Source organism: Nodosilinea sp. FACHB-141 (assembly GCF_014696135.1).
GTDB lineage: Bacteria > Cyanobacteriota > Cyanobacteriia > Phormidesmidales > Phormidesmidaceae > Nodosilinea.
In genome coordinates this window covers 227,600-282,441 of sequence record NZ_JACJPP010000022.1, presented here as the reverse complement: position 1 = coordinate 282,441, position 54,842 = coordinate 227,600, and the positions used below count along the sequence as shown (strand labels likewise).

The window sequence follows — 54,842 nt, the reverse complement described above, 5'->3', positions numbered from 1 at the left end:
CCAGTTCAACGGCGGCATCAACATCATTCCTCTAGCGGCCCAGCAGGTCAAAGACTACGTGGTGGCCCAGAACCGGCCCGAGCTGTGGCCGGTGATCAAGGGCAGCAAGCTGCTTCAGCAGTTGGCCAGGCTGCCCCTGGTGCTAAACCTGCTGGTGGCGATGCCCAATCTGGCGGTGCCTCCCCTGCGCAGTCGGGCCGACCTAATCAAGCGGTATCTGGATGAGGAATTGGCTAAGGCAAAGGGCAATTCAGCTCAGCACCGAGCCACTTTGGGATGGCTGGCCGAGCAGCTCAGCCAGCGCCCTCGTACCTTTTATTTGGATGACCTAGATCGGAGCTGGCTGCCCGAGCCACGCCAGTTGCTCTACCGGCTGCTAGTGGGGCTAGCGATCGCCCTGATCATGGGACTGGTGGGCGGCAACCTACTGCTGGGAGTGGCCCTGGGGCTGATGGCCTCGCAGATCGATCTGGAGAGTTTTCCCTATGTGCGGCTGGGGGTGGCGATCGCTCCCATGGGTCGCATAATTTCCCTAGCGCTCACCTGCGGCGGGCTAGCCCTGGTGCTGGGTCTCGGGTTGGGCAGCGTGGCCGCCCTAGTGCTCAGCCCCTTTGGCCTTGGGGTAGTCGGGTTTGGCGGAGCCGGGGCCGTAGGTGCCGTGCTGGGCTGGAGCTTAGGTTTGGTCGGGCTGCTCCAGGGCGGGGTGCCTGGGGCGGCTCAAATTCGACAAACTCCCAATCAAGATGTGACACTGGCCTTGCGGAATACGGTGGTGCTGGTGGCAGTACTGGGCGCGATTTTGGGGCTACTGCTGGTACTACCTGCGGCCGTGAGCGCCCAGCCGCCGCTGATGCTGTTGCCCCTCAGCCGCATAAGGCTGATCGTGGGGTGTTTAGTGATTCTCGCCCTGTGGTTGTCCTTTAGCTTGCAGCACGGCCTGGTGCGGCTACTGTTGGGCGGTAAGCAAGGCCTGCCCCAAGCGGCACGCCCCTGGCTTGAGACCATGGTGACGGCCGGGCTGCTGCGGCGCGTCGGCGGTGGCTACAGCTTTGGCCACGAAGAATTGCGTCAGGCGATGGTCGAAGACCAGCTCTAGAGGCCAACGCACCAGAAAAACTTGGGCGCGGTCGCTCCTTCTGTTGGGTAGGCGTCATCTGAATAACGCGCTAACGCGTACAGTAGGCAGGGTTGTGGCCCGGCTACTACGAGCTTTGTCTTCGATAGCGGTAGGTTAGGCCCGGTTTCTGGATGTCTGCTACTGCGTGCTTGCTCTACTCAGGCCACTCTCAGATAGGTCGGCCAAAATTTACTGGATAGTGCTCGGTTAGCTGGCCTGAGGCTGCACCCGCCGCTTCTGCTCTTTACCGTCTTTCAGCCATGCCGTCTCTATCGAGATCTGTTTCCAAACCGCTCGACAAGGCTAAATCGCGTCCGCCGGTACGCTGGGCGACCTTGATCATGGCCGCGATCGTGGGGCTATCGGCAGCCATTGTGCTGGCTTGGTTTGCGGGTGAGACGAGAATTACCAAAATTTTTGCCCAATTCCAAGTGTTGCAGAGTCAGCCTCCAATGTGGCTTGAAGTGCCCATGGTGGCTGTCCAATATTTGGTGGCCCCCACAGTGGTGCTGCTACTGCTGGCCTTTGCCATCACCCGCATTTCACCCCGGCCTCGGCCCTGGTCGCGGTGCGTTGTGATTAGCATTTTGCTAGTTTTGGTGGCCCGCTATCTCGCCTGGCGCTGCCTCTCTACCCTCAATCTTGCCTCACCTCTAGAGGGCACCTTTAGCCTGCTGCTGCTTGGGGTGGAGCTGTTTGGCCTCACCAACAGCATTATTCAACTCCTGCTGCTGCTGCGGGTGCGCGATCGCCGCTCCCAGGCCGATGCGCTAGAGCACGAGGTCATCCAGGGGCATTACCAGCCCTGGGTAGATGTGTTTATCCCTACCTACGATGAACCGGCTTTTATCTTGCGCCGCACCGTCATCGGGTGTCAGGCGATGGATTACTCGCGCAAAACCGTATATCTACTCGACGACACCCGCCGACCTAAAATCAAAGCCTTAGCAGCAGAATTGGGCTGCCAGTACCTGACGCGCTCCCACAACCACCACGCCAAGGCGGGCAATCTCAACCATGCCCTCGAACTCACCCAGGGAGAACTGATCGCCTCCTTCGATGCCGATTTTGTCCCAACGCGCAATTTTCTCTGCCGCACCGTGGGCTTCTTTCAAAACCCAAAAGTGGGGCTGGTGCAGACTCCCCAGAGTTTCTATAACCCCGACCCCATCGCCCGCAACCTAGGTTTAGAAGGGGTGTTGACCCCAGACGAAGAGGTCTTTTACCGCCAGATTCAGCCGATGCGAGATGGGTCGGGTAGCGTGGTCTGTGCCGGCACCTCATTTGTGGTGCGCCGCAGCGCCTTAGAAGACAGCGGTGGATTTGTCACCGAATCGCTCAGCGAAGACTACTTCACCGCTATTCGCATAGCGGCCCGGGGCAACGAGGTCATTTATTTAGACGAACAGCTCAGCGCGGGCTTAGCAGCAGAGAACATTTCAGCCCACGTCACCCAGCGGCTGCGGTGGGCCAGAGGTACCCTCCAGGCGTTCTTTATCGACTCCAACCCCCTAACTATTCGAGGGCTGTCCCCGCTGCAGCGCTTAGGGCATCTCGAAGGGCTTATGAATCAGTTGGGTAGCATTCCCCGCCTGGTACTGTTGTTGATGCCCCTGGCCTACTCGTTTCTCAATGTGGTGCCCATTCAGGCCAACACGCGCGAAGTGCTGTATTTCTTTTTGCCTTACTACCTGGTGCAGCTCACCGTATTTGCCTGGCTTAACCACTACTCCCGCTCGGCGCTCATCTCTGATATATATTCGGTAGTGCTGGTGTTTCCCCTGGCGGTGACGGTAGTACAAGCCCTGGTCAGACCGTTTTCGAAGGGCTTTGACGTCACCCCCAAGGGCACATCGAACCAAACATTTCAGTTTAATTGGCGGCTGAGCCTGCCCCTGATCGTTTTGTTTGTGCTTACCGCTATCAGCCTGTGGCGCAACTTGGGCCTATGTCTGGCGGCCGGATGGGGCAGTGACAGCTACGATCTCCAGGCTAAGGGGCTGGCCCTGAGCTGGATGTGGAGCGCCTACAACCTGGCGATGATTGCGATCGCTCTGCTAATTTTGCTGGATGTCCCTCGCCCCAACCCCCATGTGTGGCTGGATCTGCGCCGAGTGGTGAAGCTGTCGCCCCGGCTGTTCCAGGCGGCGTCGGGCGATGACCTCGACCCCAGGCCCGGTAGCCCTGCCCCCAAAAACTGGTGGGGCATGACTACGCAGATGTCAGAGGCTGGGGTTGAGGTCGCCCTCACCCAGCAGGTTTCCCCAGAGCATCCCCTCAGCGTAGGGATGGCGGTAGATCTAGAAATCGCCGAGGAGGCGATCGCCCTAGAGGGCATTGTCACCGCCATATACTACAAGGACGAGTTGCCCCATCTGCGAGTGCAGTTTGGCCCCATGGCTCCTGCCACCTACCGAGCACTGGTCACCACGCTATTTTGCCGCCCTGGCCAGTGGAAGCGGTGGAACAGCCCCGGGGAGCTGCGATCGCTCGGGCTGCTGCTACGGGTGCTGTTTTGGCCAAGATGGGCGAATGGCCGCAGTTCCAGAGCAATGCCGGTGGCCAAAGGGTAAACCATCCGCCCAGAAACACTCTATGATGGCGGCTATCACACTACCCACCGCGCCTTTGTCGCCCTGCGCCCCAGCCTATGCAGATCACCTACGACCCCGATCGCGACATCCTGCAAATCGCCTTTAACCAGCGCGAAGTCGGCGAAACCGCCCGCATTTCGCCCAACCTCATTCTCGATTACGACGACGACGGCATGGTTGTGGGACTTGAGCTGCGCGAGGCCTCTCGCCGGGTTGATAGCCCCCTCTCGGTCACGTTTACCGTAGGCGACGCCGATCTCGAAAAGCCACAGCCGTAGAGGCCCAGCAGAATTGCCTAGGCTAGCTCCAAGGGGAACTGAATTTAGGGTAGTTGCAAATTCAGTGGCACGATGCTGCAATCAGCTCAGCAAAAAAAAGGGGAGGCATTGCCTCCCCAGTCATCATGACTTACTCTCAATCGTCAATCGTTAGCGCAGAGACATCTCATGCTCTGAGTTAGGCTTCACCCGCTTCAATGGCAGGGTTTTCGTTGCCACCTAGGCTGATTTTGACCACCTTATTGCGAGCTTCAACCACCTTGGGCAGGGTCAGAGTCAGCACGCCATGGGTAAAGTCAGCCACAACTTTGTCATTCTGCACAGCATCGGGCAGATTGACCATGCGCTGGAAGCTGCCGTAGCGGGTGTCGTCGTAGAGCACCTGGGTGCCTTCTTCGGCGGGGGCTTCGGGGGCTTTGCGAACGCCAGCAATGGTTACACTATCAGCAGCTACCTGCACATCGAGGTCGGCAGCGGTAACGCCTACCAAGTGAGCCGTCAACACGAACTCATGGCCGTGGTCAACTAAGCGAATGGCAGGAGCCCAATCGGTCTTAGTCAACGCTTCATTGGTGAGGTCGCCGAAGGCCTCGTTGATCTGACGACGAATGGCGTTGATTTCGGTGATGGGGTCTAAGTAGCGACGAATAATCATAGGTTCTAAACCTCCTGGTACTTGCCTTTGCAAACGTCTAAGGTGAGTCAGGTCAAGCATTTGCGCTTTCACTCTCTACAGCTACTATGGTGCGCCAGAGCCGCTTCTACCTCCAGTCGTAGGAACCCTACTGTGATGGCGAACTTCCCTCCCGTACCGGTTGTGGGGTTAACCGTAAGGCAGTTTTCAGCTCGAAAACCGGCTCGACGAGCATCGAAACGTTCTTGCCACCGATACTCCCAAATTCAGAGCCGCTCTTAGCTGCAAGTGATGGGCAGTCTAAAGCGTGACCAGGTCGGGATAGTTGGCGAGCAGTTCATCGCCGCTCAGGCTATCGGTGGGGTCCTGGGGTGTCCACAGCAACTCGTAGACCAGCAAATAGGCAGGAGAAATAGAGCCTAAGCGCTGCAATACCGCTTTTAGGTCAGTAACAGAATTAACGGTGCCGAACAGGGGGCGATCGTCTGCTGTACCCAACAGCAGCGTCACCACAATGTGCGAGGCCACATCTCCGCTGGGACCACCGGGCATGGTGCGTCGCTGCACCTCGCCGCCAACATTTACCAAAGTTTCGACAGTGAACTTGCTGCGCTCTTGAATCGACAGCCGCTCAAACAGTTCTGATGCCCGCTCTCGCCTAGACACCGTCTGCGACTCAGCCCGCACATGGGTCCAGTAGTCGGGGTGACGCAGCAGCGCCAGCACTGTTTCGCGCAGTTGAGATGCGAGCCCCGCCGGGGTGGTGAGGTCAGCGTTGACAGCAATGCGATCGAGGTCGCGCTGAAGATCTCTTGCCCCCGCTAGCAGCACTATCTGTAGGCGCGTCACGGTGACAATGTCGTTGAGCAGCTCGCTCTGGCTACCCGTCGCCGCTGAACCGTCAAACCTACGACTGCCGCCCTGCAAATAATTAAACGCGATGGGCAGCACAATAAACCCCACCACTACAATCACAATCAAAAATCCACCGCCGCCACCGCCACCGCCCGTGCCCACATACACCGGAGCCGGAGCGTAGGTGGGGTAAGGCACAATCACCGGCCCCGGAGCCGAGCGATAGCCGTAGCCACCACCGTAGCCACCGCCGTAGCCTCCACCATACCCACCACCGTAACTGCCGCCATAGCCACCGCCGCCATAGCTAGGCAAACTGCGTGGAGCCGAGGGTGCGGGCGCAGAGGGGCGACTAAAGGAGCCACCCCGGCTCATGCCGCCGCTGACAGCCTGTTCTCTAATCGTCCCTGACGGCACAAAGCCCTGGCTAAGCCGCTCTTCGATCGCCCCTAGGGAAAGGTGATGGTTTTTAACCACCGGCACTACCCCTAGATAGACCACCATCGCAATCATGACGGTAGTGGCAGCAATCATCCACCAAAGCCGCTTAAAGCTAGAGCTCACCTGCATCACGGGTTCTCCAATAGTTCATTCAATGTAGAGTTTGTAGATCGCTAGAACCTCTCCTTGAGTATCCAAGAAACTTCATAGCTTGGGGGTTAATAATCCTAAACTCATCGTCCGTAGCACCCTTGAGAGGGCACTAGTGGCAAAACCACATTTGGAATGAGTGAAGTGGGTCAGGGGTTATCAGTGCAGGTCTAGCCCTTGGCGCATCCACCGCTCGGGTTGGCGTGGTCATTAGCTAGCGAGGGCCTAGGCAGGTTGCGTTGCCAAAACCATAACTCCACACCGCTTCCTTATAGTTCATTGATAGATTGCCTAAGGACTCAGGGGAGATACAGTCAGCGTTTTAAGCCACGCCTAAGCAGAAGACTGTAGTTCTCCCTGCTGAATTTTAGGTGTGAGATTAATCATGAACAAGCGAGTGTTTTCTACTCTTTTAGGCGCTGGCTTAGTAGCCGCTTCCCTAGGCGGTGGAGTGATGGCAGGGGGCCAAGCCCTGGCCCAGCCACAGCCCGAATGGCACAACTGCATGACCCGTGAGGTGTTTACGCCTGAGAAGCAGGCTTGGTGCAATCGCTGGGACACCCTAATCAACGGCACCTACACTGTGCCCCTCGGCTTTGGCCCCGAGCCTACTTTTGAAACCGTCACCCTGGAAAATGGCGGGTACAACCGCTCCGGCGAACTGGTGGTCAGCATGGCCAAAGAACCCAACTGGCTGGCCTTTGGCGATATCAACGGCGACGGCAAAACTGATGCCGCCGTATTTTTTGGCGTTAACCAGGGGGGCGGCACCAACTTAGCCACCTACGTAGCAGCCGTGATGGATGTGGATGGCGAAGCTCAGGCATTGCGCCCCGTCGCTGTGGGGGAACGAATTATGCTCAACGGCCCTACCACCATTGAAAATCAGCGCATTAATGTGTCGCAGCTGACCCAAACTGAGGTGAACAACCGCAGCTTCGTGGTCGATGGCGACAGCCTCAGCGAGCTAGCTCAGCTGCCGGGGCCGGTGGGTTCCAGCGTGCCCGATGGCACCATCGTGTTTTCGCAGACGCCAACCCACGCGGTGAGGGTGTTTACTCAGCAAGGGCAGCCTCGCATCAACCTGTTTAACAAGACCACTGGGCGGCAAGAGCTAAATGCGGCCCCGGCGACCGCTAACGCTTCCGCAGCAGGCACCATCTTCACCCACAACGGCACTTCCGCCGTAGAGGTGACGAGCGCCGCTAACGGTGCCCAAACCATTGAGGTTAACAACGCCGTGCAAACCAACTCCACCAGCGTGACTGGCACCGTCGGCTACCTGCCCCGCATTGCCATGCCCCCCAACGCTGTTTTGGAGGTCAGCTTGGTGGATGTCAGCCGAGCCGATGCGCCTGCAGTGGTGTTGGCCTCTCAGAGTGTGGTATTCGGCGATCGCCAGGTACCGCTCCCCTTTGAGCTGGTCTACAGCCCCGACCAGATTGACCCACGCTTGAGCTATGCGGTGCAGGCCCGCATTGTTGTCGATGGGGATCTACGATTTACCACCACCAGCCGCTCTGCGGTAATTACTCAAGGTAACCCTACTAATGTAGAAGTTCAGGTTGAACAAATTTCGCGGTAAGCCTAGGGCAGCGGGTGGTTCTATCGGTTATAGAACTAATCGTGAGAACCACCCGCAACCAATGCTGTTTACTTACCCTGACTTTCCAAGGCAAGCAGCGTGAAGATTCCACCTAAGCTGCGCCACAACCCCTGCAAGCCACTTTTAGGCAGGTTGAGAGCATTGGCTTCGGTATTAGACGGCAAGCCTTTAAGAAGGCTCTCCGAAAAAATACTGAGTACATTTGCTCATTAGCTTAAGTTATCGAATCAACACACAATCAGCAGAGATTGTGTTAAAGAAAATCTGTACTTGTTGTTACAATGAGAGACGGAGGAGATGAGAGCCCTCCAGCGGAAAAATTATCTGACCTTCGGCGCTGCATAAAACGCTGAGTTTTTGATGGTTTCTTCCAGATTGAGAGAACAACGTAGATATTTAGTATCACCCACGTCGGCTTCCCTAGGGAGCCGATTTTTTTTATTCTTTACGATCGCGATCGCCCTTCACTCTGCCTCTAGAGGTAACTTTACGCAGGAGGGGTAAACCGCCCCGTGGGCAAGGGTTACGGTGATGATCCGATAGTCTATCTGCGCACAGTCTCCAGGTCTCGCCCCAGTACCGCTATTAATTGCGTAGGCGGGAAAACAAGAGGCCGCCACGCTCAGCCGCAGGCGTTGACCGGGGACTAGGGTAGCAGCCGTGGGCTGTAGGGGCAGCGTCACCCTCTGAGGGCTGAGGTTTGCCACATCGGGATTGTCAACCCGGCACTGCCCTTGGGTGAGGTTGATCACCCGACCATCGCTATGCACCTCCGAGAGCACCACGTTGAGGTCAAAGCTGGAGGCATCGGCTCGGCAAAAAAGGGTAGCGATCGCCGTTCCCACCAGCCTTAGCTCTTCAGTCAAGGGAGCAGTCGTGTAAGTCAGTACGTCAGCGCGGCTGTCGATCAACCCTCGGTCAAAGGGGCCAGCAGGCAACCCGCAGTGGCCACCCAGGGAGGGCACCGGTCGCCAAGGGTCATGCACAATCACATCCTCAGATGGAGATGCCGGTTGTGTCGGGAGTTGAAACAGGTGTGGGCTAAGCACGCCGTCATCCTCGCGCATCCCTGCCAGACCGCTACTGCCGAGGTAGAAAGGTTGGCCGGGGTTAGTCGGCCAGCGATCGCGCCCCTGCCACTGGTTCACCCCCATCACAAACAGCTGGACGGGAGATCGATCGTCTGTGTCCGAGGGAGCACCCCGCAGAAACCGATCGAACCAGCGAATTTGTAAACGATCGATCGGGCTGTCGGCCTCCAGGCCAAAATCCACCGCTCCCACTCGGCGGCTCCAGGGCAAATGTCCCCAGGGACCAATCCACAGTTCTTGGGCAGCGCTGCTCTGGGAGACCATTTGCTTATACAGGCGCAGGTTACCTCGCAAGTATGGGTCGTACCAGCCACCGATGTGCAGCATGGGCAGATTTACTTCGGCTAAGTCTGGCTTGAGCGCCTGCCAGTAGTCTTCGGGCTGAGGGCGATCGAGCCACTGGTGAAAAAAAGAGTCGGGAGCATGGGTCTTCAGCACCTCAGGTCGGGCAGGCACGGCATCGCCCAGGGGCAAGGTGTGGGCAGCCTGGCGAAGCGCCTGATAGGCAATAGAATCCTCTTTCAAGCGAGCGGTTTCGGCAGCGAGCTGGAGCGCCCAGCCCAGGCCAATTTGCAGGGGCAAAGCTCCGTTTTCGTAGGCCCAGTCGGTGTAGAGGTCATAGCCCACCATCGCTGGGGCGATCGCCCTCAACGCGGGCGGCTGCTTCGCCGCCGCATACAGCTGAGTCATCCCCTGATAGGAAAACCCGTACATGCCCACCGCCCCATTGCTCTGGGGGAGGTTCGCCGCCCACTGCACCGTGGTATAGCCGTCGTCAGCTTCGTGGCAAAACAGGTCAAATTCCCCACCGGAGGTACCCCGTCCCCGCACATCTTGAATCACCACAATGTAGCCATGGCTGGCGTACCAGGTGGGATGGGCATAGACGACGGTGGATGCGATCGCTCGACCGTAGGGCTGCCGCATTAGCAGCACCGGGAATGGCCCCTCGCCAATGGGATAGTACACATCGGCATCGAGGCGAATCGCTGCCCCCTCTATCTCCCCGTTTGAGATGGGCAGCACCAGGGTAAGGGTTTGCGGGGGAGCAACAGCGTAGAGGCCGGGAGTGAGCAAGGGTTTACAGAACGGTGGGATGCTGGCCCTAGATGGGAATGGTGGGCGATGCCCACCCTACAAGACAGAAAGAGCGACTTTAGGGCTTGGGGGAATCGTGACGGCCTAAAACAGCCAAATCTTCATTGTCTAGCTCAACGGGGGTGCCGCTGCGAATCAGCTCAGCAAAGTCTTCATTGGGCACCATGATGCACAGGGTATAGAGTCGGGTGGAGCCAGTATTTTCGACCACATGCACCCCGCTGGGGGGCACCAGAATGCTGTCTCCCGCCTGAATCGCAACGGTTTTGCCGTCGCAGGTGGCGCGGCCTTCGCCCTTGAGCACAAAGAACATTTCAACGGCAACCTGGTGGCGGTTGGGGGGCGTTTTGCCGCCAACGTCAAAAATTTCGACGCAGTAGGTCAGCGACATATTGGCAATGGTGGGATCAAACACCAGGGCCAAGCGGTTACTATCGCCGGGGCTAATGCGAAAAGCCTGGTAATCCTTCGGCGACTTGTACACCGGAACGACGCAGCTAGTAGGCAACGAGCAGGTCAAGGGATCCATAACCATAGTATCCATAACCGGTTGGCCTAACGGAACGGCATGACTATGCTAAACAGACTCCCGCGCAGATCACAGTAGCTCATCGTACCTTTCACAAAAAGTTGCCTAGTCAGGGATGACTGCCGAAACTAAAACTACAGATTTAAGCGGGCAGGAATGGTTCCAAGAGTTGGCCATTCACCTTTGTAGCTTTTGGACTCTAAAGAGATTGCGTAGGATCTTTATGAAGTCCCTGGCTGAGACAGTTTAGGGTTACGCTAAACCTCAGTATCCCCATCTAGCTGTGGTGCTAGGCCAGTGGGGAAATCTAGAAACGCCTGGTTGCTCTACTACCGCTATCAACGCTACTCGTTCTCCAGGTCTACGGTTACTCCCTTGGTCTCAAACGCAGCATGATCGACATCCTCATCATTGAGCACGATGCCGCCACAGAGCAGTTTTTGGTCAGCGCTCTCAAGCAGCAGGGTTACAGCGTAACCACGGCCCGCAGCGGGGCAGAGGGCCTCACCCTGGCCGAAAAGCTGCTGCCGGGGGTGATCATCTGCGACTGGAATATTCCGGGCACCATCGATGGGTTGGCCATTTGCCAGGCGCTTAAACATCATCCAGTGCTCTCGATTACGTCACTGCTGCTGCTGACGGCCCGCTACAGCACCGCCGACCGGGTCAAGGGGCTAGAGATGGGGGCTGACGACCTGCTCTCAAAACCAGTAGATATCAACGAGCTCAATGCGCGGGTGCGAGCAGGGCTGCGCATCTACCAGCTCACCCAGGACTTGCGCCAGCAAAAGCAGCGGATGGAAGCTGAAATGGCGGAAGCGGAGGGCTATGTGCGATCGCTCCTGCCCAATGACCAAGTCGGCAGAGTGCCCATCCAATCGCGGTTTTTGCCCTCTCAGCAGCTCGGCGGCGACTGCTACGACTACTACTGGCTCGACCCCGACTATCTGGTGATCTATTTGCTCGATGTCTCGGGCCACGGGCTGGGGTCAGCGCTGCTCTCCACCTCGGTGCTAAACGTGCTGCGCGCTCAGTCGCTGCCCGATGTCAGCTTCTACCGCCCCGAAAAAGTGCTGCGAGCGCTCAACGAAACCTTTCAGATGAGCGATCAGAACCAAAAATATTTCACTATCTGGTACGGTGTGCTCAACTGCGCCAACCGCCAGCTGCTCTACGCCAGCGCTGGCCACCCCCCGGCGGTGCTGGTATCAATCGATGCCGACCAAAATGTGACTACCACCCGCCTGCGCACCCCCGGCATGCCCGTGGGCATGCTGCCCGAGGCCAAGTACCAGTGGCAGCGCTGCCAGCTGCCCCCCAACAGCAGCCTTTATTTATTCAGCGACGGCCTCTACGAGGTGCTGCAGGACAATCAGCAGTATCTCGGTCTAGACAATTTTGTAGATTTGCTAGCCGTGGCCAAGCGCGAGCGCAGTATCGACCACATTCTCGACACCGTAATTAAGCGTCAGGCGGGGGATGTCGCCAGTGATGATATGTCTTTGATGATGGTCAATTTAGACTAGTCCTCGGCAGCCTCAAGAAAGCGCTTTTCCCGAGGGCGTCAGGTTTTAGGTGCAGGTTTAGGGCCAGTTTTTATACTTGAAACCTCAAACCTTGCACCCCTTTGAGTATCTAGACCTAGGACACTTTGAGCTTGGTATTTTCAAAAGCCTGACGGTCTTCATAAATTTCAAATACTCGGTCCATGCTGGTAAGTTCGAACAGCATACGGACCTGGTCATTCATAGAGCAAATGCAGAAGCTGCGGTTGAGCGCTCGCGCCTTTTTGAGCAGTACAACCAGCGTGCCCAGTCCCGAGCTATCGATAAAGGTAATCTCTTTTAAGTCAACTAAAATAACTTCGACTCCCTCCTCGAGTAGTGCCTCCACAGACTCGCGAAATTCTTCAGCTTTAGTGCTATCTAAAATACCGGTAGGCTCAATAACTTGAACGTTAGAATTCATAATAAAAAATCATTATCCAAAATTAACAACTGTTTGGTAGACAGCAATTTAGCCCATTAGCTAAATAATAGCCAATGCTGGAGAGTATATGGCCCTAGGGGTGCGATCGCGGTCGATTTCTACCACTAGGTTAACGTGTTCACCATCGCGCTTGAGGGCTGCAATAAATAGCTCCGGGTGCAGGGCACACCAAAAATACTCCACAAACGCATCAATAGTGGCATCGCTCATGCCGGTTTTGCCTTGGGCCTTCATCTGGTGCTCGGCGTCTTTGCGCCACTGTTTGCTCAGGCGGTAGTCGGCTGGGCACAGCACCATCAAGCGATCGAGACAGTCCCACAGGGGCAGGTAGGTGGCCAATTCAGCGTTCATGTCGCGGGCAAACTGGCGATCGGCTTCAGTGACAATGGGTTCTGGGGCTTGGTCAAACTGCGCCGGCTCGATGGGGCGTGCCCCCAAAAACCAGCCCTCAAACAGCAAAATGTCTATATCCTGTACCCACTCCGGGTCGGTGCGATCGCCTTCGCCACCGTGCAGCGATTTGTCGAACCGGGGCAGGGCCACGGCCTCCCCCGGCCCCGCCGCCCGAATCTGGGTAAGGGTCGCCATGCCCAGGTCGATGTCGTGGGTGCCCGGTGGCCCGCGCCACCGCAGCCGAGGGTCAACCTGAATTAGCGCCTGGCGATCGCGGTAGGTCTTGTAAATATCGTCAATGGAGAGACCCACTGCCCGGTAGCCCATCACCTGTAGAATGTGCTGCAGAATCAAGGTCAGGGTGGTTTTTCCTGTTCCCTGGCCGCCGAGCACTCCCTGAATTAGTGGGCCAGCCTGGGCATCGCGGGCCCGTTTGAGGGTGAGGGCCAGGGGTAGCCACAGCCGCCAGTACAATCCTAGGTAGCGCTCCATTGGCGCGGGGGGCAGGGGCAATGTGTCGTGATGGGCCTGCAGGGTTTGCAACCAGCTCAGGCGCTCCTCTAGCTGAGCCGCGCCATTCTCGGGAGTAATGCCCCATGCAGCGGCCTGGCTGGGGTCAGCTAGTTCCCACGCCAGCAGCTGTTGACGCTGGGCATCGTCTAAGGCACTGCCCGTCAGGTAGGCGGCCAGCAGGGGCGCGATCGCGAAATCCGTTGAGTTTATCGGGTCTGCCATCACTGCATCGTCACGATTGGTTGCTGAGCTGCACCAGAATACTGCCGGTCTGCATCACATCACTGCGATCGCCACTGACTAGCGTAATCTGTCGTAGATGCTTGAGGGCAGGCTGGGCCGCAGTGCTCCACAGCCGCCACCGGGGCAGCTGGCCGGCTAAGCCAGCCTGAATCTGCGGCCAGTCGATGTGAACATAGCCAGTGCTGGGGCCCGGCACCTGGGTCACCTGCGACCACCAGGCTGGGCGCTGTCGAGGCACCGCAGCGGGGTGAATGACAGCATCCAGCATGGCGGGGGAAGCGGCCAGCGCCTCGTACTGATCGATCTGGGCGTGCAGCCCCGCTACCTCGGCCACCACCTGCAAAGGCTGTGACCCTCGCTTGGGCAGGGCAAGGCGAGTCCAGGCGATTGCCGGCGTGCCTCGCAGATCCAGCGATCCCACCCCTAGCCCCTGCCCTTGGGCCAAAGCCGTCATACCAGCGAGTGCCGAGGCCAATGGCTCGCTCTGGGGCGCCACCACCAACCAATCGGGCGAGCCGGTTGCAGCTGTTCCCAATCCCACACCGTAGGCCTGGTCTACTCCCGTCTCTAGAATATTCGTCGCGCCCTGGCCCAGGGCACTGTCAATCAGCTTGGCCAACGGAAAACTTTCCTCGCCCGTGGGAGAGGCCAAGGCCAGCAGGGGATTGATTCGCTGCCCCAGGGTTGCTAGGTCAGAGCCGATCGCAGTTACTGCCAAGTTCTCTGGCAGGTAGGGCACAATATCCCAATCGGTTGCCGTAACCCGCTGAGGATGGAGACGATGCCCCTGGGCGGCCAACAGGGCTGTGTGGCCCACTAACCCCTCGCGGGAAAGCCGCCACGACATCAGTGCCCAGCCCACTTGGTCATCAGCGGTTCCTATCTCACCCAGATCAACCAATGTCTCAGCAAAATTTCTATCGGGGTTGAGCCACTGGCTGACCGCTGGCAGGTTCAGCGCCAGCAGCCCCACCCGCTGATTGGGCAGCTCCCCCAGGGCGGCTTTATAGCGGCGATCGCTCTGAAGATTAAGGTCGGTAGACTGGGCGGCGGTGAGTGCCTGGCGCAACACATCGGGGTGGTTGGCGGCCAGTACGTAGCGGTCGGCGACCAGGGCTGTGGCCAGCGAGGCCGTTTCTGCCTGGGCCGATCGCGGTGTGCTCCGCCGGGCGTAGATCAGCCGATTGCCTGAAAAATCCTCAAAGGTAAGAGCGTCACCAGCGATCGCACGGTTCTGCCAGTACAGCTCTAGTGCCGCCTGGGCCGCCGCACTGTCGTTGCAGGCCAGGGCAACCAGATAGCCAGGAGTGGTGCCATTGGTGGGGTCTTGGTCGAGATCGGGGGTTACCATGGCGGCGGTCACCTCTTCCCCTAGCCACGGCTGGATATCGCGGCTGTAGCTGAGACCGGTATTGGCCAATAGCGCTTGCTCGATCAGCTCCTGGTCGTGGCGGGTCTCCTGGCGCAGGCGGGGGGTAGCCAGGTATTCCCACAGGCTGGCGAGGCGATCGGGGCGCACTAACACCGAGGCAACGATGGGCGACTGCTTAGGCACAAACTGAAGCGCTAGCGGCTGAGCCTGCCCACCGCGCTCAATCAGGTATAGAGGAGTGTTGAGCGTCAAACGCCCCAGCAGGCCCAAACCCAATACCAAAACCAGCCCAGCGGCAAGGGCAAGGGGTCGAATAAACGAGCGAAACTTCATTGACCTCACGCCTGCAACCCAAAAACACCCGCAGCGCGACTACTCACGCCAACTAATTCTCCTTAGTGTATGGCCCTTCGAGCCCCGTAATGCCTCGGATGCCAATGGGCTGTTTAGAAATTAAACAATGTAAATTTTCGGGTTCTCAAGAGTTAAGCAAAATTTGACGCTAAGGAGTGGGGGCGAGACCGCTAGAGACTGGTGCAGGAAAGTCAATTGCGGTCTCCTTAGATAGAGCAAAGCAGTCTCAAATGCTATGGTTGCCTTAAAATTGGCCCGATCGCCGGGCACGGCCAACGGCATCGAGGTTCTGGATAGCGTCGTGGCTTGCTTCACCATTTTGACGAATTTGCTGACGCGATCGCCCTCACCGCCGGAGCCTTACCCATAACCCACGCATTCTATTCCCAATCCACCAGCTGAATGCGATCGATGTAGTCGAGGTTAGCTAGCTCGATCAGAATGTCTTGGTAGTTGGTTTGGTAGGTGTTGCCAATGGTCAGCACCTCACCCTCGCCGCAGCCAATACGTCCTCGGCTTTGCGGGAAGAACTGCGCTGAAGGGTCGATGGCGCCCACCGCTTGGGTGTAGGCACCGCCCGCAGGAATGCAAAACTCGTAGTCAAGCGATCGCTTGCCGTCGGCTGGGCCAAAGAGTCCATTTTCATCTAAACTGCTCAGGTCAAAGGCAATTTTATTGATTGCGCTGCTGTGGTCTGCGGAGGGCGCGGGCTGGCAGGCGAAGGCCAGGGCAAGAACCGCTGCCCCTAATGATAGGGCGACGCTGGAGCGCAGGCGGAGAAATAGGGACATGGCCAACTCCGGTTAAGGTGCTCAGGCTTGACTAGGGGCGGTGCCGATGGATTGACTAACAATGGCTTGGGCCTGCTTTTCAGTCTCAGCTTTACGCTCGCTGTAGCGATCGGTGAGATAGTCTACTTGGTCGCGCAGCAGCAGGGTGAATTTGTAAAGTTCTTCCATCACGTCGATAACGCGATCGCGGTAGGCCGAGTCTTTCATCGTGCCATCGTCGTTAAATTCCTGATACGCCTTCGCCACCGACGACTGGTTGGGAATCGTAAACATCCGCATCCATCGGCCTAGCACGCGCAGCGTGTTCACCGCGTTGAAAGATTGCGAACCACCGCTCACCTGCATCACCGCCAGGGTTTTGCCCTGGGTGGGTCGCACCGCCCCCAGGCTCAGAGGAATCCAGTCGATCTGGTGCTTCATCAGGCCGCTGATGTTGCCGTGCAGCTCGGGGCTAGACCACACTTGCCCCTCCGACCACAACACCAAATCCCGCAGTTCCTGCACCTTGAGGTGATCGTCAGGCACACTACGTGAATGGGCAGATCGTGGGGATGGAAGAAGCGGACCTCAGCCCCGAAGCCCTCGATGATTCTTGCGGCTTCCTCGGCTAGCAGCCGACTGTAGGAGCGATCGCGCAACGAACCGTAGAGAAATAGAATCCTCGGTTTGTGGTCAAAGCCCATAGGTTCTCATCCCAGCAAATAAATCCCAAATTGGTTCGCCATACTCACCCATGGCATCAGACTCCTACCGCTGCACCTGCTGCGGCCCCAAAGGGAACATCCTAAAGATCCCACCACCCAAGGAAGAAGTAGGCAGCGTTGTCATGCCTCGAACCGTTGGATATCTACTTATCCAGGTGAGTGCCGATGAGACAAGCTCCGGTCAGGCTAACACCGTTAAGCTGGGTGCTAGAGAGATCAGCGCAGAGCAGATTGGCACCGCCAAGGGAGGCTCCCGACAGATTGGCCTGACGCAGATCGGCCTCTTCTAAATTCGCATTGTCGAGCCGCGCCCCCTGCAAGTCAGTCTGGGAGAGGTCGGCCCCCTTCAAGTTGGTATCGCTGAGGTTTGCTCCCCGCAGGTCAGCCCCCCGCAGGTCAACCCCTTGCAGGTTTACCCCCATAAGGTTGCAGCCACTTAAGAAGGCTCCAGCCAGGCTGACTCCACCCAGGCGCGCCCCCATCAGGTTAGCGCCTCGCAGATTTGCGCCTCGCAGGTCGGCTCCAGTCATGTCGCACTGCATCAGGTTCGCACCCCATAGATTTGCCCGCAGGTCTGCTCCTATCAGGTTGGCTCCCATAAGGTTAGCCCCTTCTAAATGAGCTTTGACCAGGGAGGTGCGGCTTAAGTTGGCACCCACAAGGGTGGCCCCAGCCAGGTAGATACCCGCCAGGTCAGCACCAGAGAGGTCCTCATCTTCCAGATCAGCCCCGGCCAGGTGACGGAGCTTGCCCAATCGCAGGGCGGCAATATCAATGGAGTCGGTGGGCACAGAAGTCACTATCGAGGGAGCAGTTCAGAGGAGGAGGGAAAGACGGAGGCCTGGTCAGCCACATCGGGATTCAGCAACCCCGACCCCAGGGTAATTTTAGTCGGTATTGTGGGCAGGCTCATACCCTGCTGGAGGCCCATCACCATTAGCCCTAAAATCTCTACAAGTTTGGGATCCCATCGCTGACCAGCTTCGGCCTGGCAGGTGGTGAGCACGTCACTCAGCAGAGACATGTCGGTCTCGGCGGGGTCTTGGCCGTGGCGAGCCTGAGCCGCTCGCCGCTGAAATTCTGCTACCAGCGCCAGCATGCGCGACTCTAGGGGCACCGCATCACCGACAAGGCCAGCCGGGTAGCCACTGCCGTCCCAGCATTCGCCCTGGTGGGCAATGATGGCGGCCACCGCCCGCATACGGGGCATCAGTCGCAAAGCCTGCACCTCAGGAATCAGCGGGCAGCTGGGCCCATCGTCGGCCAGGGCCGCTAGGTCAGGGGCTGGGGCAATGCGGTGCAGCATTCCCGCTAGGCGCAGCCGCTGGAGCTGCCAAGCGGGCAGGTCGAGCAGCTGCCCCATCATTTCTAGAAGCGCCACCACTTCGCTGGCAGCCATAGGGTTAATGGGATCACTGAGATCCACCAGCTGAGCCATGCGCAAAAACGCCTGGAGCTCATTTGAGAGCAGGTTTTGGTCAAGGTCGTCAACTACGTTAAAAGCGAGGTTGCCCTGGAGGTCGTTGCGGCTATTTTGCAGGTAGTGCACTACCTGGGTCACGGTATGGCTAACAACCGCAGGCTCGTCGTGGCGGAGGGCGGGGTTTTGCTGCTTGAGGGTGGCCAGGTGGTCAGCTAGCTGCGCCTGAAGAGCTGGGTTATAGCGACCAATGTGAGCGATCGCCAGCTCCACCGTTTCGCTCACCAGGGCCGAGTCAAAGGTCCAAAACCCGTAAAACTTGCGCTCTAGATCGTGCTCGGGTATCCCAGTCTTACCGTAGTCCGCTTCCGACAGCTCCTGGCACAGCACCATGGCAGTGTAGTCGGGAGAAAAAATTATCAAGTGCCATTCTTCAGCGACCGGATCGTCGTCAGCCAAGTCGACAAGGGCTACGTTCTCACGCTGACTGGTGGGATGGTCGTGAAAGCCAGCCTCGGGCGAGGCCATAATCACAATTTGCTGGGCAGCGTCTGCGATCGCGCTATAGCGATCGGCCTCTTCTAAATACCACTTCCCCCGCTGAAAAGCCGTAACCACCAAGGGGGCCGAGCCAGAGGTCAAAATGCAGTCTTCAAGGGCGTGACAAAGAGCGACCAGGGTGTTTTTGTAGTACACGCCATAGTTGAGTGGGGTCGTCTCTGGATCAGTACGACCATCCACCAACAGCTTCAATATTGACCCCTCCAGCATCGCAATCCCCTATAGTTCTATTGCCTGTAACCCTTGTATTCAGGATGATAACGCAGCCAAGGGGCGGCGGTCAGCCTCAATCGGCGCGCTCAACGCTTCCTCTAAAGGAGCTAACCCTAAGCGCTCTTCTAGAATGTCCATGACCTCGCGACCAAAGTCGTCTGGGTTGCGCTGCCATGCCGTCAAACACACCTCCCCAAAGAACGAGCCCAATGGTTCTGGATTCCACAACAGTTTCTTCGACACCCAGGGCAGATGAATATCGAGGGGGTTGTAGTCGCGCTTGAGAATGTTTTTATCAAAGGCATACTCTTCTAAATGGGTGTGAGGCTGGAGGCCAATAAAGAAGATCGCGGGTTCTACCTTGTCGCGGCCGAACACCTGCTCTAGGGCGCGGTGGTAGGCCAGGGTCTGACGAATGGTCTCGGGCCGTTCGTCGATCACGTTAAAGGAGTAGTTGACCGACACCAGGTCGTTGAACCCGGCTGCCTTAAGGTCTTTGCAGTTTTGCAGCACCGTGCGCAGGTTGTAGCCCATGCGCATTTTGCGCACCAGCTCTTGGGATCCGCTGGTGATGCCGATCTCAAAGTAGTTCATGCCGGTGTCGGCCATCAGCTTGCAGAGCTTGGGCGTCAGGTTGTCGGCGCGAATATAGGCGGCCCAGTGAATGTCGGTCATACCCGCCTCGAGAATCTTCTCCAGCAGCTCTTCGGCATCCTTCATAAACCGGCGAGCGGGGATGAACTGGGCATCGGTAAACCAGAAATTGCGCACCCCCCGCTTGTAGAGCTGCTGCATTTCGGCCACCACCTCATCGGCGGGGTTGATGCGCACCTGCTTGCCCTCAACCACTGTATAGACGCAGTAGCAACAGTTGTGGGGACAGCCCCGCTTAGTCTGCACACCAATGTAGAAATCCTGGTCTTGCAGGTAATAGTCGAACTCAGGCCAAATGCCCTCGATATAGTCGTAGTTGCAGGCGGTTTTTTCGAGCGGAGCGGGCTCTTCGTGGATGAGGCGATCGCGCGGTGTCGTCTCCCCAGCAATGTAGCAACGCTGATCAGAAAAGTCTTTGCCCTGCAGGATCCGCTCCAGCAACATTTCCCCCTCGCCCACGGAGATGATCGTGCCCTTAGGCAGCCGGTTGTGCAGCTGCTCATAGAACACGCTCACGGCACCGCCACCCACAACGGTCGTGACATTTTGAGAATAGCGCTGGGCCCGCTTAAAGCCGCGCTTGATCAATCCCTGGTTGCGCCACAGCTCGGCTAGGTAGGTGGTGGCCATGCGCAGACCGCCCAAGGCACCCCGCGCCTTTAAGAAGAGGTTGCGGGCGTAGAAAAACTCAAAGGCGTTTTGCAGCGGATTGCCGCCGCGACCGCCCACTGGGGCAAAAATCTGAATATCCCGCCAGGAGAACACCAGCAGAGTTGGCCTAAAGTCATCAATGCAGCGATCGAGGGCAGCGCCGTAGTCGAGGGGCGGCACGGCACCGAGATCAAAGATGCGCTGTTCCACGTGGGGAAACAGTTTGTGCACATGGTCGGCCAGGTAAACCACCCCGATGGGGAAGATGGGGTTACAGGGCAGCCGCACGTAGAGCACACGGGCCTGGCTGGCGATATTAGAGGGCATGCTTCTCAGGCTTGACATATAACTTCACGATAACACCGTCTTCTTCTCAGGATAGGAAAAGCTGACAAATCTCCTCTTCAGCAAACCGGGAACTCGTCGGGGCAATTCTACTGGTAGCGGCGGTACAGGCCTTAGCAGGGGAAACCAGGCCGCTCTGAGGTCGCAGAATCGTGGTATAAAAACACTGTTAAGATTTTCCGCAACGCTTTATGCTGCATGTTTCAGACTGCTTTGAGATTTGAGTTGAGGGCTAGCGACGGACAGCAGCTTAGGGCTGAAGTTCAGCAGTTGCGAAATATAAAGCACTGTGTTCAATTATTTTGAATAGTTAAGGTGCTGTGGGGGTTGGTAGTCGCCTTTACAACAGCCGGGGATCGCGAGGTGTTACGCTTTGCGGGTGATTCTTGCAATATTGCCGTAAAGCATCAATGGCACAAATACTTGATCCCCTCCCCTCCGATGGCCAGAGCCAGGTGCTCTGTTGCTATGTCAATGCCACCAGTAAGATTCAGATTGCTCGCATAACCAATGTGCCCGATTGGTACTTCGAGCGGGTCGTGTTTCCGGGGCAGCGACTGCTTTTTGAAACTGTTCCTAAGGCTCTCCTAGAGATTCATACGGGCATGATGGCCAGCGCCATTTTGTCAGACAGCATCCCTTGCGAACGGTTACAGATCGATGCCCCAGAACCCGCAGGTTTTGAGGTCGCCTCAGGTGATGAGCTTGAGGCGAGTCGATTGGCAGCACCCCTAGATGAACCTGCAACCGCAGTAGCCATTTCACCCTCCAGCTAGTTCGGTAGACTAAAGGGGTGGTGCGCTGAGCCCTGGCTATAGCGATAGCGTTCTGGCGTAGCTTGATAGCGGGCTGAAGGTCGAATTTCTACCTTCCCTATGCCACCAGGGCACAGCTAATGGTGACATTTAGGGACGAGCCGTGAATTTACCTTCATTTCTGTGGCTGTGGCGGATCGCCGCTTGGTCTATGGGTCTTACGCTGACGGCCTATTTCTTGCTGGCTGTTACGGGTGGGGTATTGTTTTACACCCGCTCTAACGATCAAGAGCGATCGTCCTGGCTACGACCGCTGCACATTGTTCTGGGTACAGGGGCAGTCAGCCTAGTCTTGGTGCTGCTCGCCATTGGAGTGGTTGGCACCATAGGGGAGTATGGCCGGCTGGGCCATTCAGTACACTTGCTGTTTGGGTTGATAGTAGTAGGGCTAGTGCTGGCTTCGGCCTGGAGCGCTAGTCGTATTTCTGTGGATCGGCCCTGGGCGCGATCGCTCCATGTCACCCTCAACAGTGCCCTTGGGGTAGCGCTGGCGGCCGCTGGACTGTCTGGTTGGCAGGTGGTGCAAAAGTATCTACCTTAAAGGGGTAAACCCCCGTGTCTGGCCAGTTCCGAGCTGGTCGCAAGGGTCGGTAACCTCAGATCAGGTCTTAGATTGGTATGGTTGAGTACTCGCCTTCGGCTGCTACCCCCACAGAGACCCAGGTCTTTCATATTTCGCCGCTGATTCGCCTGACGCTGCTGCTGCTCTACCTGTCGCTAATGGGGCCTTTACCGTTTTTGGCTGATGCCACCGACGCGGCGGTTTCGCCCATGCTGCTGGCTGTCGGCATTGGGCTGGGCGGCCTGGGAATTTACGGCGCGCTGGGTCAGCGGGTTGAGGTGGATAGCGACGGCATTCGCGTGGCTTACCCGGTGTGGATACGCTGGCTGTTCCGCGGCGGGTGGCAGCTACCGTGGCGCGAAGCCCAGGCGTTGAGGCCACGTTCGACCGGGCAAGGCGGCATTGTGTATTACTTTGTTGGAGCTGATCAGCAGGCCTACCTGTTGCCGATGCGGGTGTCGGGTTTTGCCCGCCTGCTAGGCCTTGTTGAGACCTACACTGATCTCGACACTCAGGATATTAGACCCTTGGCTCAACCCTGGATGTACTTTATTTTGCTAGGGTTTACCCTGCTGCTGCTGCTGGTCGACGGTTGGACGATTACCACAGCGTTGCAAATGGGCTAGGCGATCGCTGGCGCTGCTTGCGGTGGGATAGCGTTATACGTGGGGCCGTGCCGCAATGAACCGGGCGATCGCCCATCGGGCAGTATATTAAACCCAGAGTTATTTTCAATCATCCCTGTGCTGATCGCGGCCTGCGATCGCTGCGCTATCACCGAGGCTATGACCCCACCGCCTATTCTTCGCCTTGATGCCATTACGAAGCGCTATAGCCCCCAGTCCCCTCCGGCAGTAGACCAGATCAGCCTCAGCCTGGGGCAGGGGGAGATATTAGGCTTATTAGGACCGTCGGGCTGCGGTAAAACTACCCTGCTGCGGCTGATTGCAGGATTTGAGAAGCCTGATGGGGGCACCCTCTACCTGGGCAGTCAGCCCGTGGGCGGGACGACCTGGCTACCGCCTGAGCGCCGCGATGTGGGCATAGTGTTTCAGGATTACGCCCTGTTTCCCCACCTAACAGTGGAGCAGAATGTCGCCTTTGGCCTCCAACGGCGCGATCGTAAAGGACGGCAAGCTACCTCCGATCTCCGGCAGCGCACCGCTGAGGCGATCGCCCTGGTCGGTTTAGAAACCCTAACCCATCGCTTTCCCCACGAGCTGTCGGGCGGACAGCAGCAGCGGGTGGCTCTGGCCCGTGCCCTAGCCCCGCGTCCGGCCATCATTTTGCTGGATGAGCCCTTTAGCAACCTGGACGTGCAGGTGCGTCTGTACCTGCGCCAGGAGGTGCGCGACATTTTGCGACAGGTGGGGGCTTCCTGCGTCTTCGTCACCCACGACCAGGAAGAGGCCCTGGCCCTAGCCGATCGCGTTGCCGTCATGCACCGGGGTCAGCTAGAGCAAATCGATACGCCAGAGACCGTCTACGGGCAGCCCGCCTCGCGTTTTGTTGCCGAATTTGTCACCCAGGCCAACTTTTTGCCCGCCCAACCCAGCCCCCAGGGTTGGCAAACCGAGGTGGGCTGCTTTGGGGTAGCCGGTGCTGAAACCGCCCAGGGTGACCTGATGGTGCGTCAAGAAGACCTGGCTTTGGTAGAAGATGCCGGAGGTGCGGTGGTGGTGCGCGATCGCCAGTTTTTAGGCCGAGAATATAAGTACTGTCTGCAAACCCCCTCAGGGCAGTTGCTCTACGCTCGACTGCCCATGACTAGAGCGATCGAGGTGGGCAGCCGGGTCCAAATCATGGTGCCATCTCAGCGGTTGCGCCTATACGCTTCTCAAGCTAATGGGTCGCACAGCCCGCTTTCGGCTCCATCCCCGCGGTAGCGATCGCCCTTATACCGCCTAGCACCAGCGTTTTGCAGTATGGTTACGCTTAGATTCTGCAAGTGGTTTCGTGCTGCTTTAGCCCCCTGTTTTATCGTTTCAGGTGATTCCATGAATTGGGTTTTTCAACGCGTTTGCCTATCGCTGACCTCGCTGGCGCTGCTGAGCGCTACCCCTACCTTGGCCGCTGCCCCAGCCCTGCCCGGAGCCACCAACTCACCCATCCCAGAAATCTGGCTGGCCCAGGCGGACACCATCGAAACGGTGCTGCTGTTCGAGACTGAATCTAGAGTGGTGCGCGTCTATCGCAGCGGCACGGGCCTATTCATGAATCTCTATAACAAGGCCACTGATGCGGTAGAACTGCGGGCTGCCCCCACTCAGCTCGTGACCAGCACCCGCGACCAGACGGTCTACAGAGCCGGAGGCGAGGCCCAGCGGTTTGCCCGCATCAATGTGGTAGGCGAAACCGAGCTAGAAATTCTTGCGGCCAACGGTAGTGTTGTGCTCCAAGAGCCCGGCTTTAACCCGGTGGTTAGGGTACCTCTAGGTGCCACCAACTTTCGCGGTAATAACTTTGCTCCCGGTACTCCGGCGCTTGTCCTGTCGGCTGAAGCCGCTCGGCTGCGATCGGCCCCACGTCTGGGCAGCACCATCCTGAGCACAGCGCCCCGCCGCGCCGTAGTGGATGTGCTCGATCGCGGGGGCAACCCAGAGGACGGCTTTATCTGGTATCAAGTCAACTACGAAGGCACCACCGGCTGGGTGCGAGGCGACCTGTTGCAGCCATCCTAGGACGGTCTACTCAACCGATTCAGAAATTAAGTCTAGGGTCATGCCCTCGCGAGCCAGGCTAGCCTGGGCAAAACTGGCCTGTACCTGACGCTCCAGCTGATCGAGCTGATCGTCGGTGTGACAGGGGTTGTGGTGAAACAGCACCAGGTGCTTGACCTGGCTCGCCTGGGCCACCTCGATGCCCAGGTGCCAGGGCACCAAGCCAGCTCCGTTGGGGTCTGAGTAGGCCGCGTCGGCGTAGGTGCCATCAAAGATTAGGACGTCGGCTCCGCTGGCTAACATCAGCAGGTTGGGGTCAACGCTGGTTTGGGTAGGGTCGGTGTCGGTGGCATAGGCCAGCACGCGATCGCCCCAGCTAACCCGGTAGCCCAAGGCGCTGGTGTGACGGTTCAGGCTCCAGGGTTCTACCAAGACATCGCCCAGGGCGATCGCATCTCCCGCTGCAATGTTGTGAAAGGTCATGGCGGCGGCCATAGTTTGCAACGGCTTAAAAAAGTTGGGCCGCAACATTTGATCCATGAGGCTCTGCTTAATGGAAGCCCCATTGAAGGCCTGGGCACCGTAGATATCAAGCTGAGTCGCCGGGGCAAAAGCTGGGGCAAAGAAAGGAAACCCCTGAATGCGATCCCAGTGGGTGTGGGTGAAGAAGAGGTGGGCGGCCACAGGCTGCTCCTGGGCCATGAGGTGGCGGCCCAGCATCCGCAGGCCGGTGCCACCGTCAAAAATCAGCTGTTGGCCACCCACCTGCACTTCAACACAGGATGTGTTGCCGCCGTAGCGCACCGTGTCGGCCCCCGGTGCAGGAATATTGCCGCGCACTCCCCAAAAGGTCAGCCTAAATGCTTGCGCTGGGGCAGCGGTTCCAGGCTGGGTCAGGTTCCCAGGCTGAGCAGTGAATAGGGCGTCGGAAGGGCTAGCGATATTGGCCATGCAAATTCAACGTTTCACCAAGTTTAGACGGCGATGCCTTGCTGTGCACCCCAACAGCCAAACTTAGACGGTGGTTTATTGTCACACCTGTAGAGGATCCATGATGAGAGCTTCAGTAAGTCTACTCTCCAGTTCAAATTTAGTATTTCCCAGCAGATTTCTTTGACGGACTATTCCCAGCCAACGTTTCAGCCATTCGACCGATATTGGCCCCTGCTTAGAGGTACTTTATTCGCTCGCTGCACATTACGGCATCAAATTGGGAGGATTGGGTGAGTCGTCGTTACCAGAGTCACCATCGCAAATGTGGTACGCGGTGCGCAACCGTTCTAGGGCACGCTGCCCGCGCTTGCGCAGGGTCGCTAGGGATATCCACTCCTCGCCTGCTTCCACCAGCTTGGTCTGCACCTGAGGCCAGGTTAAGCCTTCCACCACCTTCCACTGAATCAGGTTGCGATCGCCTGGCGACAGAGCAGCAAGGGCTTGCAGCACCGAGGCAATAGCGTGGGTAATCATCTCGTCATTAACCGCCGTCGGACCGCCGCCAGCAGCCTCTTGCTCCATCAGTTCATCGAACGCCACCGCTAGGTAACGCTGGCGATCGCGCTTGCACTCGCGAATGATGTTGTAGGCCGTGCGCCGCATCCACGCCTTGGGCTGGCGAATGTGCTCCTGGTTTTGCTGAGTGTATCGAACGCCGCGCAGATAAGCTTCGACGAAAATGTCGATTTCGGTGATGTGAGCTTGCAGCCCAAACTGCTGAATGGTGCGCTTGATAAAGGCTAGTAGCGATCGAGCATGGGGGTTGTTGGGTTTGAGCAGAAGCTGTACATCATGGTTGAACTGCTGCGTTTCTGACGGAGGGTGAGACGGCATGACTCTGGGTAGATGACCAGCGGTTAAGTTCTAATGTAGCGGCATCAAGTTTTCATGAAGCGTGAAGTTTCCGGACAGAGATTCGTGGTTCTCCCAAGACGACTGTGTGACTCTGGTTACAAAGCCGCTCGCCAACCCATCCAATTAGCCGTTCAAATCTGTCTGCCCGAGCCCTTCCAAGCCCGTTTTTCTAGCGGTATAAAATCGCCAACAAGTCTTTGCCACGAATAGTAAATTTACTAGCCCACCACCCATTGTCATGTCCTGATGACATGGATGCCGCGTAGTTTACAAAGGCGCTCTCCGGCGGCTAAAACCATAAGTCCTGAAGGTAGCTGGAATGCGATCGGCGGCAGGCACTACTTAAGATTTAACCGCCCGAGCCATGGTGCCGTAAGCTTCGGCATCGGTCAACGATTGCGGCCTTTATGTTCCACGGCCATTCTTTCAAAACGTCCGCTCAGATATAGTCCTGTACAGTGAGGCAGACTCAGGGCAGAGCGGACCACCCTCTGCGACAATGGGCAGTACTTCTGTCATTGCGATCTGGCTGCCCCATGGCTCAAACCATCACCCTGCACAAATCTCACCTGCAAACCCTCGACCTAACCCCGGCCCAAGAGGTGATCGAGCCGCTGCTGGCAGCGGGCAAGGTGCTCGACAGCGAGCTTGGACTGCGGTTCGTCGTCGATATCAGCCGTGACCCCAGCGACCCCCGCGAGCTGTCAGAGCTGCCGGAAGTTAGGCTGTGGTTTATTCGTCTGGATACCCATTACCCTTGGTTGCCCCTGGTTTTGGATTGGGAGGCAGGCGAGCTAGGGCGTTATGCTGCGATGCTGGTGGCCCATCAGTTCAGCCCTACCGAGGGCATTCGCTACAACCCGGAGGGGCTAGAAATTTTTATGATGGCCAAAATTTTTGTCATCGCTGCCTGGCTCAAAGGACAGGGCATTACCCAGTACACTCGGCTGAAATTTATGACCCAAATGCTGGGCTATGAAATTGATGATGGGTTGTTTGAGCTGTTGGCTTAAGGGACGGGGAAAGGTTTTGGGTTCAAGGTTTAAGGCCTGAGGTGCAGTCCTACACCTTGAACCCTGACTTACACCAAGATCTCTGTGGGAGCCGATCGCTTGGTTTCGTAATAGCGGCAGGCAAAGTAGCCAACACTGTAAATCAGCGATGCGTCGGTGGCAATACCCAGCACAGCACCCAGACCCGGAATCAGTTCCACAACGCTCAGCCCCGATTTGACCATGCCACCGGTGGTCGATGACAGCAGCCAGATCGCTAGCACTTCGCCACGGCGATCGTTGTCGGTGGGCGAATAGCCGTATATGGTGGCGATGCGGTAGATCATGTTGGCTTGCAGGGCTGCGACCGCACCAATATCAACCAGGGTGAGGGCAAAAGCCACAGGGGGCACAAAGTTGGTAGCCAAGCCGACGCTAGCGGCTTTGAGGGCAGTTTCGGCCATCACCCGCTGGGCCAGGGTGCGTTTGCTCTCTTGAGAGTACTGCTGACGGAGTTCGTCCACCTGCGATCGCACCTCTACCACATTCACCTGACCCAGTGCCGCTAGCAGCACTCTCATGCCGGGTATCGCCGTGGCGTACTGAATGAAGGGCAAACCGACAATCGGGCCGACCACGCTGCCTACGGTGGTCGTCACCGGCTCTAAAAAAGGCTGAAGCCTCGACAACAGAGCATTGCCCGTATTGGCAGTTATGTCATCCAGCACAGTAACGACGGCCTGCATCACCTGGGTTACGGCCTGAAAGGTGTCGCGGGCCTGGTCATTCGAATTGCCGCTGGGGGATGGAGTCGTCACAAAAGGTCGCCTCTGGATCGCGTAGCGTTATATCAATTTGATAGCTGATTCTATAGAAACACTGCATCCGTCCTAAGCAAGGTCAAAAGGGCGTAATCAAAAGCTCGCCAATTTTGCCTCGACGCCCGGCCCGGGAGTTAATCGCCCGCGCCGCCAGAATCGGGTGCATCGTCAACCCCTGGTAAAGCTCGCGGATAAACTCGCAGTCGGAGTTCGACAGCATCACCCGTTGCCCCTGACTCGCTAAGGTGCGAAACACCGTCGCCAAGCGCTCTTGGTCGGCTCCGGTAAAGCCGTAGCGACTGTAGCCCGTGAAGCTGCTGGTGGAATTAAGAGGATGGTAGGGCGGGTCAAAGTAGACAAAGTCGCCAGGAGAGAGCGATCGCTCCATCAGCTTTTCGAACGAAAACGTCTTAATCTCGGCGGTTTGCAGCGCTGCCGAGGCCGCCCGCAGTAGCGATGGATCGCAGATGGTGGGGTTTTTGTAGTTTCCCACCGGCACGTTGAAATGCCCCTGGGAATTTTCGCGGTAGAGGCCGTTGTAGCAGGTTTTGTTGAGGTAGATCAGGCGGGCGGCGCGCTCTACGGGCGATCGCAAATTTTGCCGCTGGCGCACCTGGTAGTAGTAGTCCGGGTTGTGGCGGCGTTGGTGATCCCACAGATGCCGAATCAGCGTTTCGACCCGGTCGCGCACGCAGCAGTAAACGTTGACCAGCTCGGGGTTGATATCCCACAGCACCGCCCGCCTCGCCCGCCCCACTAGGTGAAAAAACATTGCCCCACCACCCAAAAACGGCTCGTAATAGGTGTCAATGGCCGTGGGCAAAAACGGCTCGTACTGACTGAGCAAACGACCTTTGCCGCCAGCCCATTTGAGAAAAGGACGCGGGTGTAAGGTCGGAGGTGCAGAGAGGGCAACTGTCACAGAACTGCCTGAGATCAAATGTACTTGTTTAAAGAATGCCCCAACTATAGCAAAGCTCAGCCGGAGCAACACTCTTTTGTCGTGGGTTAGGATGTAAAACGAGTTAAATTCAGAGTCAGTGCGCAGGGCTTTGCGCGCATTGGCCCCTAAAGCCCCTACTCTGCCGCTATGAAAGATTTTTTTGACAACATCTCTCGCTATCCGCGCTACTTTATTTCCTTTACCCTAGGCGTATTTTTTAATGCCGCCCAGCCCCTAGTGCCGCTGCTAAAGCAACCCCCTACGGCGATCGCGCTGATTGGTGCCGTAGTGGCTGGCTTCTTGTTTCTCACCTTTACCCTTCGGGCAATGCTGGGCCTAGGTTAATGCCTTTACCAGGAGTACAGATCGATGCCAAATAATCGTCGCGTTGAGCGGGTAGCTTCTCTAATCAAACGAGAAATTAGCCAGATGATGATGCTCGACATCAAAGATGACCGTGTGGGGGCTGGCATGGTCAGCGTTACCGATGTCGATGTGTCGGGCGACCTGCAACACGCCAAGGTGTTCGTCAGCATCTATGGCACCCCCGAGGCCAAAGCCGAAACTATGGAGGGCCTCCACGCCGCCACCGGTTTTGTGCGCAGCGAATTGGGCCAGCGGCTACGACTGCGACGCACCCCCGAAATTATCTTCAAAGAAGACGTGGGCATGGAGCGCGGCACCAATGTGCTGAACTTAATCAACCAGCTCAGCCAAGAACGGGCCGCAAAGGGGCTGACCGACGAGTTTTTTGAGGATGACGCGGGCAGCTCCGAGGCCGCTACCCGCGATGAATCCACCTTGGGGGATGAGGAAGAGTGAACTGGGCAACAGTCAACGACTGGCCCTCTGACACCTCGGCCCGGTTGCCCGCCCCTGAAAGTTTATCTCTAGTCAAACAAGTGGCTCAAATGGTGGTGGTGCGCGCCTCGGGTCACCTGTTTGACCACGAAATTCGCTACCCCGATTGGGAAGCCGACAGCGCCACCCTCACCCACTACGTCGAAGAACTGGGTGTGGGCGGAGTAATTTTGCTCGGGGGCAGCGCCGCCGAAGTGGGGCTTAAAACCCAGACGCTCCAGACCCAAGCTAGGATTCCGCTGCTGATTGCCGCCGATGTGGAAGAGGGGGTCGGTCAGCGATTTAGCGGTGCCACCTGGTTTCCGCCGCCGATGGCACTGTCGGCGGTGGCCGATCGCAACCCCACCGCTGCCCTAGCCTACGCCGAGGCATTTGGGGCCGCCACTGCCGCCGAGGCTCTAGCGATTGGCATCAACTGGGTGCTGACCCCGGTAGTGGATATCAACAACAATCCCGCCAACCCCGTAATTAACGTGCGGGCCTTTGGCGATGGGCTAGAGCGAGTCAGCGCTCTGACCCAGGCCTTTATTCGCGGAGCGCAGACCCAGCCGGTGCTTACCGCCGCCAAGCATTTCCCCGGTCACGGCGACACCGCCACCGACTCCCACCTCGATCTGCCGGTGCTGCCCCATAGCCGCGATCGCCTCAGCAATTTGGAGCTGGCACCCTTTCGAGATGCGATCGCCGCTGGGGTAGACAGCATCATGACGGCTCATCTCCAAATTCCGGCGCTGGATGCCCGCCTGCCCGCCACCCTTTCGCCCGCTACCCTCACCAGGCTGCTGCGCCAGGAGCTGGGCTTCGACGGGCTAATTGTGACCGATGCTCTGATTATGGGGGCGATCGCCAACACCTATGGCCCCTACGAAGCGGCGGTGCTGGCGGTAGAAGCCGGCGCCGACGTACTGCTCATGCCCGGCGATCCTGAAGGAGTAATTGCTGCGGTAGTAGAAGCCGTGAATCTGGGGCGCATCGACCCAGCGCGCATCACGGCCAGCGTGGAACGCCTCTGGCGAGCTAAGCAAAAGGCGGCCCCTGCCCTGCTGCCCGACGGGGCTGGCCACGCCTGGGAGCACCTGCCGCCGCCACCGGTGAATTTGGCAGCCGTGGCCCAACCCGCGACCCGTCAGCTCGCCGCCGACATACTTGTCGCATCAATGACGGTACGAGGTCAGATCGCCCCTTGCACTGCCGCCGACCCCGGTCACAATATTGTGATTGTCGATGATGCGATCGGCTGCCGATTTTTAGAGCGCACGGCGGCGGCCCTCACCTGGCCCCAGCGCCACCACTACCATCTCAAGCTAGTCGATACCCAGGGTTGCCAACATTGGCCGCAAAGCGAGGAAAAATCCTTAGCTGAGTTGGAGCTGCGACCCAGCCTGGTGCAGATTTTTGTGCGGGGCAACCCCTTTCGTGGCTCCGCACAACTCCTACAGCTGGCGACCACCTGGCTAGAGACTCTGCGATCGGCCCAACTACTGCGTGGGGTCGTGATCTATGGCAGCCCCTACGCTCTAGAGCAGCTGCGCCCCTACCTCGACCAGGTGCCCCATGGGTTTACCTATGGGCAAATGCCCCTGGCGCAGAGCCTGATTTTGCCTGCTTTACTACCAGAACCGTCAGCGACTTCTGCCAGCCGAGAGTTCACCGATTAAGTCAGTTGAGTCAGCCGCTTTCATTTGGGGAACCAACCGCTCCGTCGTAGCGGCGGCTCTATGTGGCCAGATGACAGCGGCAATTATTCATAAGCAAACGTAAAGGCTTATATCAGATTTTTATACTTTTGTTGCCCTGTATTGAGGAAAGTTGGGTGATTACACGATGCTGAATGTATCGCTTGCCACATTTTGGTAAAGTCATGTTCTCTGAGCTATCCCTAGCACCTCGCTATGGCCTAGATGACGAATCACCTTGGCTTAGGGGCATTGACCCACTGCGCCGCTACTGGATCTGCGTCAACGGCGACCCGCGATCGCTGCGAGCGATGTCGGGGTTAGCCACTCAGAGCGAAGAGGCTTTTCAGCAGGCAATGTGCAGCTTTAGAAGCCTAGCTATTGGGCAAGAACTGACCCTGCCCGCTGGGATGAGCGATCGCTTGACGATCTACTGCATTGCCCAGAACTGCTACGCGATCGCCGACCGTTCGACCGGGGCCGAGGTGTGGCACCTGTTCGACACCGAATCGCTAGAATCGCTGCTGTTGACGGCTCACCCCGACTGGCAATGTGCGCCTCAGCATTTAAACCTGGGGCGATCGCTGCTCACCGCCGCCTGGGGTCAATCATCGGTGCCTAAAGCTGCCTAGGGCATCGGACCTAGCCGCGATCGAGCTGCATTAGCTCTTGCAGCGATGCCATCAGCTTGATTTCAGCCGACTGGATGGTATCTGCCGCCGTCAGCACAAAGGTCCAACGCACGCCCACGGTGAACAGTAGCGTCTTAACTCGGCCCCTGACCACTACGCGTTGGTTGCCGTCGGCGTCCACTTCGGTCTCAACCTCGACCGGCACGGCGCGCATAGACACGGCCTCGGCTTCCAGATAGGTATAAATGGCCTCAGTCCCTACGATCGGTTCCTCGAAGGGAGCTAGCAGAACGCCATCAGCGGCAAACAGTGCTGCTACAGCACGGTAATCTTCAGCGTTAAAGCCAGTAAAGTAACTGTCGACGGCAGAGGACACCGTCCCTGGGTTTAGGGGTGCTTCAGCAGTGCGAGTGGCCATGGTCATCCTCCGGCGATGAATGGTTTTACGATACGGGGCTAAACCGGGTTAAAGCGTCTATCTCTTGACAGAGCAAATAGAAATTGGGTGGGTGCTCTGAGGGAGCGCTGCGATCGCCCGGTTGCCGTTCTAGAAAAAGGAATTGGCTAATACATTGGCTCAGGGGTGCTCGCTTCCTCTGAAAGGCGATCGCTCGTAAACGGACGTTCTGAGAGAAAATAGGGGGGCTAATTTGCCATCTGTCCTTTACCCCGAAACTAAGCCGTGACCCAAGCCATGACCGCTGCCACCGTTCAAGATTGGTCAGCTTTCTTGCAGCGCCTCATTCTAGGAGAATCGCTCAGCCAGGAGCAGGCCGAAACCCTGATGCGCGGCTGGCTCAGCGAAGAGATTCCCGAGGTGGTGTCGGGCGGGCTATTGGCGGTGCTTCAAGCCAAAGGCGTCTCCGCCGATGAGCTGGCGGGCATGGCGCGGGTGCTTCAGGGGCAGTCCCTCGGCGGCGAAGGCAAAATTCACCATCTCACCCCCTGCATCGACACCTGTGGCACTGGCGGCGACGGGGCCCACACCTTTAACATTTCGACTTGCGTGGCGTTCGTTGCAGCGGCGGCGGGCATTCGGGTGGCAAAGCACGGCAATCGCTCCGCCTCCAGCAAGGTGGGGTCTGCCGATGTGCTCGAAGCCCTCGGTGTCAACCTAGGAGCCGACCCCGAGCGGGTCAAAGCAGCGCTAGATGAGGTGGGCGTCACCTTTCTGTTCGCCCGAGGCTGGCACCCGGCGATGAAAGCGGTAGCTCCCCTACGCAGCGCCCTCAAGGTACGCACGGTGTTTAACCTGCTGGGGCCACTGGTGAATCCATTGCAGCCCACTGGCCAGGTAATTGGCGTTTACGACGTGGCGGTGGTGCCTGCCATGGCCGAGGCGCTCAACCAGCTAGGCATTCCCCAAGCGATCGTGCTCCACGGACGCGAGCGGTTGGATGAAGCCGGGCTGGGCGACAAAACCGATATCTCGGTAGTGGAGAACGGCCAGGTCACGAGCGCCGCGATCGATCCCCAGGCTCTGGGCTTAGCGGCTGCGCCCCTCAGCGCTCTGCGCGGCGGTGAGGTTGAAGAGAATACCGCCATTCTGACCGCCGTGCTTCAAGGCAAAGGCACCCAGGCCCAGCAGGATGTGGTGGCCCTGAATGCGGCCCTGGCGCTGAAAGTGGGCGAAAAGGTAAAAGGTGAATCTTTAGAAGATTCCCTTGCCGAGGGCATCAGCCTGGCCCAAGACATTCTGGCCAGTGGAGCTGCCTGGGATAAGCTGCAAGCCCTAGTGACGTTCTTGGCTTGAGAGTTCTGATGCTTTGACTCCGCTTAGTTAACGGAAACTCAACCGTCCGGGAATTGCCAGCAGAGGATATGCTCGACCCGACGGCTGCCGCAGGCGCAGGCAATATTTTCGTCGTCCGAAACCATCCAGGTAGCGTCGCAGTCGCGGCAATGGCAGAGGATGTTGTTCAAATTGGCCTGGGCTAAACCAAAGCGCCAGCGCTCTAGCTCATCGGGAGTGAAGTGGGAAGGTGAGTCGGCCATGGATCGAACGAGGGAAAAAGTAAAGAACGAAGAAGGAACTGAATTCTGTTGGCAAAGGCTAAAAGCCTGCATTATTCCTTACCCATTCCAGCATGATGTCTAGCTTGCGAGCCACGATCGCGCCTGCCAAAAAGCCCATGCCGTGGCCCACCCACGACTTACCTCGCTGAAGCGGAAGCAGACCCCACAGGGCGCTGCCGTAGAGCAGGCCGACGACCACAGCGGCGGCGATCGCCCCTGGGCTGCGTTCAAAATAGCCCCGCAGCAGAAGATAGCCGAGGTAGCCAAACACCACGCCGCTGGCCCCCAGGTGACGGGTGCCAGGACGGCCCAGCAACCAAATGCCCACACCGCTAAACACCCAGCAAAACACCGTGACTAGCCCCAGCACCTCTAGCCCCTGAAGCAAAATTACGGTGCCCAAGATCACTAAGGGGCCAGAGTTGGCGGCCAGGTGGCCAAAGTCGCCGTGGAGCAGGGGAGCCACCGCAATCCCCGGCAGCCCATCCAAACTGCGAGGGGCAATGCTGAGCTTGTTGAGTACCCGTCGCCCGGTGACAAAATCCACCACGGCTAGCACCCACATCAGCGCCAGCAGATAGGCCAGCAGCGAGATTCCCTGGCGAAAGCCATCGGGCAACACGATTTGGTCGAAGGAAAACAAGGCGATCGCAGCCGCAACTAAACTCACGCCCTTCAGGCTAGCACCTGGGCCAGCACCGGGTTCAAGTATTGGACTAACTGGGTGCCATCGACTCCCAGTTCGGTGCGATCGCGGGCGGCGGCGCGAGCCCCCTGGCCGTGCCACCAGGCTCCTACTAACGCCGCATCCAAGGCTGAATCGAGGGCATCGTTGGTATCTGAGGCCATTGCCTGAGCCAACAAACCACCAATCAAGCCGGTCAACACATCGCCGCTGCCCCCGCGCGCCAGAGCCGGAGTGCTTTCGGGCACGTACCAAAGGGTGCCGTTGGGGTGGGCGATCGCTGTACAGGCTCCCTTTAGCAGCACCACCGCGCCACTCTGGGCAGCAGCCTGCTGCGCCGCCGCACCGCCGTCTTCAGAATTCTCTAGTTGTTCAGGAAACAGCCGCTTAAATTCGCCCCGGTGGGGTGTCAGCACCGTGGGAGCCTGCCGCTGCTTCAAGGTCTCAATGGTGCCTAGATCCGCTAAGAGGTTAAGGCCGTCGGCATCGAGCAACAGCGGTGTCGGGCTCTGCAAAACGGCCTGCACTGCCCCCCCAGCATGACGGCTCAGCCCAGGTCCGCAGGCGATCGCGCTGTAGCGGCTCATATCTAAGGTGTCAGGCAGATGAGCGATCGCCCCTGCCTCGGTTTCTGGACAGCCCAGCACCAGCGCTTCAGGAATTTGAGCCACTATCATTAACCGCAGCGACTCGGGCACCGCCAGGGTTAGCATTCCTACCCCGCTTGCTCTGGCCCCCAACGCCGCCAACAAAGCCGCCCCGGCATAGGGCTGCGACCCTGCCACAACCAGCAAATGCCCCACTCGGTACTTGTGAGTATTGACCTGGCGAGGCAGCGGCAATCGCTGTCGGATTGCGGGCAGAGTCGCTCGGCGAATAGTAGGCAGCGCTGCGAGTACAGCTGCGATCGCCGTTGGGGGAATATCAAAGTCAATGAGATGAGGCTGCCCTAAATACGCTAGCGCTTCCTCCTGACAAAACGCTCGCTTCCACAGGCCCAGGCAGAGGGTGTGGGTGGCCTGCACTGCTATACCCAACGCCTGACCAGTGTCAGTGTGCAATCCTGAGGGCAAGTCAATACTGACTACCGGGCATTCGGCTGCATTGATTGCCGCCACCGCGTCGGCCATCGCCCCCTCGACCGAGCGCTCTAGGCCAAAACCAAACAGTCCATCGATCAGCACGTCGTAGGGAGCCAACCCTGCGATCGCCTTCACTACCGGAATACCCAAATACTCGACAAACCGCAGATGGTCAGCGGTCAGCGGCTTCAACCGTTCGGCAGGACTGCACACCTGCACTCGATAACCTTGGGCCGCCAATTCCCGAGCTACCACTAAGGCATCGCCACCGTTGTGCCCTAGCCCTGCCACCACAGCAATCCGGGGGTAGTGCTGGAGCGGAAACTGAGCCACCAGCCAAGTGGCAATGCGGCCCGCCACCTTTTCCATGAGCGCGGCCACGGGCATACCGGCGTCAAATAGGCGGCCCTCAATGGCCCGCATCTGCTCGACGGTAACGATGCGATCGAGAAATTCACAGCTCATAGGCCCATCAAACCAACAATAGGCGATGCAGCCTTATTGAGGCCGAGCGCCTATTGATCCTATTGTTTTAGTGCCCAGCAGTCTCTATCGCTCAAAGAAAACCCGGCTATTGCCCAGGCCAGCTTGGCGATAAAAATCATTCCAACGGTTCGCCAGGCCACGATCGGCAAAGGGGCCAACAGCGACATGGGGACCCCGGGGCTCTGTGCGCTGCTGCACGCGATCGGGCGGGGTTCCCAGCTGAATCACTTGGCTACTCACGGCGCCTAAGCTTGAAGCGTCGGTGGGAATGACCACGTAGTAGGGTGCGCTAGCCGACTCAGTCATCGGTGGAGCTGCCGTTGGCGGCGCCATGATTTCCCCAGCGGGAGGTGCGGCCGGCACGCCATAGTTGAGCTCTTGCCCAAATTCCACATTTCCTGCGGTCGAAGGCGCCGCGGCGACACCCGGCGGCAGGGCTGGCACAGGCACAGCCGTCACCGCAGCCTGAGAGAACGCCGCATCGGGCAGGGGCGGCAAATCGCCGTTGGAGGCGTAGACGTTGTTGGGTAATGCAGCCGTTTGAGAATAGTAGGGCACAGCCACCGCCACCTGGGCCATCTCAGCCCTGACCCCCAAAGCCCCTAGGTCAGTAATGCGCTGCTGAGCATTACCGGTCATGTTAAACCGCCCTGCCTGAATCACCGATCGCCCCTGAAACGAGGTGCGAAAGGCCGTCGGCTCCACCAGACGCACCTGGCTTAGCGTGGCCTCGCTGGTGTCGCCAACGTAGATTAAATACTGCTGGCCGCTGGTGGGCACCTGCTGAGGCATAGCCGTCCCAGGCACGGGCACCGCTCCAGCGGGTAGCGGCGGCACAACTTCATAGCCTTGGGCTATACCCTGAGACGCTGTGCTGATTACCGCAGTGGCGGCGATCGCTACCACCGCTGTCATTTTTAGGGGCAGCCCGCGTCCGCAGCTACTCCATAACTCCAACAAACTGTTCTGCATTGCCATCACGACTCCTGCCCATTACTCGTATGGTGAACCGGTAGACGGTCAAGCATCAACGCCTTTTTGCCCGTCCTCTATATGCCTTGAGGATGTTAGCGCAGATTTGAAAAACCGCATCGTTCTCGTCCGATCTTTTGGTCAGCACAGACCGCACCACCAGTTGTGTGATTCAGATCACTTGTTACAAGCTGCAACATCACGCGGAAAGGGGCCTGTGAGTCACCCGTGGGCAATGTGACATTTCTTACGATAGAAACAACTCTGCAACAGTAAGTGCTATGGCTAATCCCTGCAGCAAACCCCTCAAAAACAATCCGTTTACCACCCAGCGCGATCCACACACGGGGGAATGGCACGTGGTAAAGATTCACCCCAGGAGTCGTCGATAATTCCTGGGGATAACCATAGCAAGAATTCTGATCAGACCGCTGCACCTAGTCAGACTCATTCCTCTGTCCTTAGTCGTGTATCTGCGATCGAGAAGGAAGTAAGTCTTCAAACCGCTTTGACCAGAGCCAGGATCGCTGGGCTATAGTGTGGGCTCATTCCGTCTGTAGCGGAACACCACCTACTGCCATGCGCCAACTTTATCCCCCCATTGAGCCTTACCATGCCGAATATCTAGCGGTATCAGAACGGCATCGGCTTTACGTAGAGCAGGTTGGCAACCCCGAGGGTAAGCCAGTGGTGTTTTTGCACGGCGGGCCTGGGGGTGGTAGCAACCCCACCTACCGACAGTTCTTTGATCCTGAGCGCTGGCGCGTTGTGCTGTTTGACCAGCGGGGCTGCGGCAAAAGTTTGCCCCACGCTGATTTAGACGACAACACCACTTGGGCTTTGGTCAGCGACATCGAGAAAATTCGCGTTCATCTAGGCATTGACCAGTGGACCGTGTTTGGCGGTAGCTGGGGCAGCACCCTAGCTCTGGCCTACGCCCAAACCCACCCCGATCGCTGCCAGGGGCTAATTTTGCGCGGCATTTTCACCCTGCGCCAGCGAGAAATCAGCTGGTTTTACCAGGAAGGAGCCAGCTTCCTGTATCCCGACGCCTGGGAGCAGTATCTCGCCCCCATTCCCGAAGCCGAGCGCGATGATTTGGTCGAAGCCTATTATCGCCGCCTCACCAGCGACAACATTGAAGAACGACTGACTGCTGCCCGCGCCTGGGCTGTGTGGGAAGCCAGCACTAGCAAGCTCGTACAAGACCCCGGCCTGCTGCATCACTTCAGCGCAGACGAGTTTGCCGTCGCCTTTGCCCGCATCGAGTGCCACTACTTTATCAATCGAGGCTTTTTCGACACCGACGATCATATCCTCAGCCAGGTAGACCGCATTCGCCATATTCCCGGCGTCATCGTGCAGGGTCGCTACGATGTGGTGTGCCCCGCTACTACCGCCTGGGAACTGCACCGGGTCTGGCCCGAAGCCCGGTTTGTCATGGTGCAAGAGGCCGGCCACTCAGCTATGGAGCCGGGCATTGCCAATGCGCTAATTGAGGCGACGGATGAGTTTGCGCGGCGGTGAGGGAAGTAGGAGAGGGGGAAGATGAGGAGGTTGAGGAGATGGGGGAATGAGGAAATGTAGATGCTGAGTGGATAAATTCAAAATTGAGAATTCAAAATTTTGCCTTTTTCACTTTGAACTTTACACCTCCACCCGCCTACGCCCACTCTCCTGCCCATCCACTCTTCCACCCATCCACCGCCTACCCCAACACTCGGCGAGCAATCCACCGCTGCACGCTCCACAGCCCTCCAGCAACTATGGCCCCTAGCCACAGCCCTCGGCCTAGCTGGGTTTGCCCGTCGAGCAAGCACCATCCACCCAAAACGGCTAAACCTAGGGTGCTGCTCGCTACGGTGGTCAACATGGCCCGTAGAGCATCGTGGGTAGCTACGACTTGACCGGCTAAGTCGTTTGAGGGCGCATTGGCAGTTAGGGTCTTCGAGGCGGCCTGAAATGATTCGTAGTTAGCCGCCTCAACCTGATAGTAGGTACCTAGCTCGTCATCCCGTAGGGCGGAGACGGTGTAAAGACCGAACTGTTTGGCCTGGGCGATCGCATCGCGAATTTGCCGCCGGGTAGCAATTGGTTTTAAGGCCTCAAACACCGACTGGCGGTAGACCCCGGTTTTGGCCATGGTCAACACGCGATCGGTGAGGTCTAGGGTAGAGGGAGAGGCATTCACGGGGTTTGTCCACTCCTGGGCCAGTCTTCGACCAACGCACAACTTGTACTACTTGATAGTACGAAAAAACCAGCGATTAACACACCATCACGAAGTGCCAATTGCCTTGACGATATCCAAGTTGGCGCCGGCTCACCCACGCCTTTAACCCATCCAACTCACCAGTCCGTAGGCTAGGGCCGCGCTCCCTAACGGCACCGTAAGGTTGTCGAGGCCATAAAACGAGAGCGTTTCTAGTAGGGTGGCAGCGATCGCCACCACTAAAGCCGTCGCCCACACCGCCTCGGTGAACCCCGCCGTCAGCCCCAGCACCAGCAAGACCACCAGCAAGCTAGCCAGGGCCATGGTCAAACTGCCCTCCCAGCTCTTCTGGTTCCCAAAAATCTTGTAGGGATGGCGGCCAAAGTTTTGTCCCACCAAGGCGGCCAAACCATCTCCCCAGGTCATGACCAAAATGCCAAGGGCAGCGTACTGCGGTAGGCCCAAGGGCCAGAAAACCGCCGTCAGTACCCCAATGCTGACAGCGTAAAAAAAAGTACCCAAACTGTTGCGGCCAACACCGTCAACCCCCGGCAAAATCGGCAGCCGGTACGACAGCAGCGCCACCCCGCTAAACACGACTGAGGCCGTTATGCCCATCCAGGCGGGAGTATGGAGCCACCAGGCCAGTAAAATCACGTGACCTGCCCCAATATGAACGATTTTTCGGGTAATTTCGGTAGCGAAGCGGCCGGTGCGACGCACCCCTTCAGCCACTCCCCCAACTACTGCCAGCCAGGCGGCTACCAGTCCAATTTGCACAAGCGCAGTAGCCATCATGGCAGGGGAAGCAAGTATAGTGGTGTGGGACTTCTAGACCTTACTACACCAACTTCCTATGGATAAACCTTATAAGCGAGTGCTGCTAAAACTTAGCGGTGAAGCCCTCATGGGCGACATGGATTATGGCATCGATCCTAACGTAGTAGAAACCATCGCCACCGAAATTGCCGAGGTGATTAAAGAAGACATCGAAATTGCCGTGGTGGTGGGTGCCGGCAACATTTTTCGCGGCATTAAAGGCTCCGCCGCCGGGATGGATCGGGCCACCGCCGACTACATCGGCATGATTGCCACGGTAATGAACGCCATGACATTACAAGACTCGCTGGAGCGCATGGGGGTGCCAACCCGGGTACAGACGGCGATCGCCATGCAAGAGGTCGCCGAGCCCTACATTCGCCGTCGCGCCATTCGCCACCTGGAGAAAAACCGGGTGGTTATTTTTGGGGCAGGCTCCGGCAATCCCTTCTTTACCACCGATACTACCGCCGCGCTGCGGGCGGCGGAGATCAATGCCGAGGTGGTGTTCAAAGCTACCAAGGTTGACGGCGTCTACGATTCTGATCCTAAAATTAACCCTAACGCCAAGCGCTTTCGCACCCTCACCTATGGGTATGTGCTGCAAAACGACCTAAAAGTGATGGACAGCACCGCGATCGCCCTCTGTAAGGACAACAACATCCCTATCATGGTATTTGACCTGTCGGTGCCTGGGAACATCAAGCGGGCGCTAATGGGCGAATCTATCGGCACGATTGTAGGAGAGTCTTGTGATGTCAGTTGACGATATTTTGCTCGAGACCGAAGACCAGATGCAGAAGTCTATTAGGGCGACTCAGAACAACTTCAACACTATTCGCACCGGGCGCGCCAACGCCTCGCTGCTCGATCGCATTGAGATCGACTACTACGGTGCCCAGACTCCCCTCAAGCAGATGGCCAACATCTCCATCCCCGACTCCACCACGCTGATGATTCAGCCCTACGACGCCAGCAGCCTAACCACCATCGAAAAAGCGATCTCGCTATCTGACGTGGGCCTGACTCCCAACAACGACGGCCGGGTAATTCGCCTCAACATTCCGCCTTTGACCAGCGAGCGCCGCAAAGAGTTTGTCAAAACAGCGGGCAAAGTAGCTGAAGAAGGGCGCGTCTCCATTCGCAACCAGCGCCGCAACGGCATCGACGCCATCAAAAAGCTAGAAAAGGCCAGCGACATTTCCGAAGACGAGTCGCGCGATGCCCAGGATGAAATTCAAAAGCTCACTGATAAATATATCGCTCAGCTCGACGAAGCCTTAGCAGCTAAAGAGAAAGACATTATGACCGTGTGAGATTCTGCAGTAGAGACGTGCTTGATCGCGTCTCTACGGAATATTTCTATGTTGCGCATTTCGGTCTAACAAAGTAGGCAAAGTGCATGGGGTATCCCTCGGCGTAGAGCTTGTCGACTTGGTTTTGAGCAATTGCCTGACTTTGAAATACGTCTAAAACGGTTTCTCGGCCGTTGGCGTAGCGAACGCAAAGTTCCCAGATCATGGTGATTTCCCTAATGGCAGTTTGAGGCGGTGATAGTGGCAATGGGGGACCTGTCTTCACAATTGCTTCATGCAGGCCGAGTGTCTTCATCCTAGGTTTATCCCTTGAGGATGTACTCCGAGAAATCCACGAACTTAAACTGGAGACCTGCCGACGCCTTTGGGCTGAGCAGAGCTAAATTCCCTCGCCCCGGTTGACGCTCCCCAGCAGCCCTGTTAGATTGCAAATACGTTTCAGTTCACCCGCAACCATGATCGCGTCCGTAAGAGCATTTTATTTTTGGTGGCAGCCGTCGGTTCACAGGTCGTGAGCACCTTTTGTGTTGCCAACCTTGTGAACCGTGGAGCTTACCCTCTGCGGTTTTGTTTTTTGGTTTAATTCGTTAGCCCTGTTCTCTTTAGCCGCTATGCAAACTTTCACCACCAATTGGTACTACGGATTTTTTTACACCACCGGGTCAGGCTTGTGGTGATAGGTTCTCCTATGCCCTTTACCTGACCCGGAGCCACAAGCTTCGGGTTTTTTGTTTTCTGCTGCGATCGCCCCGTTCTTTATCCCACTTTTTTCCACTATGAAAGACGCTGTTTTGACCCGTAAATCTAGCCTTGAGCACCGCTCGGTAGTGGCTCTGACCGATACCATCGCCATCGGTGGCGACACCCTGCTGATTGTGGGCGGCCCTTGCGCCGTCGAAAGTGCCGAGCAGATAGAGCAGGTGGCTCGCCATTTGGCACCCACTCCCGTGCAGGCGTTGCGCGGCGGAGTCTTCAAGCCGCGCACGTCACCCTACGCCTTCCAGGGCATGGGGGAAGCCGGCCTGCGCATTCTGGACGACATCCGGCAGCGGTTTCAGATGCCGGTGATCTCCGAGGTAATGGCGATGGATCAAATTCCATCGATGGTGTCCCACGTAGACGTGTTGCAGGTGGGCAGCCGCAACATGCAAAACTTTGACTTGCTTAAGGCACTGGGCCGCATCGACAAGCCGGTGCTGCTCAAGCGCGGGCTAGCCGCCACGATTGAAGAATTTGTCATGGCGGCGGAATACATTCTCAGCCACGGCAACCCCAACGTGATTCTCTGCGAGCGGGGCATTCGCAGCTTTGATACCTACACCCGCAACGTGTTGGACCTGGGGGCGGTGGTAGCATTGAAACAACTCACCCACCTGCCAGTGATGGTGGACCCCAGCCACGCGGCCGGTAAGCGGGAGCTAGTGCCCGATCTGGCGCGGGCGGCGATCGCCGCTGGAGCCGACGGGCTGATCGTCGAGTGCCACCCGGTACCCGACGAATCGGTGTCAGATGCGCGCCAAGCCCTTACCCTAGAAGAGATGGCAACACTAGCCCGCAGCCTCGACCCCATAGCCCAAGCTCTGGGTCGTCGCCTAGCTAGATCAGTGGTTACTGGCGCTGATCTGAAGTCATCAGATCGGGCTTTGGAGAGCCCTTTGCTAGCCGCCTAAATCGGCTCATCAGCATTCACAATGGGTGCTATTAGCAAAGTCCTCTGTCAATGGGCTTCATATTTTGTTACAACATTAGGGGAATTAGGTTGGTAATAACCTCTATGTTTGGTGGCTTTACCGGGTTTCAGTCCAAAGGATCCAATGACTTTGGCGAAAGGATGATTAACTCTGTGGCTACCCAGTCGCTGCGTCACCTATTTAGCCGCAGCGATGCTGTAGAAGTGTCGGTGCGCTGCTCTCCCTCTAGCAAGCTTCTCCAGGGCACCATCGATAGCTTTCGGATGGAAGGGCGCGGCCTTGTAATTCGCAAAGAATTTGAGGCCGCTGAGATGATGTTTGAGACCGATACAGTGTCGATCGACGTCGGCTCAGCGATCGGCGGCAAGATCCGCTTGCGCCAGCCCACCCAGGCGGTGGCCCAGGTGACCTTAAACGAAGACGCCATCAATCGCTCCTTTGAGGCCGAGCTGGTGCGCCAGCACCTTGAAGGGGTGACTGATGAGGCGGTCACCTCGCTCTCGGGGGGCGATCCGGTCACCTTCCGGGATATCAACATCACGCTGCTGCCTGACCAAGGCGTCAAAATTACGGCTAAGACCGACTTGCCCAACCACAAGGATGTGCCCATTCAAATGTCGGCCCAGGTCACGGTCGAAAAGCGGCGGCGAATTATCTTTGCTAACGCAGAGTTTTTGCCCGAGGGCGTTCCCGAATCGCTGACCTCGATCTCAGAGACCCTGACTAAGGGCTTTGCAGAGGTGCTCAACCGCATGGTCGACCTAGAGCGTTTTAACCTCGACGGGGTGCTGCTCCGGGTCAACCGCTTGGAAACTCAAGGCAAACAGCTGGTGTTTAGCGGCTACGCTCAGATCGAGCATTTCCCAGGCACGATGTAGGGGCGGAGGGGTTCAGGGTTTTAGGTTTACGGTTCAAGGGGTGGCCTCGTACCCTGCACCTTGAACCGTAAACCTGCCAAGGCCAGTATCATAGTTGGGTTCTTGGGTTAGGGCATCGGCGCTATGGGTAACTGGTTTGCGGCGGGGGGCGTTGTGATGTGGCCGCTGCTGCTGTTTTCGCTGCTGACCCTGACCTTTGCCATAGAGCGAGGCTGGTTTTGGCTGCAAATTGGCCGTCAGCAACGGGGTTTGGTGCCCCAGGTGCTCAGCACCTTTAGCCAAAACCCTCAGCGGGCGATCGCTAAGCTCAAGCAGCACCAGCAGTTGCCCATTGCCCGCATCTTTCTGTCCGCCCTCACCCTGGGCGATGCCACTCCTGAAGAGTTTCGCTTGGCCCTAGAGAGTGCCGCCCAGGCCGAACTGCCGGTGCTGAAGCGATTCCAGACCCTGTTTGAAACCGTGGTGGGGGTGGCACCGCTGCTGGGGCTGCTTGGGACGGTACTAGGCCTGATGCAAACATTCTCGACCCTGCGCCTGGGCGATACCGGTGGTCCAGCGGCCAGCGGCGTAACCGCTGGGGTAAGCGAGGCCTTGATTTCGACGGCGGCGGGGCTGGTGGTAGCTCTGGTGGCGCTGCTACTAACGAACCTGTTTCAGGGGCTATACCGTCGCCAGCGGGCATTTATTCTAGAAGCGGGGGGCAAGCTGGAAATTCTCTACCGCCGCGCTCAGCGTCAGGGAGCAATCAGTTCCAGCGTCTACCTGCCGGGGAGCCTGCCGTGAGGGATGAGGAGCTTGGGATGTCGGGTTCAGTCCACCGCGTGGCCGTAATTGTGGTCGGGGCCGGGGCGGCGGGGCTGTTTGGGGCGATCGCCTGTGCTGAAGCCAACCCTAGCCAGTCCATTCACATTTTTGAGGCGGGGCGCGAACCCCTGGCCAAGGTGAGAATTTCTGGCGGCGGGCGCTGCAACGTCACCCACTCCTGCTTTGAGCCAGCGGTGCTGGTCAATCACTACCCGCGCGGCAGCAATGCCCTGCGTGGCCCCTTCAGCCGTTTCCAGCCCCAGGACACGGTGGCCTGGTTTGAGCAGCGGGGGGTGCGGCTCAAAACCGAGGCCGATGGCCGCATGTTTCCGACCACCGACGACTCAGGCACCATCGTCGACTGCTTGCTGGGAGAAGCCCGGCGGCTGGGCATCAAAATTCACACCAGCCAGGCGATCGCCCAAATTCACCACGACGACGATGGCTTTTGGCTGACGACCCGGGCTGGGGCCGAGTGGCACTGCGATCGCCTGCTGCTGGCTACGGGCAGCAGCCCCGGCGGCTATCGCCTGGCCCTCAAACTCGGGCACGACCTGGTGCCGCCCGTGCCCTCACTATTTACGTTCAACGTCCCTGACCCGGCCCTGCACGACCTGGCCGGGGTTTCGGTCGAGACTGTTCACCTCAGCCTGGCGTTGGAAAATTCCCCGGTACTCACCCAGAGCGGGCCACTGCTGATTACCCACTGGGGCCTGAGTGGCCCAGCCGTGCTCAAGCTCTCGGCCTACGGGGCGGTGGGGCTACACGGTCAGCGCTACCGAGCGCTGCTGACGGTGAACTGGCTCCCGGCCCTCAAGCAAGACCAAGTGCGGCAAAAGCTAACGAGCCTCAAGCAGGAGCAGGGCAAACGACAGGTGGCGGCGTTTTCGCCGTTTCCAGAACTATCGCGGCGGCTGTGGCAGTACTTGGTTCAGCACCGGGCCAAGTTGACCACCCAACTAAACTGGGCCGACCTGTCGAAGGGGCAGCTGCAAGCCCTGGTGACGGAGCTAACCCGAGGGCAGTATACGGTTGCAGGCAAAGGCGTTTTCAAAGACGAATTTGTCACCTGTGGCGGCATTCCCCTGCCTGAGGTCAACTTCAAGACCCTAGAGAGCCGCCGCTGCCCAGGGCTATACCTGGCGGGAGAAATTCTCAACGTCGACGGCATCACAGGCGGCTTCAACTTCCAAAACGCCTGGACCACCGGCTGGCTAGCTGGGCAAGCGATGGCAAGAATGGGCTAACCATTGAAGACAGCACTATTTTTTTCCGCTCAACGGTTGGCAACGATGTCACCATTGGCAATAAGGCGATCGTAGTCGATGTAATCTTGGCCGACAGCACTATAGTTCCGCCAGGTAGTATTGTCACCAATCAAGAGCAAGCCAACGCTTTAGAGAAGAGGTAGCAGCTGGAGAGATAACTGTTTGGTGCGATCGCGGCTGCCCCCACAAACCCTCAAAGAGCATTATGGTGTACTCAGACAACCTAAACTTTCTTGATGAGCAAGACGTTTAAAGCCAAGTTAATGAGTCTAAGCTTTAGCGGGTTGCTACTTCTGACCGCGTGCAATAACCCTCAATTACCCGCTATCGACCAATCTGGTACCAATACTCTCAGCGAAACCAGCGAAACTTTGAGCGAAGATGCCAACAACCTGCGCCGGGGCAGCGGAACGCAAATCATCGCGCTAGGCGATAGCATCACAGCGGGGTTTGGCATTGGTCCTCAGGCCGCTTACCCAAACTTGCTCAGCCAAACCTTAGACTTACCCATTGTCAACCAAGGCAGAAGTGGCGACACCACGGAAGCCGCGCTAAATCGTTTACAGCAAGATGTCATAGAAGCTGATCCTTGGTTAGTCATTGTCGGGCTAGGCGGCAACGACTACCTCAGGCAAGTTCCACCTGCCCAAACCGAGGCAAACCTGCGGCAAATTGTGACCCGCCTGCAACAAGCAGGAGCCATTGTAGTGATATTAGGTATGGATATCAGCTCTTTTAATAGCGGCTACGAAGGGTTGTATCAACGAGTAGCAAATGATACTCAAGCCCACCTTATTCCTGGAATTTTAGAAGGTCTAAACGATCCGCGTTATCTATACGATCAAATTCATCCTAACCAAGCCGGGCAGAGGATTTTAGCAGATCGCATTGCTGAAGGATTGCAGCCACTTTTACAGGACGCGACACTGCCTCCCAATTTATCTAATTAGCGACAGAATTAGAATAACGGGTGGCGACTAGCACTACAGGCTTACTAAATCTTTAACGCCGTCGCGGTTCGGAGTTGGTGTCATCCTGCTCTAGGTTTCAGCAAGTTCTTTCATTAGTAAGACGTTAAAATTAAAGACATCATCCTATTTGATAAGCATCGTTGGCAGTCATACGGACTTAGATCGCGCTTGATTATGCACCTTAATTGCGATGGCATAGCGTACACACTTACGTTTAGCTGAAATAGTCGTTGCTCTAGCCGCTGTACTCTTAGCGATCGCCACCATGAAAACATTTTCCGAAGCTACTGCCATTGGTAAAGCAACCACTGCTGAGGCCCTAGATATTTTTGACAGTCTTGAGCCCGTTGCTGTCAGTGACATGATTGGCTCATGGCGAGGGTCAAGCTTTCCTACTGATCATCCTCTCGATGGTGCTCTCGAAGCCTATCACTGGCACGGCAAACGGTTTGAGACCACAGAGCACGTTCACCCGCTTGTCTTTAAGACTGCAGATGGCGACACAGCCAGCGTCAATCCAACTTGGATGTTGCCACTAGTTGGCTGGATTGATCGATTGCCAATTCCAAAGTCAGAGGCTGTAGGCAATATTTTTCAGGCTAGCCTTTTTTTGTTTTCTACCAATCAATCCTGTGCGCGGCTTCGCCCAGTCACCTATCGGGGTAAGGAGACCGCAACGATGATTTACGACAGCCTCCCAATCAACGATATCTTTCGCAAGGTGGATGATCGCACGGTGCTAGGCCTAATGGATTTGAAGGGTATGGAATGCCCGTTCTTTTTCGTGTTGCAGCGGGATTGAACTTAGACAATAAACATTTTGATTTCATCAGACATGTGAGTATTTCCTGATCTCAAAAATAAGAGGTTATAAAACCTAGCTTGTTAAAGTGAGCATTCTTTTTCATTTCTTGCTCTTCTATCTTCGTTCTTTTTCTACACCCCTCTACCTTCGTCCTGTGGGATACAGCCAAAACTCTAAGCTTTTACTGAGCCACGGCATTACGGGATAAGTCAGCAAAGCTGAGACAAAAATCACCGAAATGAGCAGGCCCAGCAGTGGCGGCAGCCCCCCCAGCAGCGGTCCCAGCAGTCGATTAGCTAGCAAAATTAGCGGGTAAACCGCTAAGACACCTAGCACCACCTGTTTGTAGTAAGGCGGCGAGGGCAGTGGCGCTGTCATGCCAAGGCGCGCTTTGGGCAGCGTAAACCATAGCTCTAGGCCGCTGGGAAGCTGCTGCTGCGATCGCGCCGCAATCAGTCCATAGGATTGATCCATCCAGGCGCGGTAGGTAGGCGATATTAGCCAGCGGCGCAGGCGATCGTAGCTCTCGAACTTGATAATCACCACATACTCGGGGTGGGTGTGGTCGCGGGGGCGAATAATCTCAACCCCTAAAAAGCCTTCAAACTGCCTAGCATCGTGGTTAATGCCTTTTGTCCAAGCTTCGTAGGCATCGACCTTGCTAGGTTCAACCACCTCTGAGATCACCAGAGTAACCGGGCCAGACTGCGGTTGTGGCTCTTCCATGGGGCGAGATGAATAAGTCGAAGAAACCTCAAGAATACAGAAAGCTCAAGGTTTCCGCCATGCACCACCCAACCTGTTAAAGACTAAAACTATTGGTCTGCTAAGCCTGAGGTGACCGGTTGGTGAGGGTTCAAGGCCGGTCGTAAACCTTAAACCCTGAACCCTAGACGCTTAGCTCACTGGAGCGAACAGAACTTTCTGACGCGATCGAACTCAGGGTCTTGCCAGGAGTAGGCAAAGTGGCTCACTGAGGTAATTTCAGGATTTGATCGCCGCAGCGCTTCCATCTGCGTTTCTAAAGCCGGTCGGTTGTAGGTAGCCTGCCCCCAAATGCCGGCCAATGCTGGAGTCACAGTGGGGGAGGTGCCGCTAGGAATCATCGTCTGCACCCGACGTATCCCATCCAAAATACAGCCCGTGTTGCCGCACACTGCGTAGGCCATTGGGTGCCAGGTCATCCAGGTGGGAAAGCGCTCCCAATATTGCAGGCGCGAGTCATAGCCACCGGTACCCACCGTTTGGTTGCCCTCCGGAAAAAACACCGCTCCGGATTGAATGCCGCTGCGCTGCACCTGCTCCCCGGCGACCTTCACAAAATCCACAACCCCCTGCACGGCGTGGGCCACACTCAACTGCCAGAGTTCAGCATTCAGTTGGGGGCGCAAGCTGGCTGGAGTAGGCGGCGCCTGACCCGCTTGCAGCGGCGGGGATGGGGTACGGCTCTGCCACAGCGGTTCGGCCTCGTTGGGGTAGAGGTCGCGCACCTCTTGAATATCGCGATCGACCAGGTGACCCCGGCTGATGTAGCGGCGAATCAGCTCTTGCCCCTGCTGGTTCACCGCCCGGCGAAACAGCGCATCTCGCGAGGCCTGACCATAGATCCAGAGGTCGTCAACGCTGTCGGCCACGGAGTTGGAGCCAACACCACGGGGGTATCGCACATAGTCGAATAACACACCGTCAGGCTGTCGCCGCAGTATCGCCCCCAGTAACCGGCTGTAGTCATCCTGGGCCTGAGTATTGTAGGGGTCAACAAAGACCTCGTCAGGGTTGCTAGAATCCCCGGCTTTGGCGTAGGTATAGGTGGTTTGGCCGCGACCATTGAGGGCTAGCACCTGCTCGCGATCGCTGCGCAACCCGTAGGAATAGCCAAAATTAAGGGCAAACACCCAAGCATCAACTCGCAGCCCTCGCTGGCGGCCCGACTCAATCGATTCAGCCAGTAGGTCGCGGCGCTCGTAGCCAGGGGATTGCACCACCGAGGGCCACACGGTGGGGTTGTCGCCCTGGGGCAGCAGCACTTGGCCACCATAGAAGGCTTCTACGTAGACCTCGTTGTAGCCGAGATTTACGATGCGATCGAACAGAGCATCGAGAATGCCGGGCTGTAGGTCGCAGGGGTAAAGGCGCACCCACACCGCCTGACGCTGGGGCCAGGTGCGGCTGCGGCACTGGCGTAGATCCTCAGTGTGCTGACGCACCATGGCCTCGTACTGCTGCTGGGCCGCACTATCACCCTCCAGGGCAGCTTTGCGCAAATTTTCTTTGGCTAGAGCAGCTTCTTGGGTGACTTGGCAATAGGCGTTGAGTGCCAGCGCTCGCTCCATACCGCTACCCGGCAGCAATCCCAAACTGGCTAGTCCAGCGGCTAGGGCCAAGCTCGGCATCAGCAGTGGTTTAGCCACCCGCTGCAGCGAACTACGGAGCCGAGCTGTAAAAGAATGACTAACCATAGGTGCGACGAAAAAGGAGTTGTGCCGAAAGCTAAGGTAGCGTTTAAACCACAAAGTGACCCTAGGGAGTAGTCAGTTTAGGCCAGTGCCCTCTGGGCACCCCAACGCCAGCCACAATATCGAAATTGGCTCAGCTTACCACTAGTTGTGGTAGTCAGCCCAGGTGAAGACACTAGATTAGCTGACTTAGCAAAAGAGTCCTTGTCGGATTGCACTTTCTCTCTCTGCCCACAAAACCTGTAGCCCCAATGCCCAGGCAGCCGCCGCTCACTTTTCTTCCCCTGGAAACCGATCCTCTTCTAGGGGAAGCACTATCGAGGGGGAGAAGGTATCAAAGTCAAAATCAGGCAGGTTAGTCAACAGCGCCTGAAGCTTCATCCGTTGAATGTAGGGCCAGCCGCCGTTAATTTCGATATCTCTTAGCAGCGCGTAAAGATGCTGGCGGTTGTCGGGCAGCGCCTCGTAAAAAAGAGTTTCGCAGATGTCGCGGTGACACCGCTCTAGGAGCCGCAGCAGGGCTAGCAAATCGGTACTGTTGCCCTTGCGACCCAGGGCAGCCTGATCAATGAGGTCAGACAGCTGGCTCAAATCTTTGGATAGACTGTCGCTGCGATCGCCGGGCGGGTAGTCAGTCATGGGTCTAGCTAGAGATTTTGTTAGATAGCTTAACGTTAGCGGTTGGGTCGTCAAAACCAGCATCAGCACGGGTAAAGCTCTGATTTAGCCTTAACTCTGAAACCCTTAGCCCAACTGGGTTTACCCCAAGATACCAGCACCCCGACAGTACCGACCCGATCTTCTAGGAAAGAGTCCCAGAGCCATGTAGAATGCTTACTTGAGGCTTTACTGGCTGAGGGCAGGCCCAGCGTTGTTGCCGGGCTAGCGAGCAAAATTTAAGTTGTTCGCCATGGTTTCGCGCCAGGGCTTTCTGGCCAGCGCCATAGCAGCCCAGAGCTGACGGCTGTCGCATTATTTGAGTAGTTTGACAGCGCCTTTTACATACTAAATTTTGAGGTAGACCATGAGGTATCGCGCCCTCTTAGTTGCGTTCTTGGCCATCTGCCTGAGTGTACTGACAGCCTGTAGCGAAGCGCCCAGTGCCACCAGTAGTGTGCCGCTAACCTATGACCAAATTCGTAACACTGGCCTGGCCAACAAGTGCCCCCAGCTTTCAGAAATGACCCGAGGCAGCATTGCCCTCGACAGTGGCAAAACCTATGAACTTGTAGGCATGTGCATTGAGCCCACCGCTTACTTTGTGAAGGAAGAAGCCTCCAAGCGCCAAGAGGCGACCTATGTGCCCGGTAAGGTGCTAACCCGCTACACCTCGAGCCTAGACCAGGTACGCGGCGATCTGACTGTAGATTCTGACGGTAGTCTGCTGTTCTCTGAGACCGGCGGCATGGATTTCCAGGCCATTACCGTTCAGCTTCCCGGTGGTCAGCAAGAGCCTTTCCTGTTTACCGTCAAGGGTTTGACTGCTAAGTCCCAACCGGGGCAAAGCGCTCTAAACAGCTCCATCGACTTTGAGGGTGACTATTCAGTGCCCTCCTACCGCACCTCTAACTTCCTCGACCCCAAGGGCCGCGGTCTGGCCACTGGCTATGACAGCGCTGTAGCGCTACCTGGCAGCGGCGACAGCGAAGAGTATGAGAAGGAAAATGTAAAATCCTTTGACGTCGGTCAGGGTCATATCTCCCTGCGGGTGTCTAAGATCGACAGCGCCACTGGCGAGATTGGCGGCACCTTTGAAGCAGAGCAGCCCTCTGATACCGACATGGGCACTGCTGAGCCAGTAGACATCAAGGTTCAGGGCGTTTTCTACGCCCGTCTTGAGGAAGTCTAAGCTTGTCTTAAGCTAAACCCCAACAATTTCAAAGCTGAGGAAGGAGTTATGCTCCTTCCTTTTTTATTGCCCTCTTTTTCACCTGTAGCTACTTCCCTACGTCCAACAACCCTACCTGCACTAAATTTCCTCCCTCATCGAGAGTCACCACAACGGCCTGCCCAGAGCCGGGTACCACCCCAGTCAGCGCTGTGATGTTGACCTGATGAGTAACCATCACAATGACGCCCCGGTCGGGCTGGCGGCGCAGATAGTCGCGAATTTGGGCAGTTTGCGCGGCGGTAGGGCTACGATCGCTAAAGAATGAGTTCAACGGCTCAAACGGTTCCACTGGCCCTAGATCTATCAGCGTAGCGGTGTCGAGCGATCGGCACCACTGGCTAGACAAGACCTGCACCACAGCAATGTCTCGCTGTCGAAACGCTGCCCCAATGCGCCGCGCCTGGTCTTGCCCCTCAGTAGATAAATTGCGCTGGGTCGTACAGTCACCCAGACGGAAGTTAGCCGGGTCACCTGTGCCTGGAGCTAGGGCATGGCGCAGTAGCACTACATAGAGTTGCTTATCAGCTTGCTGGAGGTGCTGCCAGACAGTGGCGGGCTCGGAAGGCGTTGTTAGGTCTGTAGCGAGATTTTGAGGTGCCGTTAGGGCAGGTACTTTCAGGGTCGGTTTTATTGGTTCAACGCCCTTCATCGGGCCTAAAGAGCATCCTTCTATAACAAGTGCAAGCAGCCCGACGCTGAAGCCAAATAGCTTGATATGCGGCGGTTGCAGCGGTTGATGCGTTGAGCGTCTGATCATAGCAAGCAAGACTGATCTAGATCACACCTTCACCTTACTAACGTCACCCCCGCTAAGGGGAGCTATCACCACGGGCATCGGTAATTAGAGGGATATTACTGATGTCGCGTGAAATCCCCCCGTAATGGCTTCTTCCCCCACTTTTTCTGCCCAAACCGAACTCCTCACCGGGGGCGATCGCGTCCAGACCAGCCTGCGTCGTTTAGCCACCGCTGCCGCCGCTGTGGTCGGGCTTTCGGCCATGGCTGGTGGCGCATCGGGGAGCACCCCTGCCATCCCCAACGGCACCTATCTCTACGGTGAGTCGCCAGTGGCTGATACGGTAGGGGCCATCTACTTTGTATTTGAAGCTCAGGAAGGCCGCCTGAATGGGGCTATCTATCAGCCCTCGTCGTCCTTTGACTGTGTGCGCGGCACAGTGGGCAACGCTGCCCTCGACTTGGTGATCACCAATGCCTATGACCAGAGCGAATCGAGCTATTCGGTAGCAATGGTAGCCGATACCGCCGTCGCCAGCAGCAGCGGCGGGGCGGGAGTCACTGAGCTAGAGGGCCTGCATGCGATCGCCACCCTCTCGGAGCTAGACCAGCAACTGCTGGCCACCTGTGCCAACCGCTAGGCTAAGAGCTAGCTTGTAGAATCAGTTTAGGGCTGGCAAGTGGGCACAAACCCTACCAGTCCTCTGCGCTCAAGAGCATCATTCACTGATGCCGACATGGGGTTAAACCCATGGTTCAGGCGTCATCTCAGCCGTACATGAGCTTGCAGGAGTTTTTGGCCTGGTTGCCAGAAACCGGACGCTACGAGCTGCACGATGGAGTGGTAGTTGAAGTGCAGCCGACGGGGGCACATGAGCAAGTAGTAGGTTTATTGAACCGCAAGTTTAATGTTCTCCTAGAGCAGGAAAACCTCAACTATTTCATCCCCAATACAGTACTGGTGCAGCCTTGGGCTATGAGAGTGGCTATAAGCCAGACGTGCCTATTGGTGGATACCGCCGCGCTGGCCCAAGAGCCTCTGTGGAGGCGGGAATCGGTGATTACCCTAGCCAGTTCGATCAAGCTCTTAGTGGAAGTTGTCTCAACCAACTGGCCCGATAATTACGCCCGTAAGTTTGAAGACTACGAAGCCATGGGCATCTGTGAATACTGGATTGTGGACTACCTGGGCCTGGGCGGCCGCCGCTACATTGGCAATCCTAAGCAACCGACCATCACTATTTGCCGCTGGGCTAATGGCGTCTACGAAACTCAGCTTTTTCGCCAGCAAGACAATATTGTCTCGCCAGGGTTTCCGAATTTGCGGCTAATGGCCAACGAGATCTTCG

The 54,842-nt window shown here is 57.3% G+C and carries 56 protein-coding genes and 1 pseudogene (2 of these 57 running past the window's edge); 29 read left to right on the top strand and 28 right to left on the bottom strand.

Features of this window, described 5'->3' with window-relative positions; translation table 11 throughout:
- The 3 genes from H6F59_RS23750 to H6F59_RS23740 form a co-directional block, all read left to right on the top strand.
- On the top strand, positions 1 to 1,096 hold the 3' portion of the coding sequence (locus H6F59_RS23750) for an NACHT domain-containing NTPase (RefSeq protein WP_190706608.1). The gene continues 614 nt to the left of window position 1, outside the view; only the last 1,096 of its 1,710 coding nucleotides appear in the window; its start codon lies off the left edge, out of view; its stop codon occupies positions 1,094 to 1,096.
- 281 nt (positions 1,097 to 1,377) lie between these two features.
- Complete coding sequence (locus H6F59_RS23745) at positions 1,378 to 3,690, top strand: glycosyltransferase family 2 protein (RefSeq protein ID WP_190706605.1); 2,313 nt, start codon at positions 1,378 to 1,380, stop codon at positions 3,688 to 3,690.
- Positions 3,691 to 3,767: 77 nt separating this feature from the next.
- Positions 3,768 to 3,989, top strand: a complete 222-nt coding sequence (locus tag H6F59_RS23740; RefSeq protein ID WP_073608782.1) for a DUF2283 domain-containing protein — start codon at positions 3,768 to 3,770, stop codon at positions 3,987 to 3,989.
- 178 nt (positions 3,990 to 4,167) lie between these two features.
- Here the strand turns inward: H6F59_RS23740 and H6F59_RS23735 are convergent, their stop codons facing one another.
- Entirely contained in the window at positions 4,168 to 4,644 is a 477-nt protein-coding gene (locus H6F59_RS23735; RefSeq protein ID WP_190706601.1) for an Hsp20/alpha crystallin family protein, read from the bottom strand.
- A 279-nt stretch (positions 4,645 to 4,923) separates the two neighbouring features.
- On the bottom strand, positions 4,924 to 6,048 hold the full coding sequence (locus H6F59_RS23730; RefSeq protein WP_190706598.1) for a DUF1517 domain-containing protein: 1,125 nt from the start codon (positions 6,046 to 6,048) through the stop codon (positions 4,924 to 4,926).
- Between the two features lie 406 nt (positions 6,049 to 6,454).
- Between H6F59_RS23730 and H6F59_RS23725 the strand changes: the two genes are divergently transcribed.
- Positions 6,455 to 7,654: a YbaY family lipoprotein gene (locus H6F59_RS23725; RefSeq protein ID WP_190706595.1), complete on the top strand. Its 1,200-nt coding sequence runs from the start codon at positions 6,455 to 6,457 to the stop codon at positions 7,652 to 7,654.
- Between the two features lie 485 nt (positions 7,655 to 8,139).
- Here the strand turns inward: H6F59_RS23725 and H6F59_RS23720 are convergent, their stop codons facing one another.
- A complete protein-coding gene (locus H6F59_RS23720) occupies positions 8,140 to 9,792 on the bottom strand; it encodes a CocE/NonD family hydrolase (RefSeq protein WP_348251329.1) in 1,653 nt (550 codons plus the stop codon).
- Positions 9,793 to 9,922: 130 nt separating this feature from the next.
- Positions 9,923 to 10,393, bottom strand: a complete 471-nt coding sequence (locus H6F59_RS23715) for a cupin domain-containing protein (RefSeq protein ID WP_199308870.1) — start codon at positions 10,391 to 10,393, stop codon at positions 9,923 to 9,925.
- Between the two features lie 392 nt (positions 10,394 to 10,785).
- On the opposite strand from H6F59_RS23715, the gene H6F59_RS23710 reads away from it, so the two are divergent.
- The gene (locus H6F59_RS23710) at positions 10,786 to 11,919 is read left to right on the top strand and encodes a SpoIIE family protein phosphatase (RefSeq protein ID WP_190706593.1); all 1,134 of its coding nucleotides are present in this window, start codon (positions 10,786 to 10,788) and stop codon (positions 11,917 to 11,919) included.
- 115 nt (positions 11,920 to 12,034) lie between these two features.
- On the opposite strand, the gene H6F59_RS23705 is transcribed toward H6F59_RS23710, so the two are convergent.
- Genes H6F59_RS23705 through H6F59_RS23695 form a run of 3 tightly spaced genes read right to left on the bottom strand, consistent with a single transcriptional unit; the run spans position 12,035 to position 15,236 of the window.
- Positions 12,035 to 12,361: an STAS domain-containing protein gene (locus tag H6F59_RS23705; protein ID WP_190706590.1), complete on the bottom strand. Its 327-nt coding sequence runs from the start codon at positions 12,359 to 12,361 to the stop codon at positions 12,035 to 12,037.
- 60 nt (positions 12,362 to 12,421) lie between these two features.
- Positions 12,422 to 13,510 carry a glycerate kinase gene (locus H6F59_RS23700; protein ID WP_190706587.1) on the bottom strand — a complete coding sequence of 363 codons (1,089 nt, stop codon included), beginning with the start codon at positions 13,508 to 13,510 and terminating at the stop codon, positions 12,422 to 12,424.
- A 10-nt stretch (positions 13,511 to 13,520) separates the two neighbouring features.
- Positions 13,521 to 15,236: a DUF3352 domain-containing protein gene (locus H6F59_RS23695; RefSeq protein WP_190706584.1), complete on the bottom strand. Its 1,716-nt coding sequence runs from the start codon at positions 15,234 to 15,236 to the stop codon at positions 13,521 to 13,523.
- Between the two features lie 256 nt (positions 15,237 to 15,492).
- Between H6F59_RS23695 and H6F59_RS26875 the strand changes: the two genes are divergently transcribed.
- On the top strand, positions 15,493 to 15,627 hold the full coding sequence (locus tag H6F59_RS26875; RefSeq protein WP_277882454.1) for a hypothetical protein: 135 nt from the start codon (positions 15,493 to 15,495) through the stop codon (positions 15,625 to 15,627).
- A 10-nt stretch (positions 15,628 to 15,637) separates the two neighbouring features.
- On the opposite strand, the gene H6F59_RS23690 is transcribed toward H6F59_RS26875, so the two are convergent.
- The 5 genes and pseudogenes from H6F59_RS23690 to H6F59_RS23670 all read right to left on the bottom strand — a co-directional run bounded on the left by H6F59_RS23690 (position 15,638) and on the right by H6F59_RS23670 (position 20,578).
- Positions 15,638 to 16,048: a hypothetical protein gene (locus H6F59_RS23690; protein WP_190706580.1), complete on the bottom strand. Its 411-nt coding sequence runs from the start codon at positions 16,046 to 16,048 to the stop codon at positions 15,638 to 15,640.
- Positions 16,049 to 16,069: 21 nt separating this feature from the next.
- Positions 16,070 to 16,731 (bottom strand): annotated as a pseudogene (gene arsH / locus H6F59_RS23685) (arsenical resistance protein ArsH).
- Between the two features lie 164 nt (positions 16,732 to 16,895).
- Positions 16,896 to 17,528: a pentapeptide repeat-containing protein gene (locus tag H6F59_RS23680; RefSeq protein ID WP_190706726.1), complete on the bottom strand. Its 633-nt coding sequence runs from the start codon at positions 17,526 to 17,528 to the stop codon at positions 16,896 to 16,898.
- 23 nt (positions 17,529 to 17,551) lie between these two features.
- Positions 17,552 to 18,943 (bottom strand): DICT sensory domain-containing protein, encoded by a 1,392-nt coding sequence (locus H6F59_RS23675; protein ID WP_190706577.1) that lies wholly within the window; start codon positions 18,941 to 18,943, stop codon positions 17,552 to 17,554.
- Positions 18,944 to 18,982: 39 nt separating this feature from the next.
- The gene (locus tag H6F59_RS23670; protein ID WP_190706572.1) at positions 18,983 to 20,578 is read right to left on the bottom strand and encodes a photosystem II high light acclimation radical SAM protein; all 1,596 of its coding nucleotides are present in this window, start codon (positions 20,576 to 20,578) and stop codon (positions 18,983 to 18,985) included.
- A gap of 428 nt (positions 20,579 to 21,006) precedes the next feature.
- Between H6F59_RS23670 and H6F59_RS23665 the strand changes: the two genes are divergently transcribed.
- The 5 genes from H6F59_RS23665 to H6F59_RS23645 all read left to right on the top strand — a co-directional run bounded on the left by H6F59_RS23665 (position 21,007) and on the right by H6F59_RS23645 (position 24,654).
- A complete protein-coding gene (locus H6F59_RS23665; protein ID WP_190706569.1) occupies positions 21,007 to 21,372 on the top strand; it encodes a DUF1830 domain-containing protein in 366 nt (121 codons plus the stop codon).
- 142 nt (positions 21,373 to 21,514) lie between these two features.
- Positions 21,515 to 21,952, top strand: coding sequence for a DUF4079 domain-containing protein (locus H6F59_RS23660; protein ID WP_190706565.1), 438 nt, complete (start codon positions 21,515 to 21,517; stop codon positions 21,950 to 21,952).
- Positions 21,953 to 22,029: 77 nt separating this feature from the next.
- Entirely contained in the window at positions 22,030 to 22,599 is a 570-nt protein-coding gene (locus H6F59_RS23655) for a hypothetical protein (RefSeq protein ID WP_190706562.1), read from the top strand.
- A gap of 159 nt (positions 22,600 to 22,758) precedes the next feature.
- Complete coding sequence (locus tag H6F59_RS23650) at positions 22,759 to 23,859, top strand: ABC transporter ATP-binding protein (RefSeq protein ID WP_190706723.1); 1,101 nt, start codon at positions 22,759 to 22,761, stop codon at positions 23,857 to 23,859.
- A gap of 111 nt (positions 23,860 to 23,970) precedes the next feature.
- Positions 23,971 to 24,654 carry an SH3 domain-containing protein gene (locus H6F59_RS23645; RefSeq protein ID WP_190706558.1) on the top strand — a complete coding sequence of 228 codons (684 nt, stop codon included), beginning with the start codon at positions 23,971 to 23,973 and terminating at the stop codon, positions 24,652 to 24,654.
- 6 nt (positions 24,655 to 24,660) lie between these two features.
- Here the strand turns inward: H6F59_RS23645 and H6F59_RS23640 are convergent, their stop codons facing one another.
- Both H6F59_RS23640 and H6F59_RS23635 read right to left on the bottom strand, forming a co-directional pair.
- Complete coding sequence (locus H6F59_RS23640) at positions 24,661 to 25,584, bottom strand: MBL fold metallo-hydrolase (RefSeq protein ID WP_190706553.1); 924 nt, start codon at positions 25,582 to 25,584, stop codon at positions 24,661 to 24,663.
- 246 nt (positions 25,585 to 25,830) lie between these two features.
- Positions 25,831 to 26,460 (bottom strand): RNA polymerase sigma factor, encoded by a 630-nt coding sequence (locus H6F59_RS23635; protein WP_190706551.1) that lies wholly within the window; start codon positions 26,458 to 26,460, stop codon positions 25,831 to 25,833.
- A 557-nt stretch (positions 26,461 to 27,017) separates the two neighbouring features.
- Here H6F59_RS23635 and H6F59_RS23630 point away from each other — a divergent pair.
- Positions 27,018 to 27,494: a CRR6 family NdhI maturation factor gene (locus tag H6F59_RS23630; RefSeq protein ID WP_190706548.1), complete on the top strand. Its 477-nt coding sequence runs from the start codon at positions 27,018 to 27,020 to the stop codon at positions 27,492 to 27,494.
- A gap of 68 nt (positions 27,495 to 27,562) precedes the next feature.
- Here H6F59_RS23630 and H6F59_RS26570 read toward each other — a convergent pair whose 3' ends face one another.
- Both H6F59_RS26570 and H6F59_RS23620 read right to left on the bottom strand, forming a co-directional pair.
- Positions 27,563 to 28,291, bottom strand: coding sequence for an EcsC family protein (locus tag H6F59_RS26570; RefSeq protein ID WP_313887306.1), 729 nt, complete (start codon positions 28,289 to 28,291; stop codon positions 27,563 to 27,565).
- Positions 28,292 to 28,373: 82 nt separating this feature from the next.
- A complete protein-coding gene (locus tag H6F59_RS23620) occupies positions 28,374 to 29,216 on the bottom strand; it encodes a DNA adenine methylase (protein WP_190706545.1) in 843 nt (280 codons plus the stop codon).
- 168 nt (positions 29,217 to 29,384) lie between these two features.
- Here H6F59_RS23620 and H6F59_RS23615 point away from each other — a divergent pair, with 168 nt between their 5' ends.
- The 4 genes from H6F59_RS23615 to H6F59_RS23600 all read left to right on the top strand — a co-directional run bounded on the left by H6F59_RS23615 (position 29,385) and on the right by H6F59_RS23600 (position 32,406).
- On the top strand, positions 29,385 to 29,582 hold the full coding sequence (locus tag H6F59_RS23615) for a DUF751 family protein (RefSeq protein ID WP_190519756.1): 198 nt from the start codon (positions 29,385 to 29,387) through the stop codon (positions 29,580 to 29,582).
- A 24-nt stretch (positions 29,583 to 29,606) separates the two neighbouring features.
- Positions 29,607 to 30,059, top strand: coding sequence for a 30S ribosome-binding factor RbfA (gene rbfA / locus H6F59_RS23610; RefSeq protein ID WP_190706541.1), 453 nt, complete (start codon positions 29,607 to 29,609; stop codon positions 30,057 to 30,059).
- Positions 30,056 to 31,756, top strand: a complete 1,701-nt coding sequence (locus H6F59_RS23605; RefSeq protein WP_313887305.1) for a glycoside hydrolase family 3 N-terminal domain-containing protein — start codon at positions 30,056 to 30,058, stop codon at positions 31,754 to 31,756. The genes rbfA and H6F59_RS23605 overlap by 4 nt, the downstream gene beginning before the upstream one ends.
- 203 nt (positions 31,757 to 31,959) lie before the next feature.
- A complete protein-coding gene (locus tag H6F59_RS23600) occupies positions 31,960 to 32,406 on the top strand; it encodes a hypothetical protein (RefSeq protein ID WP_190706538.1) in 447 nt (148 codons plus the stop codon).
- Positions 32,407 to 32,416: 10 nt separating this feature from the next.
- Here the strand turns inward: H6F59_RS23600 and H6F59_RS23595 are convergent, their stop codons facing one another.
- Entirely contained in the window at positions 32,417 to 32,824 is a 408-nt protein-coding gene (locus tag H6F59_RS23595; protein WP_190706534.1) for a nuclear transport factor 2 family protein, read from the bottom strand.
- A 276-nt stretch (positions 32,825 to 33,100) separates the two neighbouring features.
- Between H6F59_RS23595 and trpD the strand changes: the two genes are divergently transcribed.
- Complete coding sequence (trpD, locus tag H6F59_RS23590) at positions 33,101 to 34,159, top strand: anthranilate phosphoribosyltransferase (protein ID WP_190520079.1); 1,059 nt, start codon at positions 33,101 to 33,103, stop codon at positions 34,157 to 34,159.
- A gap of 38 nt (positions 34,160 to 34,197) precedes the next feature.
- On the opposite strand, the gene H6F59_RS23585 is transcribed toward trpD, so the two are convergent.
- The 4 genes from H6F59_RS23585 to H6F59_RS23570 all read right to left on the bottom strand — a co-directional run bounded on the left by H6F59_RS23585 (position 34,198) and on the right by H6F59_RS23570 (position 37,653).
- Entirely contained in the window at positions 34,198 to 34,401 is a 204-nt protein-coding gene (locus H6F59_RS23585) for a hypothetical protein (protein ID WP_190706530.1), read from the bottom strand.
- A 58-nt stretch (positions 34,402 to 34,459) separates the two neighbouring features.
- Positions 34,460 to 35,092, bottom strand: a complete 633-nt coding sequence (locus tag H6F59_RS23580) for a rhomboid family intramembrane serine protease (RefSeq protein WP_313887303.1) — start codon at positions 35,090 to 35,092, stop codon at positions 34,460 to 34,462.
- Between the two features lie 5 nt (positions 35,093 to 35,097).
- Positions 35,098 to 36,654 carry an NAD(P)H-hydrate dehydratase gene (locus H6F59_RS23575; protein ID WP_190706528.1) on the bottom strand — a complete coding sequence of 519 codons (1,557 nt, stop codon included), beginning with the start codon at positions 36,652 to 36,654 and terminating at the stop codon, positions 35,098 to 35,100.
- Between the two features lie 84 nt (positions 36,655 to 36,738).
- Positions 36,739 to 37,653: a hypothetical protein gene (locus H6F59_RS23570; RefSeq protein WP_190706524.1), complete on the bottom strand. Its 915-nt coding sequence runs from the start codon at positions 37,651 to 37,653 to the stop codon at positions 36,739 to 36,741.
- A 573-nt stretch (positions 37,654 to 38,226) separates the two neighbouring features.
- On the opposite strand from H6F59_RS23570, the gene pip reads away from it, so the two are divergent.
- Positions 38,227 to 39,174 (top strand): prolyl aminopeptidase, encoded by a 948-nt coding sequence (gene pip / locus H6F59_RS23565; protein WP_190706519.1) that lies wholly within the window; start codon positions 38,227 to 38,229, stop codon positions 39,172 to 39,174.
- Positions 39,175 to 39,355: 181 nt separating this feature from the next.
- Here pip and H6F59_RS23560 read toward each other — a convergent pair whose 3' ends face one another.
- Both H6F59_RS23560 and H6F59_RS23555 read right to left on the bottom strand, forming a co-directional pair.
- Entirely contained in the window at positions 39,356 to 39,838 is a 483-nt protein-coding gene (locus H6F59_RS23560) for a hypothetical protein (RefSeq protein ID WP_313887302.1), read from the bottom strand.
- Positions 39,839 to 39,982: 144 nt separating this feature from the next.
- Positions 39,983 to 40,657 carry a diacylglycerol/polyprenol kinase family protein gene (locus H6F59_RS23555; protein WP_190706515.1) on the bottom strand — a complete coding sequence of 225 codons (675 nt, stop codon included), beginning with the start codon at positions 40,655 to 40,657 and terminating at the stop codon, positions 39,983 to 39,985.
- A 58-nt stretch (positions 40,658 to 40,715) separates the two neighbouring features.
- Here H6F59_RS23555 and pyrH point away from each other — a divergent pair, with 58 nt between their 5' ends.
- Together pyrH and frr are read left to right on the top strand one after the other, a co-directional pair.
- Positions 40,716 to 41,444, top strand: coding sequence for a UMP kinase (pyrH, locus tag H6F59_RS23550; RefSeq protein ID WP_190519778.1), 729 nt, complete (start codon positions 40,716 to 40,718; stop codon positions 41,442 to 41,444).
- Positions 41,434 to 41,994 carry a ribosome recycling factor gene (frr, locus tag H6F59_RS23545; protein WP_190519780.1) on the top strand — a complete coding sequence of 187 codons (561 nt, stop codon included), beginning with the start codon at positions 41,434 to 41,436 and terminating at the stop codon, positions 41,992 to 41,994. The genes pyrH and frr overlap by 11 nt, the downstream gene beginning before the upstream one ends.
- Before the next feature lie 46 nt (positions 41,995 to 42,040).
- On the opposite strand, the gene H6F59_RS23540 is transcribed toward frr, so the two are convergent.
- Complete coding sequence (locus tag H6F59_RS23540; RefSeq protein ID WP_190519782.1) at positions 42,041 to 42,199, bottom strand: family 2 glycosyl transferase; 159 nt, start codon at positions 42,197 to 42,199, stop codon at positions 42,041 to 42,043.
- Between the two features lie 571 nt (positions 42,200 to 42,770).
- Here H6F59_RS23540 and aroF point away from each other — a divergent pair.
- The 6 genes from aroF (at position 42,771) to H6F59_RS23510 (ending at position 48,408) form a co-directional block, all read left to right on the top strand.
- Entirely contained in the window at positions 42,771 to 43,664 is an 894-nt protein-coding gene (aroF, locus tag H6F59_RS23535) for a 3-deoxy-7-phosphoheptulonate synthase (RefSeq protein WP_190706512.1), read from the top strand.
- Positions 43,665 to 43,768: 104 nt separating this feature from the next.
- Positions 43,769 to 44,563: a DUF2993 domain-containing protein gene (locus H6F59_RS23530; RefSeq protein WP_190520090.1), complete on the top strand. Its 795-nt coding sequence runs from the start codon at positions 43,769 to 43,771 to the stop codon at positions 44,561 to 44,563.
- 123 nt (positions 44,564 to 44,686) lie between these two features.
- Positions 44,687 to 45,346: a MotA/TolQ/ExbB proton channel family protein gene (locus H6F59_RS23525; protein ID WP_190706509.1), complete on the top strand. Its 660-nt coding sequence runs from the start codon at positions 44,687 to 44,689 to the stop codon at positions 45,344 to 45,346.
- 17 nt (positions 45,347 to 45,363) lie between these two features.
- Positions 45,364 to 46,614 carry an NAD(P)/FAD-dependent oxidoreductase gene (locus H6F59_RS23520; protein WP_190706506.1) on the top strand — a complete coding sequence of 417 codons (1,251 nt, stop codon included), beginning with the start codon at positions 45,364 to 45,366 and terminating at the stop codon, positions 46,612 to 46,614.
- 257 nt (positions 46,615 to 46,871) lie between these two features.
- Positions 46,872 to 47,585, top strand: coding sequence for a GDSL-type esterase/lipase family protein (locus H6F59_RS23515; RefSeq protein ID WP_199325936.1), 714 nt, complete (start codon positions 46,872 to 46,874; stop codon positions 47,583 to 47,585).
- Positions 47,586 to 47,871: 286 nt separating this feature from the next.
- Positions 47,872 to 48,408, top strand: coding sequence for a DUF4334 domain-containing protein (locus tag H6F59_RS23510; RefSeq protein ID WP_190706502.1), 537 nt, complete (start codon positions 47,872 to 47,874; stop codon positions 48,406 to 48,408).
- A 144-nt stretch (positions 48,409 to 48,552) separates the two neighbouring features.
- Here the strand turns inward: H6F59_RS23510 and H6F59_RS23505 are convergent, their stop codons facing one another.
- From H6F59_RS23505 to H6F59_RS23495, 3 genes are all read right to left on the bottom strand, one after another.
- Complete coding sequence (locus H6F59_RS23505) at positions 48,553 to 49,137, bottom strand: antibiotic biosynthesis monooxygenase (protein WP_190706498.1); 585 nt, start codon at positions 49,135 to 49,137, stop codon at positions 48,553 to 48,555.
- Positions 49,138 to 49,313: 176 nt separating this feature from the next.
- Positions 49,314 to 50,870 carry a hypothetical protein gene (locus H6F59_RS23500; RefSeq protein WP_190706494.1) on the bottom strand — a complete coding sequence of 519 codons (1,557 nt, stop codon included), beginning with the start codon at positions 50,868 to 50,870 and terminating at the stop codon, positions 49,314 to 49,316.
- A gap of 267 nt (positions 50,871 to 51,137) precedes the next feature.
- Positions 51,138 to 51,506 carry a hypothetical protein gene (locus tag H6F59_RS23495; RefSeq protein WP_242021639.1) on the bottom strand — a complete coding sequence of 123 codons (369 nt, stop codon included), beginning with the start codon at positions 51,504 to 51,506 and terminating at the stop codon, positions 51,138 to 51,140.
- Between the two features lie 385 nt (positions 51,507 to 51,891).
- Between H6F59_RS23495 and H6F59_RS23490 the strand changes: the two genes are divergently transcribed.
- Positions 51,892 to 52,716, top strand: a complete 825-nt coding sequence (locus H6F59_RS23490) for a photosystem II manganese-stabilizing polypeptide (RefSeq protein ID WP_190519794.1) — start codon at positions 51,892 to 51,894, stop codon at positions 52,714 to 52,716.
- 88 nt (positions 52,717 to 52,804) lie between these two features.
- On the opposite strand, the gene H6F59_RS23485 is transcribed toward H6F59_RS23490, so the two are convergent.
- Positions 52,805 to 53,407 (bottom strand): histidine phosphatase family protein, encoded by a 603-nt coding sequence (locus H6F59_RS23485; RefSeq protein WP_190706491.1) that lies wholly within the window; start codon positions 53,405 to 53,407, stop codon positions 52,805 to 52,807.
- Between the two features lie 232 nt (positions 53,408 to 53,639).
- Between H6F59_RS23485 and H6F59_RS23480 the strand changes: the two genes are divergently transcribed.
- Together H6F59_RS23480 and H6F59_RS23475 are read left to right on the top strand one after the other, a co-directional pair.
- Positions 53,640 to 54,134: a hypothetical protein gene (locus H6F59_RS23480; protein ID WP_190706487.1), complete on the top strand. Its 495-nt coding sequence runs from the start codon at positions 53,640 to 53,642 to the stop codon at positions 54,132 to 54,134.
- Between the two features lie 110 nt (positions 54,135 to 54,244).
- Positions 54,245 to 54,842 carry the 5' portion of a Uma2 family endonuclease gene (locus H6F59_RS23475; protein ID WP_190706483.1) on the top strand. It continues 14 nt past the right edge of the window, so the window shows 598 of its 612 coding nt (coding positions 1–598); the start codon lies at positions 54,245 to 54,247; its stop codon lies beyond the right edge, outside the window.

Excerpts from the sequence above, each read along its gene's own strand:
- H6F59_RS23745 (WP_190706605.1), top strand. The coding sequence starts at position 1,378 with ATGCCGTCTCTATCGAGATCTGTTTCCAAACCGCTCGACAAGGCTAAA.
- H6F59_RS23740 (WP_073608782.1), top strand. The coding sequence starts at position 3,768 with ATGCAGATCACCTACGACCCCGATCGCGACATCCTGCAAATCGCCTTT.
- H6F59_RS23735 (WP_190706601.1), bottom strand. The coding sequence starts at position 4,644 with ATGATTATTCGTCGCTACTTAGACCCCATCACCGAAATCAACGCCATT.
- H6F59_RS23730 (WP_190706598.1), bottom strand. The coding sequence starts at position 6,048 with ATGCAGGTGAGCTCTAGCTTTAAGCGGCTTTGGTGGATGATTGCTGCC.
- H6F59_RS23725 (WP_190706595.1), top strand. The coding sequence starts at position 6,455 with ATGAACAAGCGAGTGTTTTCTACTCTTTTAGGCGCTGGCTTAGTAGCC.
- H6F59_RS23715 (WP_199308870.1), bottom strand. The coding sequence starts at position 10,393 with ATGGATCCCTTGACCTGCTCGTTGCCTACTAGCTGCGTCGTTCCGGTG.
- H6F59_RS23710 (WP_190706593.1), top strand. The coding sequence starts at position 10,786 with ATGATCGACATCCTCATCATTGAGCACGATGCCGCCACAGAGCAGTTT.
- H6F59_RS23705 (WP_190706590.1), bottom strand. The coding sequence starts at position 12,361 with ATGAATTCTAACGTTCAAGTTATTGAGCCTACCGGTATTTTAGATAGC.
- H6F59_RS23700 (WP_190706587.1), bottom strand. The coding sequence starts at position 13,510 with ATGGCAGACCCGATAAACTCAACGGATTTCGCGATCGCGCCCCTGCTG.
- H6F59_RS23695 (WP_190706584.1), bottom strand. The coding sequence starts at position 15,236 with ATGAAGTTTCGCTCGTTTATTCGACCCCTTGCCCTTGCCGCTGGGCTG.
- H6F59_RS26875 (WP_277882454.1), top strand. The coding sequence starts at position 15,493 with ATGGTTGCCTTAAAATTGGCCCGATCGCCGGGCACGGCCAACGGCATC.
- H6F59_RS23690 (WP_190706580.1), bottom strand. The coding sequence starts at position 16,048 with ATGTCCCTATTTCTCCGCCTGCGCTCCAGCGTCGCCCTATCATTAGGG.
- H6F59_RS23675 (WP_190706577.1), bottom strand. The coding sequence starts at position 18,943 with ATGCTGGAGGGGTCAATATTGAAGCTGTTGGTGGATGGTCGTACTGAT.
- H6F59_RS23670 (WP_190706572.1), bottom strand. The coding sequence starts at position 20,578 with ATGCCCTCTAATATCGCCAGCCAGGCCCGTGTGCTCTACGTGCGGCTG.
- H6F59_RS23665 (WP_190706569.1), top strand. The coding sequence starts at position 21,007 with ATGGCACAAATACTTGATCCCCTCCCCTCCGATGGCCAGAGCCAGGTG.
- H6F59_RS23655 (WP_190706562.1), top strand. The coding sequence starts at position 22,030 with ATGGTTGAGTACTCGCCTTCGGCTGCTACCCCCACAGAGACCCAGGTC.
- H6F59_RS23650 (WP_190706723.1), top strand. The coding sequence starts at position 22,759 with ATGACCCCACCGCCTATTCTTCGCCTTGATGCCATTACGAAGCGCTAT.
- H6F59_RS23645 (WP_190706558.1), top strand. The coding sequence starts at position 23,971 with ATGAATTGGGTTTTTCAACGCGTTTGCCTATCGCTGACCTCGCTGGCG.
- H6F59_RS23640 (WP_190706553.1), bottom strand. The coding sequence starts at position 25,584 with ATGGCCAATATCGCTAGCCCTTCCGACGCCCTATTCACTGCTCAGCCT.
- H6F59_RS23635 (WP_190706551.1), bottom strand. The coding sequence starts at position 26,460 with ATGCCGTCTCACCCTCCGTCAGAAACGCAGCAGTTCAACCATGATGTA.
- H6F59_RS23630 (WP_190706548.1), top strand. The coding sequence starts at position 27,018 with ATGGCTCAAACCATCACCCTGCACAAATCTCACCTGCAAACCCTCGAC.
- H6F59_RS23615 (WP_190519756.1), top strand. The coding sequence starts at position 29,385 with ATGAAAGATTTTTTTGACAACATCTCTCGCTATCCGCGCTACTTTATT.
- rbfA (WP_190706541.1), top strand. The coding sequence starts at position 29,607 with ATGCCAAATAATCGTCGCGTTGAGCGGGTAGCTTCTCTAATCAAACGA.
- H6F59_RS23600 (WP_190706538.1), top strand. The coding sequence starts at position 31,960 with ATGTTCTCTGAGCTATCCCTAGCACCTCGCTATGGCCTAGATGACGAA.
- H6F59_RS23595 (WP_190706534.1), bottom strand. The coding sequence starts at position 32,824 with ATGGCCACTCGCACTGCTGAAGCACCCCTAAACCCAGGGACGGTGTCC.
- trpD (WP_190520079.1), top strand. The coding sequence starts at position 33,101 with ATGACCGCTGCCACCGTTCAAGATTGGTCAGCTTTCTTGCAGCGCCTC.
- H6F59_RS23585 (WP_190706530.1), bottom strand. The coding sequence starts at position 34,401 with ATGGCCGACTCACCTTCCCACTTCACTCCCGATGAGCTAGAGCGCTGG.
- H6F59_RS23575 (WP_190706528.1), bottom strand. The coding sequence starts at position 36,654 with ATGAGCTGTGAATTTCTCGATCGCATCGTTACCGTCGAGCAGATGCGG.
- H6F59_RS23570 (WP_190706524.1), bottom strand. The coding sequence starts at position 37,653 with ATGGCAATGCAGAACAGTTTGTTGGAGTTATGGAGTAGCTGCGGACGC.
- pip (WP_190706519.1), top strand. The coding sequence starts at position 38,227 with ATGCGCCAACTTTATCCCCCCATTGAGCCTTACCATGCCGAATATCTA.
- H6F59_RS23555 (WP_190706515.1), bottom strand. The coding sequence starts at position 40,657 with ATGATGGCTACTGCGCTTGTGCAAATTGGACTGGTAGCCGCCTGGCTG.
- pyrH (WP_190519778.1), top strand. The coding sequence starts at position 40,716 with ATGGATAAACCTTATAAGCGAGTGCTGCTAAAACTTAGCGGTGAAGCC.
- frr (WP_190519780.1), top strand. The coding sequence starts at position 41,434 with ATGTCAGTTGACGATATTTTGCTCGAGACCGAAGACCAGATGCAGAAG.
- H6F59_RS23540 (WP_190519782.1), bottom strand. The coding sequence starts at position 42,199 with ATGATCTGGGAACTTTGCGTTCGCTACGCCAACGGCCGAGAAACCGTT.
- aroF (WP_190706512.1), top strand. The coding sequence starts at position 42,771 with ATGAAAGACGCTGTTTTGACCCGTAAATCTAGCCTTGAGCACCGCTCG.
- H6F59_RS23530 (WP_190520090.1), top strand. The coding sequence starts at position 43,769 with ATGTTTGGTGGCTTTACCGGGTTTCAGTCCAAAGGATCCAATGACTTT.
- H6F59_RS23525 (WP_190706509.1), top strand. The coding sequence starts at position 44,687 with ATGGGTAACTGGTTTGCGGCGGGGGGCGTTGTGATGTGGCCGCTGCTG.
- H6F59_RS23520 (WP_190706506.1), top strand. The coding sequence starts at position 45,364 with ATGTCGGGTTCAGTCCACCGCGTGGCCGTAATTGTGGTCGGGGCCGGG.
- H6F59_RS23515 (WP_199325936.1), top strand. The coding sequence starts at position 46,872 with ATGAGCAAGACGTTTAAAGCCAAGTTAATGAGTCTAAGCTTTAGCGGG.
- H6F59_RS23510 (WP_190706502.1), top strand. The coding sequence starts at position 47,872 with ATGAAAACATTTTCCGAAGCTACTGCCATTGGTAAAGCAACCACTGCT.
- H6F59_RS23505 (WP_190706498.1), bottom strand. The coding sequence starts at position 49,137 with ATGGAAGAGCCACAACCGCAGTCTGGCCCGGTTACTCTGGTGATCTCA.
- H6F59_RS23500 (WP_190706494.1), bottom strand. The coding sequence starts at position 50,870 with ATGGTTAGTCATTCTTTTACAGCTCGGCTCCGTAGTTCGCTGCAGCGG.
- H6F59_RS23495 (WP_242021639.1), bottom strand. The coding sequence starts at position 51,506 with ATGACTGACTACCCGCCCGGCGATCGCAGCGACAGTCTATCCAAAGAT.
- H6F59_RS23490 (WP_190519794.1), top strand. The coding sequence starts at position 51,892 with ATGAGGTATCGCGCCCTCTTAGTTGCGTTCTTGGCCATCTGCCTGAGT.
- H6F59_RS23485 (WP_190706491.1), bottom strand. The coding sequence starts at position 53,407 with ATGAAGGGCGTTGAACCAATAAAACCGACCCTGAAAGTACCTGCCCTA.
- H6F59_RS23480 (WP_190706487.1), top strand. The coding sequence starts at position 53,640 with ATGGCTTCTTCCCCCACTTTTTCTGCCCAAACCGAACTCCTCACCGGG.